Origin of the sequence: Nocardia sp. NPDC050697 (assembly GCF_040654395.1) — a bacterium.
In the GTDB taxonomy this organism is placed as follows: Bacteria; Actinomycetota; Actinomycetes; order Mycobacteriales; family Mycobacteriaceae; genus Nocardia.
In genome coordinates, this window is the sequence record NZ_JBFAHY010000003.1 from 56,237 (window position 1) to 113,907 (window position 57,671).

At 74.0% G+C, this 57,671-nt stretch carries 39 protein-coding genes (1 of these 39 cut by a window edge); 11 read left to right on the forward strand and 28 right to left on the reverse strand.

Features of this window, described 5'->3' with window-relative positions; all coding sequences use genetic code 11:
* Positions 1 to 10 precede the first annotated feature (10 nt).
* The 8 genes from truA to infA all read right to left on the reverse strand — a co-directional run bounded on the left by truA (position 11) and on the right by infA (position 4,640).
* Complete coding sequence (gene truA, locus AB0H71_RS12175) at positions 11 to 871, reverse strand: tRNA pseudouridine(38-40) synthase TruA (protein ID WP_357020338.1); 861 nt, start codon at positions 869 to 871, stop codon at positions 11 to 13.
* Positions 872 to 875: 4 nt separating this feature from the next.
* Positions 876 to 1,385 (reverse strand): 50S ribosomal protein L17, encoded by a 510-nt coding sequence (gene rplQ / locus AB0H71_RS12180; protein ID WP_357018659.1) that lies wholly within the window; start codon positions 1,383 to 1,385, stop codon positions 876 to 878.
* 53 nt (positions 1,386 to 1,438) lie between these two features.
* Positions 1,439 to 2,497 (reverse strand): DNA-directed RNA polymerase subunit alpha, encoded by a 1,059-nt coding sequence (locus AB0H71_RS12185; protein ID WP_357018662.1) that lies wholly within the window; start codon positions 2,495 to 2,497, stop codon positions 1,439 to 1,441.
* Positions 2,498 to 2,596: 99 nt separating this feature from the next.
* On the reverse strand, positions 2,597 to 3,202 hold the full coding sequence (gene rpsD / locus AB0H71_RS12190) for a 30S ribosomal protein S4 (RefSeq protein ID WP_357018665.1): 606 nt from the start codon (positions 3,200 to 3,202) through the stop codon (positions 2,597 to 2,599).
* A 22-nt stretch (positions 3,203 to 3,224) separates the two neighbouring features.
* Positions 3,225 to 3,638 carry a 30S ribosomal protein S11 gene (rpsK, locus tag AB0H71_RS12195; protein WP_040731638.1) on the reverse strand — a complete coding sequence of 138 codons (414 nt, stop codon included), beginning with the start codon at positions 3,636 to 3,638 and terminating at the stop codon, positions 3,225 to 3,227.
* A gap of 8 nt (positions 3,639 to 3,646) precedes the next feature.
* A complete protein-coding gene (gene rpsM / locus AB0H71_RS12200; protein WP_067646720.1) occupies positions 3,647 to 4,018 on the reverse strand; it encodes a 30S ribosomal protein S13 in 372 nt (123 codons plus the stop codon).
* A 186-nt stretch (positions 4,019 to 4,204) separates the two neighbouring features.
* Entirely contained in the window at positions 4,205 to 4,318 is a 114-nt protein-coding gene (gene rpmJ / locus AB0H71_RS12205; RefSeq protein WP_040686659.1) for a 50S ribosomal protein L36, read from the reverse strand.
* A gap of 100 nt (positions 4,319 to 4,418) precedes the next feature.
* Positions 4,419 to 4,640 (reverse strand): translation initiation factor IF-1, encoded by a 222-nt coding sequence (infA, locus tag AB0H71_RS12210; protein ID WP_003418601.1) that lies wholly within the window; start codon positions 4,638 to 4,640, stop codon positions 4,419 to 4,421.
* A gap of 911 nt (positions 4,641 to 5,551) precedes the next feature.
* Here infA and AB0H71_RS12215 point away from each other — a divergent pair.
* Positions 5,552 to 7,684 carry an AAA family ATPase gene (locus AB0H71_RS12215; RefSeq protein WP_357018670.1) on the forward strand — a complete coding sequence of 711 codons (2,133 nt, stop codon included), beginning with the start codon at positions 5,552 to 5,554 and terminating at the stop codon, positions 7,682 to 7,684.
* 15 nt (positions 7,685 to 7,699) lie between these two features.
* Here the strand turns inward: AB0H71_RS12215 and AB0H71_RS12220 are convergent, their stop codons facing one another.
* From AB0H71_RS12220 to eccD, 4 genes are all read right to left on the reverse strand, one after another.
* Positions 7,700 to 8,089, reverse strand: a complete 390-nt coding sequence (locus tag AB0H71_RS12220; RefSeq protein WP_357018672.1) for a DUF4254 domain-containing protein — start codon at positions 8,087 to 8,089, stop codon at positions 7,700 to 7,702.
* 338 nt (positions 8,090 to 8,427) lie between these two features.
* Positions 8,428 to 12,483 (reverse strand): type VII secretion protein EccCa, encoded by a 4,056-nt coding sequence (eccCa, locus tag AB0H71_RS12225; RefSeq protein ID WP_357018675.1) that lies wholly within the window; start codon positions 12,481 to 12,483, stop codon positions 8,428 to 8,430.
* Positions 12,484 to 12,492: 9 nt separating this feature from the next.
* Positions 12,493 to 13,878 (reverse strand): type VII secretion-associated serine protease mycosin, encoded by a 1,386-nt coding sequence (mycP, locus tag AB0H71_RS12230; protein ID WP_357020341.1) that lies wholly within the window; start codon positions 13,876 to 13,878, stop codon positions 12,493 to 12,495.
* A gap of 74 nt (positions 13,879 to 13,952) precedes the next feature.
* Complete coding sequence (gene eccD / locus AB0H71_RS12235; protein ID WP_357018678.1) at positions 13,953 to 15,380, reverse strand: type VII secretion integral membrane protein EccD; 1,428 nt, start codon at positions 15,378 to 15,380, stop codon at positions 13,953 to 13,955.
* Positions 15,381 to 15,655: 275 nt separating this feature from the next.
* Between eccD and eccA the strand changes: the two genes are divergently transcribed.
* Positions 15,656 to 17,479, forward strand: coding sequence for a type VII secretion AAA-ATPase EccA (gene eccA, locus AB0H71_RS12240; protein ID WP_357018681.1), 1,824 nt, complete (start codon positions 15,656 to 15,658; stop codon positions 17,477 to 17,479).
* Positions 17,480 to 17,488: 9 nt separating this feature from the next.
* Here eccA and eccB read toward each other — a convergent pair whose 3' ends face one another.
* A complete protein-coding gene (gene eccB / locus AB0H71_RS12245) occupies positions 17,489 to 18,985 on the reverse strand; it encodes a type VII secretion protein EccB (RefSeq protein ID WP_357018684.1) in 1,497 nt (498 codons plus the stop codon).
* 404 nt (positions 18,986 to 19,389) lie between these two features.
* Here eccB and eccE point away from each other — a divergent pair, with 404 nt between their 5' ends.
* Positions 19,390 to 21,135 (forward strand): type VII secretion protein EccE, encoded by a 1,746-nt coding sequence (gene eccE / locus AB0H71_RS12250; RefSeq protein ID WP_357018686.1) that lies wholly within the window; start codon positions 19,390 to 19,392, stop codon positions 21,133 to 21,135.
* 51 nt (positions 21,136 to 21,186) lie between these two features.
* Here the strand turns inward: eccE and AB0H71_RS12255 are convergent, their stop codons facing one another.
* The 11 genes from AB0H71_RS12255 to AB0H71_RS12305 all read right to left on the reverse strand — a co-directional run bounded on the left by AB0H71_RS12255 (position 21,187) and on the right by AB0H71_RS12305 (position 29,190).
* Positions 21,187 to 21,471, reverse strand: coding sequence for a type VII secretion protein EsxR (locus AB0H71_RS12255; RefSeq protein ID WP_357018689.1), 285 nt, complete (start codon positions 21,469 to 21,471; stop codon positions 21,187 to 21,189).
* Between the two features lie 34 nt (positions 21,472 to 21,505).
* Complete coding sequence (locus AB0H71_RS12260) at positions 21,506 to 21,802, reverse strand: WXG100 family type VII secretion target (protein ID WP_357018692.1); 297 nt, start codon at positions 21,800 to 21,802, stop codon at positions 21,506 to 21,508.
* Between the two features lie 98 nt (positions 21,803 to 21,900).
* A complete protein-coding gene (locus AB0H71_RS12265) occupies positions 21,901 to 22,692 on the reverse strand; it encodes an ESX secretion-associated protein EspG (RefSeq protein WP_357018695.1) in 792 nt (263 codons plus the stop codon).
* Positions 22,689 to 23,672, reverse strand: a complete 984-nt coding sequence (locus tag AB0H71_RS12270; RefSeq protein ID WP_357018697.1) for a PPE domain-containing protein — start codon at positions 23,670 to 23,672, stop codon at positions 22,689 to 22,691. The genes AB0H71_RS12265 and AB0H71_RS12270 overlap by 4 nt, the downstream gene beginning before the upstream one ends.
* Before the next feature lie 26 nt (positions 23,673 to 23,698).
* Positions 23,699 to 24,049: a PE family protein gene (locus tag AB0H71_RS12275; protein WP_357018699.1), complete on the reverse strand. Its 351-nt coding sequence runs from the start codon at positions 24,047 to 24,049 to the stop codon at positions 23,699 to 23,701.
* 32 nt (positions 24,050 to 24,081) lie between these two features.
* Positions 24,082 to 25,389 carry a hypothetical protein gene (locus tag AB0H71_RS12280; RefSeq protein WP_357018702.1) on the reverse strand — a complete coding sequence of 436 codons (1,308 nt, stop codon included), beginning with the start codon at positions 25,387 to 25,389 and terminating at the stop codon, positions 24,082 to 24,084.
* Positions 25,386 to 25,697 (reverse strand): hypothetical protein, encoded by a 312-nt coding sequence (locus AB0H71_RS12285; RefSeq protein ID WP_357018705.1) that lies wholly within the window; start codon positions 25,695 to 25,697, stop codon positions 25,386 to 25,388. Before AB0H71_RS12285 ends, AB0H71_RS12280 begins: the two co-directional genes overlap by 4 nt.
* Before the next feature lie 153 nt (positions 25,698 to 25,850).
* Positions 25,851 to 26,138 carry a YbaB/EbfC family nucleoid-associated protein gene (locus AB0H71_RS12290; RefSeq protein ID WP_357018707.1) on the reverse strand — a complete coding sequence of 96 codons (288 nt, stop codon included), beginning with the start codon at positions 26,136 to 26,138 and terminating at the stop codon, positions 25,851 to 25,853.
* An 84-nt stretch (positions 26,139 to 26,222) separates the two neighbouring features.
* Positions 26,223 to 26,567: a hypothetical protein gene (locus tag AB0H71_RS12295; RefSeq protein ID WP_357018710.1), complete on the reverse strand. Its 345-nt coding sequence runs from the start codon at positions 26,565 to 26,567 to the stop codon at positions 26,223 to 26,225.
* Positions 26,568 to 26,584: 17 nt separating this feature from the next.
* Entirely contained in the window at positions 26,585 to 27,373 is a 789-nt protein-coding gene (locus tag AB0H71_RS12300) for an ESX secretion-associated protein EspG (protein WP_357018713.1), read from the reverse strand.
* Positions 27,370 to 29,190, reverse strand: a complete 1,821-nt coding sequence (locus tag AB0H71_RS12305) for a hypothetical protein (RefSeq protein WP_357018715.1) — start codon at positions 29,188 to 29,190, stop codon at positions 27,370 to 27,372. The genes AB0H71_RS12300 and AB0H71_RS12305 overlap by 4 nt, the downstream gene beginning before the upstream one ends.
* A gap of 267 nt (positions 29,191 to 29,457) precedes the next feature.
* On the opposite strand from AB0H71_RS12305, the gene AB0H71_RS12310 reads away from it, so the two are divergent.
* The 6 genes from AB0H71_RS12310 to AB0H71_RS12335 are packed head-to-tail and all read left to right on the forward strand — an operon-like array spanning position 29,458 to position 38,548.
* Positions 29,458 to 29,769, forward strand: coding sequence for a hypothetical protein (locus AB0H71_RS12310; RefSeq protein WP_357018718.1), 312 nt, complete (start codon positions 29,458 to 29,460; stop codon positions 29,767 to 29,769).
* 7 nt (positions 29,770 to 29,776) lie between these two features.
* Positions 29,777 to 30,280, forward strand: a complete 504-nt coding sequence (locus AB0H71_RS12315) for a YbaB/EbfC family nucleoid-associated protein (protein WP_357018721.1) — start codon at positions 29,777 to 29,779, stop codon at positions 30,278 to 30,280.
* A gap of 18 nt (positions 30,281 to 30,298) precedes the next feature.
* Complete coding sequence (locus tag AB0H71_RS12320) at positions 30,299 to 36,886, forward strand: hypothetical protein (protein WP_357018724.1); 6,588 nt, start codon at positions 30,299 to 30,301, stop codon at positions 36,884 to 36,886.
* 16 nt (positions 36,887 to 36,902) lie between these two features.
* The gene (locus AB0H71_RS12325; protein ID WP_357018727.1) at positions 36,903 to 37,361 is read left to right on the forward strand and encodes a hypothetical protein; all 459 of its coding nucleotides are present in this window, start codon (positions 36,903 to 36,905) and stop codon (positions 37,359 to 37,361) included.
* Positions 37,358 to 38,008 carry a hypothetical protein gene (locus tag AB0H71_RS12330; protein ID WP_357018729.1) on the forward strand — a complete coding sequence of 217 codons (651 nt, stop codon included), beginning with the start codon at positions 37,358 to 37,360 and terminating at the stop codon, positions 38,006 to 38,008. Before AB0H71_RS12325 ends, AB0H71_RS12330 begins: the two co-directional genes overlap by 4 nt.
* A 3-nt stretch (positions 38,009 to 38,011) precedes the next feature.
* The gene (locus AB0H71_RS12335) at positions 38,012 to 38,548 is read left to right on the forward strand and encodes a hypothetical protein (RefSeq protein WP_357018731.1); all 537 of its coding nucleotides are present in this window, start codon (positions 38,012 to 38,014) and stop codon (positions 38,546 to 38,548) included.
* A 1-nt stretch (position 38,549) separates the two neighbouring features.
* Here AB0H71_RS12335 and AB0H71_RS12340 read toward each other — a convergent pair whose 3' ends face one another.
* The 4 genes from AB0H71_RS12340 to AB0H71_RS12355 form a co-directional block, all read right to left on the reverse strand.
* Positions 38,550 to 40,049, reverse strand: a complete 1,500-nt coding sequence (locus AB0H71_RS12340) for a hypothetical protein (protein WP_357018733.1) — start codon at positions 40,047 to 40,049, stop codon at positions 38,550 to 38,552.
* 126 nt (positions 40,050 to 40,175) lie between these two features.
* Positions 40,176 to 54,938, reverse strand: coding sequence for a hypothetical protein (locus AB0H71_RS12345; RefSeq protein ID WP_357018736.1), 14,763 nt, complete (start codon positions 54,936 to 54,938; stop codon positions 40,176 to 40,178).
* Positions 54,939 to 54,952: 14 nt separating this feature from the next.
* Positions 54,953 to 55,450 (reverse strand): YbaB/EbfC family nucleoid-associated protein, encoded by a 498-nt coding sequence (locus tag AB0H71_RS12350; RefSeq protein ID WP_357018739.1) that lies wholly within the window; start codon positions 55,448 to 55,450, stop codon positions 54,953 to 54,955.
* Between the two features lie 9 nt (positions 55,451 to 55,459).
* Entirely contained in the window at positions 55,460 to 55,774 is a 315-nt protein-coding gene (locus AB0H71_RS12355) for a hypothetical protein (protein WP_357018742.1), read from the reverse strand.
* A gap of 305 nt (positions 55,775 to 56,079) precedes the next feature.
* Between AB0H71_RS12355 and AB0H71_RS12360 the strand changes: the two genes are divergently transcribed.
* A complete protein-coding gene (locus tag AB0H71_RS12360) occupies positions 56,080 to 57,573 on the forward strand; it encodes a hypothetical protein (RefSeq protein WP_357018745.1) in 1,494 nt (497 codons plus the stop codon).
* Between the two features lie 13 nt (positions 57,574 to 57,586).
* A protein-coding gene (gene dtd / locus AB0H71_RS12365; protein ID WP_357018748.1) for a D-aminoacyl-tRNA deacylase crosses the window boundary here: on the forward strand, positions 57,587 to 57,671 show its 5' end (the start). The gene runs 347 nt beyond the window's last position; only the first 85 of its 432 coding nucleotides appear in the window; the start codon lies at positions 57,587 to 57,589; its stop codon lies beyond the right edge, outside the window.

Genomic DNA, 57,671 nt, shown 5'->3' on the forward strand with positions numbered 1-57,671 from the left:
CGCGTGCGGATCAGCCGCCGCAGCAGGAGGCGGGGGGCACGGTGCGCATCTCGCGGGTCTGGGCATTCCGCGCGGCCAGGTCGGAATCGGCGGGGTAGTCGACGGCGACCAGACTCAACCCGTGCGCGGGGGCGACGGTGACCGAGCTGGAGCGTTCGCGCTGGTCGAGCAGGCTCCCGACCCACTCGGGCGTGCGCCGCCCCTCCCCCACCGCGAGCACCGCACCCACCAGGCTGCGCACCATGGACCAGCAGAAGGCGTCGGCGCTGACGTACGCGGTGAGCGCGTATCCGGACTGCTCCCAGTCGTAGCGCTGCAACTCGCGCACCGTGGTCGCCCCCTCGCGCCGCCGGCAGAAGGCCGCGAAATCGTGCAACCCGAGCAACTTCTGCGAGGCAGCGCGCATGGCCTCCAGATCGACGGCGCCCTTGGTGGGCACCACCCCGCGCGCGGCGAGCGGATCGGCACCGTACGGCGCGGTGGTCAGCCGGTACACGTAGTGCCGCCGCACTGCGGAGAACCGGGCGTCGAACTCCGCGGGCGCGAGCCGGGCACCGGTGACCCGCACATCCTTCGGCAGGAACCGCGCCAGCCGGTGCACCAGCTTCCCCCCGTCGAACTCCCCCGACGTGTCGAAGTGCGCCACCTGCCCCTCGGCATGCACCCCGGCGTCGGTACGCCCGGCGACGGTCAACTGAACGGTCTCCCGAAAGACCTTGCTCAGCGACTCCTCCAGCACCCCCTGCACGGTCCGCAACCCCGGCTGCCGCGCCCACCCGGTGAAATCCGTCCCGTCATAGGAGATGTCGAGCCGCACGCGAACGAGCCCGCCACCCTCGCGGGTAACGGGCTCGTCGCCGGAATCCGGAATCAGCTCAGGATTCCTTCTTGTCCTCGGCAGCAGCCTCGGCCTCGGTCTCCTCGGCGACCTCGGCCTCGGTCTCCTCGGCGGCGGGCGCCTCGGCGACCGGCTCGGCCTTCTTCGAGGCCGCCACGCGCCGGGCGCGATCGGCCTCGTTGGACACGGTCTGCTCCCGGACCAGCTCGATCACGGCCATCGGGGCATTGTCGCCCTTGCGCGGCAGCGTCTTGATGATGCGGGTGTAGCCGCCATCCCGACCCTCGAACGACGGGCCGATCGTGGCGAACAGCTCGTGCACGACGGTCTTGTTCCGGATCACCTTGAGCACCTCGCGCCGGTCGGCGAGGGTGCCGCCCTTCGCCTTGGTGATCAGCTTCTCGGCGTGCGGGCGCAGCGCCTTGGCCTTGGACTCGGTGGTCGTGATCCGACCGTGCTCGAAGAGCGCCGTGGCCAGATTGGCGAAGATCGCCTTCTGGTGCGACGCCGACCCGCCGAAGCGAGCACCCTTCTTGGGCTTGGGCATTTCACTGTCTCCTTATGAGAGGCCGCGGCCGGGGGATGCCTCCCCCGGCGGACCTAGAGCTGTTCGGTCTCGGCGTAGTCCTGCTCGCCGCCGTCGGTGTCGCTGAACGTGCCGCTGTCGCTCCAGGTCCCGGTGTTCGCGTCGTACCCGACCACGGAGGACGGGTCGAACGAGGCCGGGCTGTCCTTCAGCGAGAGGCCGAGCGCGTGCAGCTTGACCTTGACCTCGTCGATGGACTTCTGGCCGAAGTTGCGGATGTCGAGCAGATCCGACTCGGTGCGGGCGACGAGCTCGCCCACCGTGTGCACACCCTCACGCTTGAGGCAGTTGTAGGAGCGGACGGTGAGGTCCAGATCCTCGATCGGCAGCCCGAACGAGGCGATGTGATCCGCCTCGGCCGGCGAAGGGCCGATCTCGATGCCCTCGGCCTCCACGTTCAGCTCGCGGGCCAGGCCGAAGAGCTCGACCAGGGTCTTGCCCGCCGAGGCGAGCGCGTCCCGCGCGGTGATGGAGTTCTTGGTCTCCACGTCGAGCACCAGCCGGTCGAAGTCGGTGCGCTGCTCGACGCGGGTGGCCTCGACCTTGTAGGTCACCTTGAGCACCGGCGAGTAGATCGAATCGACCGGGATCCGGCCGATCTCCGCACCGGACGCCTTGTTCTGCACGGCGGGCACGTAGCCGCGGCCCCGCTCGACGACCAGCTCGATCTCGAGCTTGCCCTTGTCGTTCAGGGTGGCGATGTGCATGTCCGGGTTGTGTACGACGACGCCGGCCGGGGGCACGATGTCACCGGCGGTGACGGTGCCCGGGCCCTGCTTGCGCACGTACATCGTCACCGGCTCGTCCTCCTCCGAGGACACGACCAGGCCCTTGAGGTTCAGGATGATGTCGGTGACATCCTCCTTCACCCCCGGCACGGTGGTGAACTCGTGGAGCACGCCGTCGATGCGGATGCTCGTGACCGCGGCCCCCGGGATCGAGGACAGCAGGGTGCGGCGCAGCGAATTGCCGAGGGTGTAGCCGAAGCCCGGCTCGAGCGGTTCGATGGTGAACTTCGAGCGGTTCTCCGCGACGACCTCTTCGGTCAGCGTCGGACGCTGGGAAATCAGCATGGGATCATCCTCCTGTGTGGGCGCCCGCTATTTGACGCCTCGTGGTGGGGGTGTTGCGCGCGGCCGCCGCGGACGGCGGCCACGCACCAGCAGCGCTGATTACTTCGAGTAGTACTCGACGATCAGCTGTTCCTGCAGCGGCACATCGATCTGGGCGCGCTCCGGCTCCTGGTGGATCAGGATCCGCAGCCGGCCCGGCAGCACCTGCAGCCAGCCCGGGACGGGCCGGTCGCCGACGGTCTCGCGCGCCACCTGGAAGGGCAGCGTCGGCAGCGACTTCTCCTTGACGTCGACGATGTCGTACTGGCTGACGCGGTAGCTCGGCACGTCGACCTTGACGCCGTTGACCAGGAAGTGGCCGTGGCTCACGAGCTGACGGGCCTGCCGCCGGGTCCGGGCCAGGCCGGCGCGGTAGACGACGTTGTCGAGGCGGGTCTCCAGCAGGCGGAGCAGGTTGTCACCCGTCTTGCCCTTCTGCCGGTTGGCCTCCTCGTAGTAGCGGCGGAACTGCTTCTCCATGACGCCGTAGGAGAAGCGCGCCTTCTGCTTCTCCTGCAGCTGGAGCAGGTACTCGCTCTCCTTGATCCGCGCCCGGCCGTGCTGGCCGGGCGGGTAGGGGCGACGCTCGAAGGCCTGGTCGCCGCCGACCAGGTCGACGCGCAGACGACGCGACTTGCGGGTGATGGGTCCGGTATAACGGGCCATGTCGTTCTACTTCCTTTCCCGCTTAGACGCGACGCCGCTTGGGCGGACGGCAGCCGTTGTGCGGCTGCGGGGTGACATCGGAGATCGTGCCCACTTCCAGGCCCGCGGCCTGCAGCGAACGGATCGCGGTCTCGCGGCCCGAGCCCGGGCCCTTGACGAACACGTCGACCTTCTTGACGCCGTTCTCCTGCGCCTTGCGGGCAGCGTTCTCGGCGGCCAGCTGGGCGGCGAACGGGGTCGACTTGCGCGAGCCCTTGAACCCGACGTGGCCCGACGACGCCCAGGAGATGACGTTGCCTGCCGGGTCGGTGATCGACACGATCGTGTTGTTGAACGTGCTCTTGATGTGCGCGTGGCCGTGCGGGACGTTCTTCTTTTCCCTGCGACGCGACTTCTGGGTCTTCTTCGGGCCCGAGGCCCGGCTCTTCGGAGGCATCGGTTCCCTTACTTCTTCTTACCGGCGACGGTCTTCTTCGGACCCTTGCGAGTGCGCGCGTTGGTCTTGGTGCGCTGGCCCCGCACGGGCAGGCCGCGACGATGCCGGATGCCCTGGTAGCAGCCGATCTCGATCTTGCGGCGGATGTCGGCCTGCACCTCGCGGCGCAGGTCGCCCTCGACCTTGAGGTCGGACGCCTCGATGTAATCGCGGAGCCGGGTCAGGTCGTCGTCGCTGAGATCCTTCGACCGCAGGTCGGGGCTGACCCCGGTGGCGGCGAGGATCTCGTGGGAACGGGTACGGCCGATGCCGAAAATGTAGGTCAGCGCGATCTCCATGCGCTTTTCGCGCGGGAGATCGACGCCCATGAGACGTGCCATCTGGCAGGTTCCTTAATGTTGCGGAGGTCTGCTCCCTGTCCATCCCCTCGTCTGGGGCACCGGCCTCCGTTCCGGTGGTGAGCGCACACGCCCGGGTGGATCTCACGACCCACCCGTTCCCAAGCGTGTGGCTGGCGCTGGGAGTTTCTTCGGTCAAGCCCGATCAGCGATCGGTGCTCGGTGGTGTCAGCCCTGACGCTGCTTGTGCCGCAGGTTCTCGCAGATCACCATGACCCGCCCGTGCCGGCGGATCACCTTGCACTTCTCGCAGATCTTCTTGACGCTCGGCTGAACCTTCACGTCCGTCCAATCTCTTACTGTGGCCCACGGGGTGTGGACACAACTTTTCCCCAGCCCGACGGCTGGGGAAGCTTTCCTTCGTGCTCGCGGGGCGAGCCCGTCACTTGTAGCGGTAAACGATCCGGCCGCGGGACAGGTCGTAGGGCGAAAGCTCGACGACCACCCGATCCTCGGGCAGGATGCGGATGTAGTGCTGCCGCATCTTCCCGCTGATGTGCGCGAGAACCTTGTGCCCGTTCTCGAGCTCGATCCGGAACATCGCATTCGGCAACGGCTCGACAACCCGACCCTCGACCTCGATGGCCCCGTCTTTTTTCGCCATGTCCTCCGCGATCCCGGTTACGCTCAACCTGGTGTGATTGCTGTTCTGGTGCTACCGGCGCCCGCACCGCACCGTCCGGACACCAGCGAACAATCGAACGTCGAAAACGGATCGAATGTTCCCGGGTGAACGCATGCCTGTAGGCGCACCGTTGCTCCAGCTTACCGAGGGGCCGCCGATCAGGCAAAATCGCCCCTTCCGCGCCGGGTCCGGCCGGTCCCGTAAACTGACCTCGAGTCCAGCGAAATGCTCCAGCACATCGAGGGGGACAGGTGAGCCGCAACGACGACGGCCTCCCCATGCTGCCGCCGTGGCTCTCGGAGAGCGAAGTCACGCAGGTCGGGTACGAAGCGCCCGTTCAGAACCTTCCGTCCGAGGACGAGGGGGCGGCGCCGCGGCGGTCCCGGTTTCGCGGTCGTGCGCCCGAGGGGGAACGGCCCGAGGCGGGGCGGCGGGAGAAGCGGCGGCGCGGGTGGCGGCGGGGGGACGAGGCGCCGGCGGCGGTCGAGGGGCATGGGCCGGCTCTACGCGACGATTCGGGTGCGGGGCTTTTCGCGCCGGGGGGTAATGAGTTCGGCCACGGAGCGCCCCGAGGGGAGTTCGCGCCGCAGACCGGTGAGTCCGGTCATGGAGCGCCTCAGGGCGAGTTCGCATCGGGCAACGGTGAGTCCGGATACGGGACACGGCAGGGCGAGGTCGCGCCGAGCAACGGTGGGCCCGGCCACGGAGCAACCCCGGGTGAGTTCGCCCCGGGCAACGGTGAATTCGGCCATGGAGCGCCGGGGGACGGTGCGCCCGGGTTCGGGCAGGGGCGAGTCGAGTCCGCGCCGAGTGGTGAGTTCGGGATCGCGCAGCAGCAGGGCGGGGTGGCGCCGGAGCTGTCCGCGCCTCTGGACGGGTCGAGCGACGGTGTGCCCGGGTTCGACGGGCGCGAGAGCGATTTCGCGGATAGCGGGGGCGGGCTCGCGCGGCACGAGTTCGGCATAGCCGGACCGGGGGACGAGGCACTGCGGGATCCGCGGACCGGCGCCACCGCGCCGGAGGAGAGCGCGCGCCCGAGCTTGCCGACGCGGAACCCTTCGCGCCCGTCGAGCGCGTTCCAGCCGCTCGGCGCGGGGGCGAGCGCCGCGGGCGGGCTGCGGGAGGCGTCGAACGTCCGGGAGCGCCGCAGGGCGCGGCCCGACCTGCCGCCTCCGCCGGAGCGGCTGCCCGCGCCGGCCGGCGCCGCGGACGAGGAGCCGGAGGAGGCCGCACCGCATCGCGATCTGGCCGGCTTCCGCGAGGGCCTCTCAGCGCTGCACCGGGACGCCGAGCCGGAAACCGAGCCCGACCGGGACGAACCGCTGGAGCGGGGGCAGATCGGCACGCCGGACGCGCTTCCGCCGCGCGCCCCCGTCGCCCCGGCCACCGTGAGCAGCGTGCCGCCGTGGCAGGGGCCGACCGGTTCGGGCCGGGCGTACGGTCCGCCGCAGGTGGAGCAGCAGGAGAGCGCTCCGGAGCCGCCCGCGCCGGAGCCGGATGGGTCCGCCTACCGCTCGGCGTCGAGCATGCCGGTGGCACCGCAGCAGTTCGACGTGCCCGCGGCGGGGCCGCTCTACCCACCCGCTCCCCCGCACGCCGCGCCCACCGCCTACCCGACGCCGCCGACCGGGAACGGCACCGCCGCACCGGTTCCCGCGCCGCCGCCGCCCTACAGCACCGCGCCCACCAATGACGCGCCCTACGGAGCCGCACCGAGCGAGTCGCCCGCGCCCTACGGCAGCGCACCGGCGGACGAGGCACCGCCTCGCTACGGCACCGCGCCGACCAGCGAGCCACCCCCGCCCTACGGGAGTGCACCGAGCCCCGCGGCTTCCTTCCCCTACGGAAGCGCACCGGCGAACGAAGCGCCCTCCCCCTACGGCCCCGGCGCGAATCAGGCTGCGCCGTACGGCGATCCGCCCCAGCAGTACCGCTCGGAGCCGAATCAGCCACTCGCGAGCCAGGTTCCGCCGCAGTACGGCCCCGGACCGAACCAGTCACCGGGGAATCAGGTTCCGCAGCAATACGGCCCCGGCCAGGGGCAGAACCAGTTCCACCAGGGCAGGCAGTTCAACGCGACGCCGCCGAACACCTACGGCTCCACCCCGCCCCCCTCCCTGGACGACGTCCCCATGCGGCGCGCCAAGAAGTCACCGGGCAGCGGCTGGCGCAAGGCCGTGCACCACGTCTCCGGCGGCGCCATCAACCCGGGCATGTCGGCCGAGGAGCGCCGGCTTCAGGAACTGGTGGCGCGGATCAGGCAGCCGGTCCGCGGCGACTACCGGATCGCCGTGCTCTCGCTCAAGGGCGGCGTCGGCAAGACCACCACCACCATGGGGCTCGGCTCGATCTTCGCCTCGATCCGCGGCGACCGGGTGATCGCGGTGGACGCCAACCCGGATTTCGGCACGCTCTCCCAGCGGGTCCCGCTGCAGACCCGCTCGACCGTGCGCGACCTGCTGCTCGACCCGGCGATCCAGCGCTACTCGGACGTCCGCAGGCACACCTCGCAGGGCACCTCGCGGCTGGAAGTGCTGGCGAGCGAGCGCGACCCGGCCGCCTCCGAGGCGTTCAGCGACGAGGAGTACCGCGCGGTCGCGCGGATCCTGCAGCGCTTCTACAACATCATTCTGACCGACTGCGGCACCGGGCTCATGCACTCGGCCATGACCGGCGTGCTCGACACCGCGCACTCGCTGGTGCTGATCTCCTCGGCCGCCATCGACGGCGCGCGCAGCGCGGCGGCCACCCTGGACTGGCTCTCCCTGCACGGCCACGACCACCTGGTGCGCAATGCGGTGGTGGTGATCAACCTGCCGCGCGAGGGGTCGCCGACGGTGGGGGTGCAGCACCTGCGCGAGTACTTCCTGTCGCGCTGCCGCGCGGTGCACATCATCCCCTACGACGGGCATCTCTCCGAGGGCGCGGAGATCGACCTGCACCGGCTGCACAAGAACACCAAGCGGGCCTACGTCGAACTCGCGGCGACGGTGGCCGACGAGTTCGCCGTCTTCCGCGGCTGAGCTGCCGCGGCGGGGTCACCACTCCGGTAGCCGACGCCTGCCCTCGAGCACGTCGCGCACCAGGTCGTCGTAGCCGTCGGCGAGTTCGGCCAGGTGGTGCCACGCGCTGTGCAGCCGATCGTCGTCGGCGTCGAGCGTCATCAGGGCGCGGTGCGCGCGCACCGAGGACTCGGCGAGGCGGTCGATCACCGCGCCGATGGTCTCGGTGTGCAGGGTGGCGCCGAGCCGGTGCTCCGGCACGCTGCGCGCCACCCAGTCGTCGATCGCCATCACCAGTTCGCCTCTGCGGCGATCGATCTCGAGCACCGCGGCGGGCGCGATCGACGTCTCCGGGCCGCCGGGGCCGATGCGCCGCTCGTGCAGCACCGCCAGATCGCGGGCGAACCAGAGCAGCGGTCCGCCCACCACCCGATGCCCGCGCAGCGCACGGAGAAGCCGATCGGAAAAAGGTAGCTGCCCCGTTTCCGAGGCCCGATCCCCCGGATCGGCGCCTCGGGCCGCGCCGGGAAAGGTCGTCAAGACCGTAGAACTATCCGAACCTGCCACGTTGCCTCGCAGTCATCGCCGCACAACACCGGATCAGAGCGTTCAGAACCCTGACTACACTAAACGCCAGAAGGTCCCTGTCAAGCGAAGCCCCGCCCGCGACCGGAGCCCGTTTCCGAAGCGTTATCCAGCGCCCGCCCGCCGAAATTCCTTGTCGGCCGATGGTTTTACAGCGAAGACCGGTGGGTACGCGATGCTCACTGGATCGGTGGCAGGTGCGCGATCTGCACCATCTCCAGTCCGCGCGAGCGGGAGATGAGCATGCCGCGCCCTGGCGGCAGCTTCTGCGGCCGGACGTCGCCGAAGAGCTTGCCCTCCTCGCGCGGGCCGCTCATCAGCAGCGCGTCCACCGACATGTTCTTCATCGCGCCCATGACATTGTCGAAGAGCGCCCTGGAGGCGCCGCCCGACCGGCGGGCGACGATCAGGTGCAGCCCGATGTCGCGGGCCTGCGGCACGTACTCCATCAGCGGCAGCAGCGGGTTCACCCCGGTGGCGACCATGTCGTAGTCGTCGACGACCACGTAGATCTCCGGGCCGGACCACCAGGAGCGCTCGCGCAGCTGCTGCGGCGTGATGTCCGAGCCGGGGATGCGCTCGGCCAGGTACCTGGCCAGCCCGCTCATCATCTGCCCGGAGGTCTGCGACGAGGTGCTGTAGCCGGCCAGGTGGTCGCCTTCGACCACCCCGAGCATGGTGCGCCGGTAGTCGATGAGGATCACCTTGGCCTGGTCCGGGGTGGCGTTCTCCAGGATGCCCATGACGATGTTGCGCAGCAGCGTGGTCTTGCCGGACTCCACGTCGGCGAGCGCCATGAAGTGCGGCTCGGTGCCGAAGTCGAGGACCAGCGGCTCCAGCTCGTTCTCGCCGATCCCGACGACGACCCGGGTGGGGCTGGTCCGGATTCCGTGCTCGGCGGCGACGGCGAGCACGTCCGCGCGCTCGATCAGCAGCGGCAGCATCCGCACCTCGGGCGCGCGGCGGGCGCCCCACAGCTGCTCCAGCTGCTGCTTGGCCGCGGCGACGCCGTCGGGAAGGGTGCCCGGGTCGGAGTCGGAGTCCAGCCGGGGCAGCGCGACCAGCATGTGCAGCTGATCCGGGGTGAGGCCGCGGCCGGGGCGGCCCTGCGGCACCAGCGCGGCGGTGCGCCTGCCCATCTCGGAGTCGGTCGGGTCGCCGAGCCGCAGCTCGATCCTGGTGCCGATCTGGTCCTTGATCACCGGCCGGATCTCGCCCCAGCGGGAGGCGGCGAGGATGACGTGGATGCCGAACGAGAGCCCCTGGCCCGCGATGGCGTTGATCTGCGGCTCCAGCGTGTCGAACTCCTCGCGCACGGCGGCCCAGCCGTCGATCACCAGGAAGACGTCGCCGAACTGGTCGGCGGCGAGCAGGTCGCTCGCGTCGGCTTCGGTGCCGTTGATCAGCCTCGCCTCCAGCTGGGCGAACTTGCGCCGCCGGAACTCGGCCATGGACTCGATGCCGAGCTCGGCGAAGCGCTCCTCGCGCTGCCGCAGCAGCGTGGTCAGCTCGGCGATGGTGCGGCGCACCCGGTCGCTGTCCAGCCTGCCCGCCACCGAGCCGACGTGCGGGATGCCGGAGAGGCCGGAGAGGCTGCCGCCGCCGAAGTCGAGGCAGTAGAACTGCGCCTGCTCCGGGGTGTGGGTGGCGGCGGCGGCCATGATCAGGGTGCGGACCGCGGTGGACTTGCCGGACTGCGGGCCGCCGACCACCGCGACGTTGCCGAGCGCGCCCGCCAGGTTCACCGTCAGCACGTCGCGGCGCTGCTCGTACGGCTTGTCGATCACGCCGATCGGCATCCACAGCTGACCGTGCCGGTTCACCGGCGAGCGCCAGTCCGGGTCGGGCAGCAGCATGTCGACGGTGGGCGACTCGTCCAGCGGCGGCAGCCAGACCTCGTGCGCCGGGCGGCCGTGCCCGGTGAGGCGTTTGACCACGACGCCGAGCAGGGTGTCCGGCAGCCCCTCCTCCGTGGCGGCGGCCGCGCCGGGCGGCGGGGGCAGCTCCGGCAGCCCGGTGCGCTGCCGGACGACGGGTTCCGGCCGCTCCGGCATCGGCACCGGAGCCGCGGTGAAGACCGCGGGCGACTGCCCGCCGATCACCCCGCCCGCCGCCTCGCGGCCGGTGCTCGGCGAGACGTACGGGCCGGAGACGTACGTGGCGTTGAAGCGCAGCGGGTCGTCGGCGTCGCTCTTCAGGTAGCCGGAGCCGGGCACCGACGGCAGGTGGTAGGCGTCGGTGATGCCGAGGACCGCGCGGGATTCGTTGGCGGAGAAGGTGCGCAGCCCGATCCGGTAGGAGAGGTGCGAGTCGAGGCCGCGCAGCTTGTTCTCCTCCAGCCGCTGCGAGGCGAGCAGCAGGTGCACGTGCAGCGAGCGGCCGAGCCTGCCGATCATCACGAACAGATCCGCGAAATCCGGCTTCTGCGAGAGCAACTCCGAGAACTCGTCGACCACGACGAAGAGCGCGGGCAGCGGGTCGAGCGGCGCACCGGCGGCCCGCGCCTTCTCGTAGTCGGTGACGTTGGCGAAGTTGCCCGCGGAGCGCAGCAGCTCCTGGCGGCGGTTCATCTCGCCCGCCAGCGCGTCCTTCATCCGGTCCACCATCGAGAGTTCTTCCTCGAGGTTGGTGATCACCGCGGCCACGTGCGGCAGCGAGTCGAGGCCGAGGAAGGTGGCGCCGCCCTTGAAGTCGACGAGCACCAGGTTCAGGTAGTCGGGCGAGTGCGTGGTCACCAGGGAGAGCACCAGCGTGCGCAGGAATTCGGACTTGCCGGAGCCGGTGGCGCCGATGCACAGGCCGTGCGGGCCCATGCCGTTCTCGGCCGACTCCTTGATGTCGATCTCCACGGGGGTGCCGTCCGGGGTGATGCCGATCGGCACCCGCAGCCGTTCGCGCGCGGTGCGCGGGCGCCACACCCGGGTCGGGTCGATCTGCGCGGCGTCCGGGATCCGGAGCAGCGACATCAGCCCGGGGTCGGTGCGGGTCTCGTCGCCGAGGCTGACGATCTGCGCCGCGGTGGCGATCCGGTAGCGGGCGAGGCCGCGGGCGAAGGCCACCGCCTCGGCGGTGCTCACCCGGTCGGCGGTGGCGAAGCGCTCGGTTCCCGCGGCGCTGCGCGCGCTCACCGCGCCGTCGGCCACCACGAGTTGCAGGCCGCGGCGGACGGCGAGGCCGTTCTCCGGGGCGGTCAGGTCGAGCACGGTCACGGCGTCCAGGCCGGACTCGGAGACCAGGCGTTCGCTGCCGCTCACGTAGCCGTCGTCGATGACGACGACGAGGTGCAGCCGGCTCTGCCCCGGCTGCGGATTGCGCATGAAGCGGCCGCGTTCCAGCAGCTCGTCGCCGAGCGCGGTCTCCAGCTCGCCGAGTGAGCCGTACATCATCCTGGCCGAGCCCATGCCGTCGCGCTGCGCCGGATGCTGCAGGTGCGGGAGCCATTTCGCCCAGGCCCAGGTGGGGCCGTCCGGATCGGCGCAGACCACGGCGACGGCCACGTGGTCCGGGCCGTGGAACGCGGTGAACTGCATCAGCATCGCGCGCACCAGGGTGCGCGACTCCTCCGGGTCGCCGCCGATGTTGATGGCGGGGAAGGCGCGCAGCGAGACCGCGGTCGGCAGCTCGTGCACCACCGAGTGGGTACGCACGAAGCGCCGCAGCGCCACGGTGGAGACCGGCTCCAGATCCTCCAGCGGGCCGGTCTCCGGCCTGCCCAGCTTGGTTGCCAGCCGATGGCTGCCGACCCCGACCCGGACGTGCCCGAAATCCGGGTCGGCCGGGCGGCGCTCCCACATCCGTCTCGTCCCGGTCACCGACGGCAGGTCCGACGGCTCCGGGTGACTCCAGAGCAACGCCTCCAGCTGCTTGTTCCCGGTGCGCCGCACGTCCTTCCTGAGCTGGTCGAGGTAGCGGAAGTAGTCCTTGCGCTCCTCGTTCAGCTCGGCGGCCGACTTCGGGCCGCCGCCGCGGAAGCCCGCCATCATGCCGACCATCGACATGATCATCATCATCGGGAACATCATCATCATGGGGTTCTGCAGGAAGTTGCGCCCCATCATCACCATCATGGCGATCATGCCGACGACGGCGACCACCATGACCACCGGCATGAGCTTCATCAGCAGCGGCATGGGCAGCGGCCGCTGGATCTCCGGCGGCGAGTTCAGCGCCACCTCGCCGCCGGGGGCCCGGGGCGGGGCGATCCGGGGCCGCCGGACGAAGCCTTCGGTCACCATGGTCGGCTCCTACCTCTCTGCGGAATCGACGTCGAGCGGATCCGGGTCGTAGAGCGGATCGCTGTGGCTGCGGCGGAACGGAATCGCCAGCACGGCGCCGATGCCGAGCAGCGCGAGACAGGTCACCGTGCCGATCGCCGCGACCCGGCGCGGCAGCGGGTCGGGGCCGGGCGGGCGCACCGGGCCCGCGTGCGGCCGCGGTGCCTCCGCGCCCGCGCTCACCGGGGCGGGCGGGAGTTCGGCGGTGAGCGCGGCGACCGGGTCCACCAGCCCGTACCCGATCCGCTCGTCCCGGCCGCGCCCCGGCGCCTGCGCGGTGCGGGTGATCCGCTCCATCACCTGGGCCGCGCTCAACTCGGGGAAGCGCGCCCGCACCAGCGCGGCCAGCCCGGCGACGTACGGCGCGGCGAAGCTGGTGCCCTCGATCGGCCGGACCCCCTCGGCGGTCCGCACCCCGTCGACCAGGCCCGCGCCGCCCGGTCTGCTGTCCAGCGAGACGATGCCGCGGCCGATCGCCGCCGCCCGCACCCACGGGCCGTGCAGCGAGAGCTCGGACGGCCTGCCGTCCGGGTCGACCGAGCCCACCGCGAGCACGTACGGCTCGAACCAGGCCGGGCTGGCCACGGTGGCGAAGCCGTTCCAGCCGCTGCCCTCGTTCTGGGTCTTGCAGGCGCCGTCGGTCTGCAGGTTGCCCGCGGCCGCGACCACCACCACGTCGCGGTCGTAGGCGTACTTGACGGCGGCGCCGAGCGCGCCGTCGGCGGTGTCCGAACCCGCGGCGGCGCAGGCCACCTCGGAGATGTTGATCACCGTCGCGCCCATGTCCACCGCGCGGACGACGGCGGCGGCGAGGGTGAGCACGTTGCCGTAGCCGGTGGGTGCGATGGCACCGGGCGGCGGGTTGGAGCCGCGGTTGTCCTTGGGTTCGTAGGCCAGGCTGAGCTGACGGATGGTGAGGATCTCGGCGTCCGGCGCGACCCCGGCGAAGGCGTCGTCCGGCACCGGGCGGGCCGCGATGATGCCCGCCACCAGCGTGCCGTGGCCGTCGCAGTCGACGGTGCCGTCGCTGTCCGCGACGTAGTCGCCGCCGGATTGCAGCGCGGGCAGCCGCGGGTGCCGGTTCACCCCGGTGTCGATCACCGCGACCTTCTGCCCGCCGCCCCGGCTGAACTGCCAGGCGGCCGGGAGGTTCAGCACCGCCTGCGCGATCGGCGGCTCGACCGGCGCGGCGCCGGTGAGCAGCGGCTCGGCGCAGAGCGAGCTCTGCTCGGTCGGCTCCAGCGGGGCCGGCCGGCCGCTGAGCGCCTGCGCGGCGCCGAGCGCGCCCTCGTCGATCGCGGGCGGCCCGGCGGCGAATGCCGGGCCGGGCGCGCCGAAGACCACGGCCGCCAGCACGGCAAGCGCACCGCAGAACCCCGCGGGCCGCCGGAGCCCGCCGGGCGCCGGGGTCTTTCGGGCAGCGCGCGGGCTCACAAGTTCAGGTTCCTTGCCATCGAGTACACGCCTGTGATCCACAGCACGAGCGGGATCACCGAGCAGATCAGCAGGTACTCGAAGATCTCGCCGAACCGCCTTGTCACCGGGGTGATCTCCAGGTGCGGGCCGATCACGCCCGCGGCGACCGCCGCAGCGCCGAACGCGAGCAGGAGGCCGCCGGAGAGCAGCGCGAGCCCGGTGTCGCCGAGCGCGAGCCCGGCGAGCAGCCCGACCACCACCAGCGCGCCTGCCCCGATCAGCGTGCCCGCCTGGGCCAGGTCGGCGAAGGCCCGGCCGCGCAGGCAGAGGATGATCGCGGCGATCACGGCCAGGGTCAGCCCCTGCCAGCGCACCTGGCCGAGCGGGTCGGCGGCGCCGAGCGCGCCGAGCAGGGCGGCCAGCGCGCAGCCGATCAGCAGCCCGGTCTGGTAGCGGTTGGCGGCCTCGGCGCGCCTGCCGAGCCCGGCCGCGGACGGCAGCGCGGTGGCGCCGATGGCGCCGATGCCCTCGATGGCCGGCCGGTGCTCGTGATCGGCGGGGTCGATGGCGGCGCCCGCGGTCGGCACCGGGGGCACCGGCAGCCGGGCGAGCAGCGCGGCCAGCCGCGGCACCATCGAGATCAGCGCGACCCCGCCGACCAGCAGCCCCGCGGCGATCTTCGGCAGCGCCGGGTCCCAGATCATCCGCACGGCCGCGGCGACCCCGCCGAAGCCGGCGATGGTCACCGCCGCGGCGCAGAGCGTCGCGCCGACCGCGGTGGCCCGGTACATCGCGACCGCGAGCACGAGGGTGACCGCGAAACCGAGCAGCAGGTGCGGGCTGCCGAGCTCGCCGGGGACGAAAAGCGCCGCGCCGCCGAAGAAGAGCAGCAGCGCGCAGAGCGAGAGCCAGACGCCGGTGAGCTCGTCGGCGTAGCGCCGCGCCGCCACCACCGCGCCCGCGGTGGCGGCCGCCGCCGCGCCGACCGCGATGAACGGCGCGGCGATCCCGCCGCCGTTCCCGCGGTCGAGCAGGAAGAGCAGCAGCGCCAGCACCGAGATGCCCGCGGCGCCGAGCAGCCCGGTCCAGCGCGCGGCGGCGGGCGACCAGCCGCGGAAACCGTCGTGCGTGAGCCGGGACACCGCGTCGATGACGTCGTCGAAGAGCGCGGGCGCCTCCTTGGCGTCGACCGCGCGCAGGACGAGCAGTTCGCCGTCGTACACCTCGGCCTCGCCGAGGCTGCGGCTCGGCGGGATCGGGTCGCGGCCGAGCCGGGCCAGCGTCCAGTGCGTGCTGCGCAGCGGCACGCCGCCGTCCTCCGCGTCCACCGGCGCGGGATCCCGCGACTCGATCAGCGCGACCAGATCACCCATGAAGGAGGCGATCGGCACGGTCGCGGGCAGCCCGACATCGAGCTGGGTGTTCCCACCGATGACGGACACACGGCACAGCTCCGGTTCGACGGCTTCGACGCCCCCGCTCAGCGACTCGGTCAATTGCCGAACGACCCCAGTTCTTTTCCGAACGTTTCCGAACGCTCCATCTGCTCGCCACCTCGGATGTCGAATTCGACACGCGCCGAATCGAAACCGAGATCGTGACCAGGGATGCCGGACCTCCACGTTGCAACCTACCGACAGCGAAACCTAATCTATCGGACAGACCCTGCCCACGCGATCGTCACCGATCGCGCTTCGAGATTCGGAGTTCGCGAACGATGAGCGGCAATCGGCAAGCGCAGCGCGCGTTCGACGCAGGCGTGCTGTCCCTGGGTCTGGTGGTGGACGGCCAGGAATCCACGCGTGATCTCGAGTACGCGCAATTGGCGTTCCAGCGTGCCACCGAATGGGATCCGGCGATGTGCGACGCCTGGCTCGGCCGGGCCGCCGCCGGCGAGGTCACCCCCGAGGTGCTCGCCAACCTGCACCGCACCAGCACCGAGACGCTCTACCGGGAGCAGCGCAGGCTCGGGCTGCCGCCGCGCGCCCTGGCCGGCCGCTTCCTGGCCGGGCTCTACATCGACTACCCGCTGGCCGGCTACACCGAGATCTGGCTCGCGCAGGCGGCGCAGCTGATCTCGGAGCAGCAGTACGACGAGGCGGAAAAGGTCCTCGACGAGCTGGATCGGCACCGCAGGGCGGTGACCAACGACCCGGACCGCGCGGCGGACGACCGGATCACCGCCTACATCCGCGGTGTGCTGCACTTCACCACCCAGCGCTGGCCGGACGTGATGAGCGTGCTCGCCGGCTCGGCCGAGTGGGACGATCCGTACCTCGGCACCGGCGCGCACGTCATGGTCGGCACCGCCTGCGCCCAGCTGGGGCTGTTCGGCGAGGCGATCCGGCGGATGGAGCAGGCCGAGACCGGCCCGATCCCGGCCGCCCGCACCACCGCCATGTTCTGCCGCGGGCTGTGCCTGCGCGAGACCGGCCAGGAGGAGCAGGCGCAGGCGCTGTTCGAGAAGGTCTACTCGCAGGCACCGGATTTCGCGCCGAACACCGCGGCGATGCGCGACCGGACGTACCGGATCACCGTCACCACCAGGGAATCCATCGAGGCCCGCACGGACAGGTGGGATCCCGCCTCCGCGCCGTCGATGGAGGAGATGCGGGACGCCGACGCGGAGGACCGGGCCAAGAAGATCCTCGCCGACGCGCGGGCCGAGCTGGACAGGCAGATCGGCCTCGCCTCGGTGAAGACGCAGGTGGCGAAGCTCCAGGCCACCGCGCAGCTGGCCAAGATCCGGGCCGAGAAGGGCATGGCGAGCGTGCCGCGCGGCAACCACCTCGCCTTCACCGGCCCGCCCGGCACCGGCAAGACCACCATCGCCCGGGTGGTGGCCAAGATCTACTGCGGCGTCGGCCTGCTCAAGACCGACAAGGTGGTCGAGGCCAAGCGGATGGACCTGGTCGGCCAGCACCTGGGCAGCACCGCGATCAAGACCGACAAGCTGATCGACACCGCGATGGACGGCGTGCTCTTCATCGACGAGGCGTACACCCTCATCCAGACCGGCCTCTCCGGCGGCGACGCCTTCGGCCGGGAGGCGGTGGACACGCTGCTGGCCCGGATGGAGAACGACCGCGACCGCCTGGTGGTGATCATCGCCGGGTACGACGGCGAGATCGACCGCCTGCTCGCCGCCAACGACGGCCTGGCCTCGCGCTTCGCCAAGCGGCTGCAGTTCCCCTCGTACACCCCGGAGGAGCTGGGGCAGATCGGCAGGCTGATCGCCGCCAGCCGCGACTCCGAATTGTCCGAGGGCGCGCTGGAGCTGCTGGAGCAGGCCTGCCAGCAGCTCTACACCACCGAGCGGGTCGACCAGAGCGGCCAGCCGCGCCGCGGCATCGACCTGGCGGGCAACGGCCGCTTCGTTCGCAACATCGTCGAGGCGGCCGAGGAGGAGCGCGAGTTCCGCCTGGCCAACGACGAGACGCTGGACCTGTCGGCGGTGGACGAGTCGGTGCTCATGCGGATCGAGGCGCCGGACATGCAGGCGGCGCTGACCGCCGCGCTCTCCTCGCTCGGCGTCTCCTGAGCGCGCCGGCTACTTCGCGGCGGGCAGCACGTCGTGCGTCATAAGCGCGTCCCGCGGTGACAGGGTCGGGCCCGGCACCAGTTGCCCGACGATCGCCCACGGCGCCAGCCGCGGCGCGTCGCCGAGGCCGAGCACCGCCGCGGTCTCCATGTCGGGGACCTCGTACCGAATCCCGTTGTCCGCGACGTAGAACAGGCTGCCGCGCCGCGGGCTGCCCGGATCCATCCCGGTGACGTGCACGAATTCGCCGGTGGTCGGCTTCAGGTACACCGCGTCCACCCGGTCGCCGGCGCCGTCCGAGGTGGCGAGCTCCACCGGCACGTTCCCCTCGTTCAGCGGCAGTTCGGCGCCGACCAGCAGCGCGACCGCCGCGCGGTCGGTGCGGCCGTCGACGGCGGCCGGATCGTCCTGCCGGTTCTTGGACCAGGCGGCGCAGGCGACCGGCGCGTCCTCGGCGGAGACGATCTCCGGGGCGCGCTCCGGGAAGTGGTCGACGGGCAGCCGGTTCAGCAGGGCGACGCCGGTCAGGGCATCCGGCGGCACGGTCGCGATCTCCCGCATGCCCTGCGAGTTCGCGGTGCGGATCACCTCGGCGGTGAACTCGCCGACCCGCTGCACGCCGTCCGCGAGCACCACGTACAGCGTCGCGGGGTCGCCGCGGCCGCTGCCCGCGACCGAGATGATCCCGCCCACCGGCACCGCCGAGAGCGGCCCCGGCCCCGGCGCGCCCGCCTGCGGGATCTCCGGCGGCGCCAGCGGCGGCACCGCGGTGGCCGCGCCGAGCAGCCCGGTGCCGACCGGCCGCGGCCGGTGCGCGGCGAGCCGCAGGCTGCGCGCGACGACCGGGTTGTTCGGGTCCACCTCGGCGCGCTTGCCCGCGTAGAGCAGGTAGGTCTTGTCCGAGCGCTTGACCAGCACCGCCTCGTTCTCGGCGGCGCGCCGCACCCGCTCGCCGAGCTGCGGGGCCGCGGCGATCACCGTGGTCGTGACGCCGTTCGCGGAGGCCGCGCTGCCGGTGATGGAGAGCTGCACGGTGTCGCAGAGCGACCAGTCCGAGCGGTCGCCCTGCGCCGAGCCGGGCAGCGCGGCCGGCGCGCCGGGGATGCCGATCAGCGCGCCGCGCGGCATGGACGCCAGCTTGCCGTCCTTGACCGGCTTCGGCGCCTCGCTGCTGCCGGTGACCAGCCGGGCCGAGGCCAGGTTCAGCACCGGGTGCAGCGTCTGCTCGCCGTTGTCGGCGCCGACCACCACGTACAGCGCGCCGCTGTCTTTGCCCATGACGATCGCGGCGTCGCCGACGGCGCCCTGCGGCCGCAGGAAGGCCATGATCGTGGCCCCCGCGACCACCAGCAGCCCGAGCACCGCGCCCACCCAGAGCGAGCGGCTGTGCGAGCGCATCGGATCGTGCAGCATCCGGACGTCGCGCCGGACCAGGGCGTGGTCGAGGCGGCGCAGCAGGAATCGGTATCCGTTGACCTGCGCCCTCGTGGTCAGCTGAGCCGGCACCGCTGCTCCATCGCCAGAACCCCTCTTTCGCGCGCCCGCGGAATTGCACCGCCTGCTTCGCCGATCACAGTACCGCCAGCGGTAATTCGGCGCGGTAGTGTGAGTCCACGGTCGGCGGGCGTGCCCGCCGGGGCAGGCGGACCGGATACCGAGGCTGGCGGAACGTGAACCAGGATGCGCATGAACGCGGAACCGGCGGATTTCCGAGCGATAGCGGAAGAGAAACCGGGAGTGACTATTCGGTGAACAGCCGGAGCCTTCCGCCCGACAATCGGGCGATATCGCCGGAATTCGATCCGAGCATTTCGGATCGGGCCCCGGAAAGCGGGCCCCCGACGGCGCCGAATTCGCCCGCGCGCAATGCGGAGGCGGATTCCGGCAATTCCGGCCGGAACGATCCACCGGTGCCGGACGAGCCGGACACCACGCTGCGGGATGCCCAGGCGACGCTGCGCGACCCGGAGTTCTGGCTCTTCCGGTTGATCCCGCTGCGGCTGTTGATCCCGCTCGGGCTCGTCGCCGCGGCGGCGGCCTGGCTGGCGATCGCCTTCGACGCGCACGTCGCGGTGCAGATCGCGGTGCCCGCGGTGATCGTGCTCGTCGGCGTGGTCCCGGTGCGCAGGCGCGAGCCGCGCAACCCGGTCGGGATGCTGGCCAGGGTGCTGGCCTTTCGCTGGCGCCGGGCCAGGCCCGGTGCGGGCGACGCGGGCGACGCCTTCGACGTGCCGCTGCCGGAGGGCGGCAGCTACGGGGTGCGCTGGGACGACGAGCAGCTCGTCACCATGATGCGGATCGACCCGCCGCCGGACGCGCTCACCCTGCTGCGCCGCGGCGCGCTCAGCACCGACCAGGTGTTGCCGCTCACCGACATCGGCCGCTGCCTGAGCCAGTTCGACATCGATCTGTCCGCGATCGACGTCATCAGCACCGGCGCGCGCACCGCGGGCAACGGCACCATCGCGCAGCTGTACGACCGGATCATCGGCCCGCTGCCGGCCATCGCGCACCGCACGGTGTGGCTGGTGCTGCGGCTGGACCCGCTGGCCAACGCGCAGGCGGTGGAGAGCCGCGGCGGCGGCAGCGCCGGCTCGCTGCGCACCGCCGTCATCGCGACGCGGCGGGTGGCGAACCGGCTGGCCGCGCGCGGCATCTCGGTCTCCGTGCTGACCGCGGGCGAGCTGAACGCGGCGGTGCGCACACTGTGCCGGGGCACCGCACTGGCCGACTTCGCCGAGACCCCGCGCTCGCTGGTGCACGAGAACGTCTACCTGACCAGCTACGAGATCGGCCCCGAGCTGGTCGGCTCGCGCGGCTTCGCCGACATCTGGGCGACGCCGAGCCTGACCACGACGGTCACCGTGCGGATGCGCCCGGACACGTCGGGCAGGCCGGGCCCGAGCGGCGCGCCCGCGATCACGGTCGGCGCGCTGGTGCGCTTCGACACCGCCGAGGAGCCGGCCGAGCCGCCGGTGCCGGGGCTGCGCGCGCTCCCGGGGCAGCAGTTCCGCGCGCTGCTGGACTCGCTGCCTGCCCGCCGCGCGGTGCGGGACGGCGCGGGCGACTACCGCGGCCCGCTGGACGCGCTGGCCGGGATCGCGCTGCCGACCGCGGGCTGCGGCCAGCTGATCGGCGCCGACGACCGGGGCCAGGGCATCGCGGTCCCCTTGGTCGGGCAGGGCACCAGGCACCTGGAGGTGATCGGCGACATCGACCTCGCGCAGCAGGTGATCCTGCGCGCCATCGCGCTGGGCGCGCACGCCGTCGTGCACACCGACCGGCCGGAGCGCTGGCAGACGATGGTGGCGAACGTGGCCGCGCCGGCGACGCTCTCGCTGGCACCGCGGCTGGCGGGCGCGAGCCACACCCCGGCGGCCCCGGCGCCGCTGCCCGGCGCGCCGTTCCCCTCGGCCACCGTCGTCGTCTTCGACGGGGTGCCGCCCACCGCGCACGCCGGCGGTGCGACGATCGTGCGCGTGCGCCCGGCGGGGCAGCCGGAGGGCGAGTTCGAGGCCGACGTCGTGCTGGCGCAGAACCCGGACCGGCCGAACCAGATCACCGTCCGGACCTCGGCGGCGACCGCGACGGTGAATATGGTGACCACGCCGGAGGAGATGTGGTACATCGGCGAATCGCTCACCGCCGCACGGTGAGACGCCGAACGGCCGGCCCGGGGAATCCGGACCGGCCGCTCGCCGTGCGGCTCAGTAGCCGAAGCCGTCGCCGACCTTGCCGTCGGTGCCGAGCGCCCGCTGCAGGGCGTTCTCGACCTCGGCCGCGATGCGGTTGAGCAGGGTCGTGGTGTCCTCGTACTCACCGTCCCACTTGGTCTTCGAGCTCTGGAACCCGGCCAGACCGTCGTTGCCCTCCCAGGCCGTCGCCAGCTGGCCGGCGGCGGTCTGCAGGTCATCGGCCTGCTGCAGCAGCTTGCCGTAGTTCGTGTTCAGCGAGGTGAACAGCTCGGTCATCGTCGCTTCGTCGTAAAGCATGTCGACTCTCCTCGTCAGTGTCGGGCGGCCGGAATCAGAGCCGCAGGCCGCCGAAGCCGGCCTCGTTGTCGGAATCCATGGTGCGGTACTGCTGGGTGCCGGAGCCGACCGCTTCCTGCAGCTCGTCGAGGACCCGGTTCAGCCGGGTGCCCTCGGCCTCCCAGTCGTTGGCCGCGGTCACGAACGCGGCGTTCGCGTCGCCCTGCCAGCCGCGCTTGGCGGCCTCGACGTCTTCGGTGATGGTGTTCAGGGTGGCCCGGATGGCCGTGACGGCGTCGGCCATCGCGGTCTTCGCCGCCTCGGCGACTTCGTGTTCCGACTGCACGCTCATGGTGCACCTTCCTTCTGGGTGTGTGCCTCGTGCCAGAAGGTGATGCCGGTCGGCATCACCCGAGTGGGACATGGTCTACTGCGGGAATCTCCGCACGATTACTGCGGCAGCCACCTCCCCCCGGGCAGGGTTTCGATCAGACCGGCGATCGCCTGCGCGACCCGGTGATCGGTGCCCGGTGTGACGGTGGACCAGAGCTCCCGGTCCGGGGAGACCCCGGGTGCGGCCACGATGCGGCCCCGCCCGGTGTCGTACACCGCGACCGCGCCGGGCGGCCGGGTGGTTACGCCGTCGGCGTGGGCACAGACCACGACCTCGGCGTAGGCATGGCAGGACGCGAAGGCCATCCCGTAGCGGGTGGCGTCGCGGTCCGGCAGGCCGAGCGCGTAGAACGCGTCGGCGAAGTCGGTGGAGCCGCGCGCGGCGGCCAGCCGGTCGCCCAGGTCGGCGGCGGGCGCGCTGACGCTCGCCACGTCGGCCGGGCTCGCCGGGCCGAGCGCGGCGAGCACCGGAGCCGCCAGCGAGCTGCCCGAGCCGTCCGACCAGGTGGTGCGGACGTCGAAGCGGTCGCCGGTGCGCACCGCGAGGGCGTGCCGCTCGGCGCGCAGCGCCAGGCAGAGCCGGACCGTCCCCTGCTCGGAGACGATCCGCGCGACCAGCTCTCGATCCGGTTGTGCCAGCACGTACAGCGCATCGGCCAGGTCGGGCGCGACCTCGCCGTAGCCGTCGATCGCGCCGTCGGCCACCAGCGCCGCGGTGGCCGTGCGCTGCGCCGCGGCCCACTCGGCGACGGTGTCCTGGCGCGGCCCGACCCCGAGCACCAGCGGCAGCGTCTGCACGCCGAGCCGCTCGGCGAGCGCGAGCATGCCGTCGTTGGTCACCACCGTCACGCCGCACCTCCGGCGACCGCCGGTCCGGCGGCGGGCGGCGGCTCCGGCGCGCCGAGCACGGCGGGCGCGGAGACGATCCCGATGTCCTGGCCGATCAGGTCGGCGCTCACCTCGGCGACCCTGGCCTGGTACTCCTCCTCCGCCGACTGCGCGGCGGCGGCGCCACCCAGCGCGCCGGGCACCAGCGGCACGCCGCCCTGGCTGCCCTGCCCCGGCTGCGCCACAACGGTTTCCAGCGTCTCGGTGCTGGTGCTGCCGGTTTCGATCGGCAGCCGGGCCTGGTAAGCGGTCTTCACCCGCGGCACCGGGGCGATCCCGACACCGCCGAAGCCGCCGAACCCGGGCGCGGCGATCGGGGCCACCGGCGTGCTCGGCGCGGGCTGCGGCGCGCCGCCCTGCTCGGCCGCCAGCGCTGCGGGCGAGGCGAGCACCGGCGGCTGCTGCTGCAGCCACGGCACGGCGAGCGGCTCGGTCGCCGCCTCGTAGGTGCGCATCACCCGGGAGGCGGCGGCCTTGGCCACGTCCGCGTCCTCGTCGGTCTGCGCCGCGATGGCGCGGATCGGCGCGCCCATGGCGGCGGTCATCTGCTCCAGCGTGCGCTCGACCTCCGCGATGGCGGCGATGTCGGCGGCGTTCGGCATGGTGAGCCTGGCCAGTTCGTGCGCGGCCGCCTGGGTCTGCGCGCGCAGCGCGTTGCTGCCCGCGGCGGCGGACGCGTCGATGAGCCAGTCGCGCAGCGTCGCGACCCGGTCCAGCACCGCCCGGCTGGTGCCGGACTGCCAGGCCCCGCGCATGCGCTGCACGATCTGCTCGTACTCCAGCACCGCGGCGCCGAAGGTGGCTGCCAGGCTCGCCCAGGCCGCGCCCGCCTCGGCGAGCGGCACCGCGCCCGCACCGGTGGTGAGCTCGCGGGCCAGCCGGTCCGGCTCGCGCGCCTCCCAGACCACCCCGGTGAACCCGGGCTGAGGTGGTTCGATCATCGCCTACTCCGTGGGAAATCCCCGGGTCAGGCAGCCCCGCCGACGGCGGTGCCACCGAAGCCGGTCGCGTTGTCCTGTTCGGCGCGGCCGAACTGGTTCACCTGGTCGCGCAGCGTCGCCGCCAGCTTGCGCAGCTCGAGCACGCCGGCGGCGGCCGCCTCCTGGAAGGAGGTGCCGACCTCGGTCATGGTCGTCGCGGCGCGCACCGACACCTCGTCGACGCCGGCCGGCGGCACCGCGAGCGCGGGTTCGGCGCCGAGCAGGTCGCGCTCCAGCCGGTCGGCGAGGCCGTCCAGCTCCAGCGCGGCGGTCCGCGCCGAGGCCTCGTCGAACTGCACGCCCTGGAAATCGGGGGTGCTCACTTCACGGCGGTCCATCGCAACCTCCTGCATCGAGCCGTGTCCTGGATCTAGAGGGTCAGTTCCTTGTCCGGCGGGGAGTCGGCGCCCACCGGTTCGGCGGCGCCGACGACCGGCAGCGAGGCGCCGTCGAGCTCGCCGACCACCTCGTCGCCGTAGGCCGCGGAGACCAGGAAACCGGGGGTGTCGCCGCCGTCGCCCCCGCCGCGCGCACCGGCCATCCCCGCCCCGCCCGCGGCCCCCATCGGCATCATCCCGCCGGGCGAGCCGGAGCCGACCGTGGCCGCCGGACGGGTGCCCGCGGCCGGATCGCCGCCGCCGGGAGCGAGATTTGCCGGCACCGGGCCCACGGCGGCCGTGCGGGTGCCGGAGTACGCGTTCAGCGGGGCCGCGACCGGGGCCGCAGCGCCGACGCCGCCACCGCCGAGCCCGCCACCGCCACCACCGCCGGCACCGAGGCCGGGGTGCTCGCCCTCCGGCTTCGCCGGGTCGAGGCCGTGCTCGCCCTCCGCACCCGGCTTCGCGACCTGCTTGGGCGCGAGCAGCGCGGGGTTCGCCGCGGCCAGCTGGGTCAGCTGCTGCGCGCCGCTGCTCGCCGCGGTGAGCAGCGGGGTGACCAGCTGCAGCAGCTGCATGATCTGCTGCGCGGAGTCGACTCCGGTCGGCGCGTTCGTGATCGCCACCTTCTGACCCGCCGCGGCCATGTTCCCGGAGTGTCCGGTGAGCTCGACCCTGGTCTTGGTGACGACGGCGAGCGCCTCGGTGATCGCCGAGACCGTCGCGGCCACCAGGAACGCCTGCCCGCCCGGCGCGGAGAGGAACGGCGCCGAGGCCGCCACCGAGGCCACGTACTTCGTGATCACCGCGCCCATCAGCCCCGCGCCGACCCCGACCGAGGTGGCGGCGCCGGTGAGGACGGTCTTCTCCTGCACGCTCTGGGTCTGCAGCGCGGCGCCGTTGGCCGCGGCCTGGCCGGCCTTCCCGGTCGCGGCCTCCGCGCCCGCGCCCTGCCAGAGCGCCATGACCGCCTGGAGCGCGGTGCTGCCCAGCGTCGTCGCGGTCTGCAGCGCGGTGGTGACGCCGGTGAGCACCTGGGTGGGGTCCGGGCCCGGCCCGGCGGCCGCCCCGAGCGTGCCGGTGCCGAAGCTGCTCGCCATGTCGGTGAGCGGGCGCGCCAGCGCGGTCAGATCGATCATCGGCAGCGGCGGCAGCTCGGGCAGCGGCGGCAGCGCGGGGAGTTCGGGCAGCGGTGGCAGCCCGAGGTCGCGCAGGATGTCGTTCACCGGCCGATCGATCAGCGGCGCGAGGGCGCTGCCCCGCAGCAGCTCGGCGATCGCCGGATCGATCGGGGCGCTCATCGCGCGGCGTTCAGCGCACCGACGGAGGTGGCCTCACCGGTCTCGTAGGCCGCGGCGCCCTCGTGCGCGGTGAGCGCGGTCGCCGCGTGCACCGCGGCCAGCTCCAGGACCGACGAGAGGTGATTCGCCTGCGCGACCGCGAAGGCGAGCAGGAAGTCCTGGCCGATCAGCCCGAAGACCGGAACGGTGGCCGCGACCGTTGCGGCCTGGTCGACCGATCCGGCCGCGGCGACCCCCTGCGCCATGGCCGCCGACGCGACACCGTACGCGTGAATCGCCTCCGGTACAGCCGCTACAACTTTGCTCATCGTATTCCCCGATCCCGTAGCGCAATTGACCGCTGTTCCGAATGTACCAACCGGGAATGGTTCCCGGACCGCGTAATTCCCACCCTTCCCCACATCATCGCAGGCCAACCGGTTCGCACGCCACTGTGCACCGCAGACATGAACTGCGAGTGTCTATTCCGCGACTTCCGCGTTGAAAGCATTCACCAGTTTCGCCCGCCGTTCGAAGGCCGCGCGCGCCGCGGCATTCGCCGTCGCGACCACCCGCTGCTCGAAATCCGCCGGCGTGAGCGCCGAGATCGACGGGGCGAGAACCAGGTCGACCAGCGCGCCGTTGCCGTCCACCTCCACGGTGACCGCCCCGTCCTCGGAGGTCCACCTGCCCCGGACGCCCGCCATGTCATCGGCGAGGTCTTTCAAGCGGAACAGCCGTTTGCGCACCCCCGCCTCGAGCTCGTCCATCGTTTCGTACACGGTCCCGCCCTTCGCGCTGCTTCCGCTCGAATAGTTCGTACTGTCCGGCGATCCGGTTTCCCGGCACGCCGGTCAGATCGGCCGCAACCAGCTGCGCGGCTCGGTGTCGAATTCTTCCTCTTCGGCCTGCTCCCGGCGAGCCACCTCTTCCTCGGTCGGCAGCCCGGTGAGCGCCAGCATCTCCGGCGCCAGCCCCGCCGCCGCCAGCTGCGCCCGCCTGGCCAGCCCGGCGCGGTCGGCGGAGCGCTTGCAGAGCCGCACGATCTCGGCCGCCAGCTCCGCCGGATTCCGCCGCAGCTCGGCCGCTTCCACGACCAGCCCGATCGGCAGCCCCTGCTCGGTGGTGCGCACGACGATCGCGCCGGAGCGCGAGACGGCGCTCCACTCCATCGGCAGTGGCTTCTCCTCGTCGCCCACCTCGGCTCCTCCCGTGTTCACCGCGGTACCGGCTCGTCCTTGATCGCCCTGACCACCGCCGCGATGCGGGTGTTGATCAGGGCGGTGAGCTGCTCGGGGCCGGTGCCGACGGCGACCGGCGGCGTGCGGTCGTCCACCAGGTACCGGCCGTCGCCGAGCACATCGCGCCACTCCAGCAGGTGCCTCGTCAGCCCGCGCGGCCCGAAGACCGAGCGGCCCTGGACGATCTCGATCGTTCCGGTGCGGGTGGTCGGCAGGTTCAGGAAGTGCCGCGCCCGCTCCTCCGGCGGGTCGTCGAAGGAGTCGTGCACGGCGGACCGGCCGAACGAGTAGTCCACGTCGGCCTCGACGCCCGCGGGCAGCGGCGTCTCCGGCAGGCTGCCCGCGCGCTCCGCCGGCAGCGCCCCGGCCACCACCTCGGCGAGCCGCACGGCATCGCACCCGGTCACGGTGAAGCCGCCGCTGTGGAAGAACGTCCGGCCCGGGCGCTGCTCGATCACGTACCCGGCCGCGCCGCGGCGGACACCGAGCACCCGGACCAGCCCGCCGGCCCGCATCGGATCGGCCGAATCCCACCCGGTGAGCACGATGCCGATGTCCGGCCGGGCCAGCGCCGTCAGGAACTGGTCGAGCGGCGGGCCGGTGCGGCAGGCCAGCCGCTCCCTGGCCCGCGCCGTCTCGGCCTCGAACTCGGCTTCGCTCTCGATATCGGTGCTGAAGTAGAACGGCGCGGGCAGCATGCCGAGGCGCGCGTCGTCCCACAGCGTGAAGAACTCGATCGCATCGAACTCCTGGACGGTGCTCATCGCTCGACGATCGGTTTGGCGACTACCGGCGCCGCACCGAGCGCCTCCTCCAGGTGCTCCACCGAGTCCAGGTAGTCCGCCCGCTTGTACTCCTTCTGCTGCTGCCCGGCGGCGCCCGCACCCGCGGGCCCCATGCCACCCGGCGCACCGGGTTGCCCCGCCGTCGCCGCGAGCCCGGCCCGGCCCACCGCCGCGGCGGCCGCGCCGTTGAGGTCCGCGCGCGGGAAGAGCTTCGCGGCCGCACTGAGCGGGTCGGCCTTCGGCACCCCGGCCCCGCCGCCGGCACCAGCGCCCGCTCCACCCCCGGAACCGCCACCGGCGCCACCGCCGCCTTTGCCGAGCGCCTTGGCGATCTCCTCTTTGGGGTTGAACCCGGCGAGCCCCGCGGGCATGGTCGGAATTCCCGCCCCCAGCGCTTCCTGCGCCGCCTGTTGCGCGGCCTGCAGGGCCTGCTGCGCCCCCTGCGAACCCTGTTGCAGGGCCTGCTGTGCCTGTTGCGCGGCCTGCTGTGCGGCCTGCTGTGCGGCTTGCTGCGCCTGCTGATGCCCGGCCTGCTGCGCCGCCACCTGCTGCGCCTGCCGCTGTTGCCCCGCGACCTGTTCCGCCTGCCGCTGCGCGGCCTCCTGGGCGCGCTGCTGCGCGGCGAGCTGATCCTGCTGCTGCTGCTGACCCGCCTGCCGCGCGGCCTGCAACGCCGCCAGCTGGGCCTGCTGCTGCCCCGTGCCCCCGCCACCGGCGCCACCGCCACCGGTGCCGCCGCCGCCACCGCCGCCGGTGCCCCCGCCGCCACCCCCGCTGTTCTGGTTCGCCGGTTTGTTGCCACCTTGGTTCGGGTCCGGCTGGCCCACAATGGGATTCATGGCGACCGGAATGGTCGGGATCGCGCCGCTCGCCGTCGCGACGCCCGGCTTGTACCAGCTGCCGAACGCCCACTGGGCGTTCTCGGTGCGCTCCCGGATCGTGCTGGTGGATGCCTGCTCCGGCGGGATATTGGTGAGGTTCGCGGTGAACGTCCAGTACCAGCCGGAGACGTTGTAGAGGTTGTCGCCGATGGTCTTGGCCGCCGTCGCGAACAGGCCGCCGTTGTCCTTGTACGCGGTGACGGCGGCCCTGGCCCGATCCGCGCCCTGCCCCTCCCACCGACCGTTCAGCAGGTTGGTGAAGAGGTTGTTGAACGTGGAGAAGCCGGTGTCGAGCTCGGTCGAGAGCCAGCGCCAGAGTGCGCCGGTCTCGTTGATGTCGTACGACTTCGTGAAGCTGTCGGTCCAGATCTGATAGGCCCTGGTGTAATTCATCCACGGCACCGGCTCGGTATCCACCACCGAGGTGTCCCGCGGCCCCTGCACCCCGGTCAGCTCGGGCGGCGGCCGGTACTCACCGGGATTGTCCCGGCGGTAGGTACCGCCCCACTCCGGCGCGCGCTGGCTGCCGTTCAGCGGACCGGACGCATTAATCGCATCGCCCGCGTGGCTGTTCCGGCGCAGGGCGTCGAAGTCACGCTTGGCATCGGCTTCGCTGCCGTCGTAGCTCTGCTGCGCGGCGATGAAGGCCTCGCCCATGTCCTGCAGGATGCGCTTGTGATCACCGAGAACGGTCTCCGCGCTCTCCCCCGCCATCCGGAACTTCTGCTGCAACCGCTGCGCCGACGGAATGTACTGGGTCAGCCCGTCGAAGGCCTTCAGCTGCGGCACCGTGGGCAGCACCGCTTCGATGACGTCGAGCAGATCGGCGGCCAGCCCGGCCGCGCGCGTCGCCGCGTCACCCTCCAGCCGGAGCCTGCCCCCCTTGAGCGCACTCCACGGACTCGGTTCGGCCATCGGTCAACTCCTACTGGGTCTGCGCTGCCGCGGGTGCGCACGGAGCGAACCCCGGAGCGCTCCGTCCCGGTCTGCCCATACTGACACGGCGTACCGACAATGTCCGCCCGCGGCGCCCGCGCGCACGCACAAGCCACCGGAACTTCTGGCGCGCGGTGTGCCCTGTTCACCTTGATGTCGTCCGGATATTGGTGCACAGTCGAGGAACAGAGGCCGTGTCTCCCGGGTGGGTGCGTTCCCCGGGAGAGGGATCGAGAGGGGTTCGGGATGGCGGACAGAGTCGAGGTCGATCCGGACGGTCTGCAGCGGGCATCGACCCAGATCGGGAGTCTCGGAGATCGGTTGCGGGGGCTCGCCGACCGTGCGGAGGCGGCGCTCGCACCGGGCTCGGCGGCCTGGGGCGCCGACAAGTTCGGCGCGCGGTTCGCCTCGGGGGACCAGGGTTTCGCGCTCGGCGCCGGCAGCACCGCGAGCAGCACCGGCAACCTCGCCGAGACGCTCGGCCAGGTCTCCGACGGGCAGGCGAAGGCCGCGGGTGCGCTGCGCAACAACGAGTGGGCATCCACCGAGAGCTTCTGAGCCGCCGATGCCGAACCAGGACGCCGAGGCGACGACGGCGGCGCTGCTCGCCGAATTCCGGTCCAGGATGACCGCGATCGCTCGGGCACAGCAGCGCCGCGCCCAGCTCACCGCGGTGGCCACCGCACGCGGCAAACGGGTTTCGGTGACGGTCAACGCCGACGGCCTCGTCATCGACGTCAAGTTCTCCGCGCACATCGACGACCTCCGCTACGACGAGATCGCCAAGGCGGTGGTCGTGGCCACCCAGGAGGCGGCCGCCGAGGTCGCGCGCAAGGGCCAGGAGCTGGTGGCGCCGCTGCTGGACGAGCGCGCGCGGCTGCCCGGGTTCGCCGAGATCGTGGAGGGCATGCCGGATTTCGCGAGCGAGGTCCCCGTGGCGCCGCCGACTCCCACCACGCCGCCGAACTCCGCGGATCGCGTCGCCGCCGAGCAGGACGCGGCCACACCGGCCTACGCCGAGATCGAGGACAGCCGGCCGGGCGCCGGGGTCACCGACTCCGGCTGGTGATCGGCGGACCGCGGCGGTATGGCGCTCTACCTTCCCCCGTACCTGGAGTGGCTGGAATGGGTCGCGGGCAGCGACTGGCCGCACGGCAACGAGGACTCCATGTGGGAGATGTCGCGCGAACTGCGCGCCATCGGCGCCGACGTGGAGCGCCTGCTCGGTGATCTGGAGACCGCCACCCGCACCACGCTCGCCGTGTACCCGGCGGGTGAGGGCAGGGAGAAGATGGCCGACTTCCTCGGGCAGCTGCGCTCCGGCGACGGCTCGCTGCAGAAGCTGGCCGAGAACTTCACCGCCCTGGCCGACTCCGCCGATCAGATGGGCGATCAGCTCCAGGCCGCCAAGCTCAATGTGATCGCCGGGCTGGTGCTGCTCGCCGCGGAGCTGGCCTATGCGCTCTTCCTCGGCCCCGGCGCGCCGTTCGCCCAGGCCGGGGCGATCGCAGCGGCGCAGTTCGCGTTCCGCTGGCTCGGCATGCGACTGCTCGGCTACATCGAGCGGATGGTCGGGCGGCTGATCGCCAACCAGGTGGCGCGCACCATCACCACGCGGCTCGTCTACGAGATCACCCAGGAGGCGATCGTCGAGGCGCTGCAGGGTGCCGCTCAGGAACTCTCGGTGCAGGCGATCCAGATCTCGGGCGGGCACAAGGACGGGTTCGACTGGGGGCAGGTCGGGCTCAACACCGGGATCTCCGCCATCGCGGGCGGGGCGGGCGGGGCGGGGGGCAACCTGCTGCACCACGCGCTGCCCGGCACGCTGCCCGGTGTGTTCCGCGGCGCGCTCACCGGCGCCGGGGCGGGTGCGGTCGGCGCGGGGGCGGCGTACGTGGCCACCGGAGTGTTCACCAATAACTGGGAGTTCGATCCGCGCATGCTCACCGGCGGGGTGATCGGCGGGATCGGGCCGAGTGCGGTGTACGGGGCGCGCGGAACGTCCGACCTGGCCGGGGGGCCGATGCCGATCGGAGCCGGGGTGGACGGAGGCGGTGTCGCGCCGGTGACCGCGCCGGGGGCGCCGGGGAGTGGGGATGGGAGTACCTCGGCGCCGGGCGATTCGCCGCCCGGCACGTCGCCGGCGGCCGGACAGACCCCCGCGGCCGTGGCTCCGGGTGCCGAATCGAGCTCGCCGGGCGGGAGTTCGGAGGCACAGGCCCCCGGTGCGGGCGGTGGGTCGCGCGGGGATCGCGGGGATGTGGATGCCGAGTCCGAGGCGGGTCCGGCGCAGGGCTCCGGTGCGGCCGGGACTGATTCGGGCGCACGGCAGGACGGCGCGGCAGCGACCGAGGGTGACTCCGGGACGCGAGCAGCGGACGGTGCGAGCGGGGCTCGGCCGGACGGGGCGGCGGACCCGGGCGCGCGGGCCGCGGACGGCGGTGGTGCTGCCCGGCACGACGGCGGGGTGGACGCGAGTGCGCCCGGAGCCGACAATGGCGCTGCCCGGCACGACGGCGGGGCGGATGCGAGTGCGCCCGGAGCCGACAATGGCGCTGCCCGGCAGGACGGGGCAGCGGAGAGCGGACGCGATCCGGGTGCCCGGGCGGCGGAGGGCGACTCCGGCGGGCGTGGGGACGACGGAACGCAGCCGGTACGGACGGACAGCACCGGGTCGAGCGGGCGCGAGGGCAGCTCGAGCCCGACAGCGCCCGGCACACCGGCCGCTGCCGCGAGCGGACCGGCCGCGGGCGCGGGGCCCGCACTCGGCACGACGGCGAGCACCGGCCCCGCCACCGGCGCGACCGCGCCGGGCAGCTCGGCAACCGGCGCGACGCCGGGTGGTACCTCCGCCACCGGCAGCTCCCCCACCGGGGCGACGGCGAGTGCAGGCACGACGAACAATTCGGGCTCTCCCGCCGGAGCAACGGCCGGCTCCGCCACCGGATCGACCTCCGGCACCAGCTCGAACCCGGCCAACCCGCAGGGCGCCCCGCGCGGCACCGCCGCACCTTCCGGCGACACCCGCACCCCCCACGCAGGCACCGCCGGGCTCCCCGGCGACACCCGCGCCCCCGACCGCGGCGCCGGACTCCCCGACCCACCGCACTCCCGCGCGGGCACCGCCCCCGGCCCGCTCCCGACCACCCCGATCGACGCCGCCTCCACCGGTCAGGAGGCCACGCAGCAGGATCGGCAGCAGACGTCCCCGGCCGTCGTCGCCCCGATCCCCGTCCCCGTCCCCGACACCCCCGCAGCCCGGCCCCGCACCACCACGACGGCGGGCACCGGCGACGGCAGCGTCACCCGCCCCGCGCCCGGCCCCGCGCCGCCGGCGCACACCCCCGGCGACTGCGGCCCCCGCGCCCTCGGCGTCGCCGCCACCCGCACCCCGCCCGGCACCGTCACGGTCCCGGACGAACCGGGCGCGCGCGGCATCACCGCGGAGACCATGGAGGAGCACGCCGGCACCCGCCTGCGCGAGGCCCCCTCGCACGACCGGGTGATCGCCGACCTCCTCGCGCTCGGCGACGGCGCCACCGTCGTCGTGGTGGACGAGTACCCGGGCCCGGCGGACAGCTACGACGTCGGTGCGCACGCGTACACGCTCACCGTGGACGGCGGCGTCGTCACCGTGCACGACGACGCACTGCCCGGCGGCTCGCTGCCGCTGTCGGAATGGACTGCGGCGCGGCCGGTCTCGCGCATCCTCACGCTCTCCTACGATGCCGACGGGACCCCCCTGCACCCGGTCGCCACGCACCCGCACGAGGTCGGCCCGATGGCCAGGATCGGCGAGCCGCCGCCGGCCACCGGGGTGGTGGAGGCGGTGGGCGAGGCACACGGCTCGGCCCGCGTCGGCGCTCAGCTCACCGAGGCCGACATCCTCGCGCAGGTGCTGCCCGACCTGCGGCTGGTGACACCGGGCGACATGATCTGGAACCGCACGACCGGCGTCTTCGAACTGCCGGGCGCCGAGCCGCGCCGGACGGTCCGGTTGCTACCGGGCCCGGTGCCGGAGAACCACCTGGCCACCTACGCCGCGCGCCGGGACGGCTCCGGCTACGACGTCACCCTCTCGACCGGCACCAGGGACGCCGACGTCACCCGGGTGGTGGCGAACGTGCTCGCCGAGATCCAGCTGACCGAGCGGGGCTCCGGCCCCAGCGCGGCGGGCCGCTTCGCCCAGCTCCGGGTGCTGGCCACCGAGGTCGACCGTGCGCGCACCGACCCGACCAGGGCCGAGCAGCTCGCCCCGCGCCGCGCCGCGCTGGCCGAGCTGACCGAACAGCTGCGCGGCGCGCTGCACGAGGCCGGCCCGGAGCTGGCGCAACGCATCCGGCTCGAGCAGCAGGACGCGCTCGGCGCGCGCCCGGAGATCTCCCGCACACTCACCGACGCCGGCTTCGACGCCGCCACCGCCGAGCACCTGGCCCGGCTGGAGCAGCACCTCGTCGGCGAGCACGCGGGCGCACTGCGCGCCGCCGAGCAGCTCGGGCTGGCCGGGCGAATGCACGAGGAGCTGGCCCGCCGCATCTTCGACCCGGTCTTCGAGCCCGCCGCGGCGGCCGCGGGCAAACCTGTCCGGGCCGCACTGAATCCCCTGCTCACCCCGATCACCCAGGCGATCAACGCCCCCGACCTGACCCCCGCCCGGCGCGCCGCGGCGCTGCATACCGCCATCGACGCACTGGCGAACCTCGCGGCTGCCACCCCCGCGCTGCACGCCGCGCTCGACATCGAGGCCATGCACCGGGCGGCCGACGCCTTCGCGGCGGCCCCGACCCGGATCGGCGCGGTGCTCGACCACTCGACCGGAACGGTCCGGCTGGACCAGGAGCTGCCCGGGCTGCCCCGCGACAGCGAGGTGCCTGCGACCGCGCTGCTGCGGCTGATCGACGAGGCCAACCGGGGCGCGGTGGCCAACGGCATCGACATGGATTATGTCCTCGTCATCCACGATCGGGTGGGCGACCACTCGACGCTGCAGCTGCTCTCCCGCCCACAGCCCCAGCACCGGCTGCCCCTCGAGCAGAACCTCAGGCACACGGACGGTGTCCCGTTCGAGCGGCGACCGGCGGCCGCCGCGCGGGCCGCGGCGGCGGGTGCGCACACCGTCGACGTCGGCGTCGGGCGCAGCGCCTTCGCCGCCGAGCTGCTCCCCGACGCCGACCGCGCCGGCGGCGGTCTCGTGCTCCAGACCGAGCTGACCAGCGACTACTCGGATGCCGGGCAGCGCAGGCGCGACCTCGGCGTGCTCGACCCCGGCGCGCTGCCGATCCCGGGCGCGGTCACGATCTACGGGGATCTGCTCGGCGCGGGCGGCTTCCTGAACGCGGGCGGCAACGGTGGGATCGGCCGCGTCGTCGTCAACAACGTCAGCGCGCACCTCGACGAGGCCGCGTACGACACGCTGGCCCGCAGCCTGCCCCGGTCGCTGGCGCCGGGAGCCCGCATCGAGGTGCAGTGGGACATGAAGACGCAGGAGACCGACGGCACCGGCCACCCCGGCGACCGCGGCCACATCCAGGCCGACCTGCTGCTCGAGGCGATCCGCCGGGTGCATCCCCCCGCCGTCGCGGACGCCTTCCGGATCGTGGAGAGCGAGGTCTTCACCCCGCCGGGCAACGAGGACTACCCGTACTCCATCGACGCGGGCAAGCGGAACGTCCTGGATCTGCAGGCGATCGCCCGGGTCGCGCCGCCCATCCCGGACCACCGCGCGGTGATCGTCTACGAGCCGGGCACCCACCGGATCACCGATGCCGCGCTCCCCGGCTCCGACCGCTCGGTGGTGTACGGCCCGTTCCCCGCCGACCATCTCGGAACCCTGCACGAGCAACTCCCCTCGGTCGTCGAGCGAGCCGTGCGGGGCCACGGCGACCTGGCCCTGGAGGCGGCGGGCCCGGACCGCTACCGCGTCACCGACGCGCACGGCGCCTTCGAAATCCGGGTCGAGACCGCGCGGCTCGGCAGCGCGACAGCAGCGCAGGCCCATGTGCACCTCCGCCGCGGCGAGTACCTGGCGCAGGTCGACGAACGGCTGCGTCCGGACCAGCTGGAGCGCTCGTTCGCGCGGGTGCTCGGCGAGATCGTGGAATACCGCCACCGCTTCATCGCCGGCGAGGCGGTGCAGCACACGCACGGCGGCGTGCTGCGGCCCGGCCCGGCGGCGCCGGGCGCGGTGCCGACGGCGAACGATCTCGGCCGCGTCCAGGAGCTGCGGGTGCTGGCCGAGCAGGCGGACTGGGCGGGTGCCGACCGCTGGGAGGCGGTCCTGCTCGTCGAGGCGCTCGGGCTGCGGGAGGGGACGCCGGGCGCGGGGCCGCGCAGGCAGATCGTCCTCGACCACCTCACCGGCGCCGGCCGCGCCCGGGTCGAGCTGCTGCTCGCCGACGTCGCGCGGGCGGAAGCACAGCTGCCGCGGGCGGACAGGCAACTCGTGGCCGAGGCGAGGGCGGGGATCCGCACCGCGGCCGCGCTCGACTTCCTCACCCTCCGGTCCCACGTCGCGACCACGCGCGCCCACGTGATCTTCCGGAACCAGGCGGCGGCCGCCGGCACCGATATCGACCTGGTCGAGGAGGGCGGTGCCCGCTGGTACCGGTGGCCGCCGCACGCCGAGATCAGCCCCGCCGCGGCACCGCCGCCGATCGGGCTGCCGGTCGCACCGGAGGCGCTGCACGAGCGGTGGTCGCAGCTCTCGCGCGCCGAGCGGAACGCCTGGTACCGCGCCGATCCGTACCTCGGGAACCGGGACGGCATCCCGCACGCCGACCGGGACCACTACAACCGGCAGACCCTGGCCGCGCTGCGCGCGGAGGCCGAGGCACGGCTCGCCGAGGCCGGGCAGGACGCGGCGGAACAGATCGCGGCGCGGCTCTCCGTCATCAGGGACATGCTGACGCTGCTGGACGCGCCGCAGCGGAACCGGCCGCCCTACCTGCTCTCCTACCTCGACGCCGACCTGCGCTACATCTACGCGCTCGGCGACCCGGACACGGCGCAGAACGTGGTGGTCGAGCTGGCCGGGGCCTTCCGGCGGCGCAGCGGCGTCGGCTACGCCACGCAGACGCTGGCGCAGATACGGCAGGCCGCGCTCGCCGTCGACCCCGAGGCCACCACCTCGACGCTGCTCTTCGGCGCCTACGACAATCCGAACTCGCTGGCCACCGCGCTGCTGTCGGTACCGGCGGAGGAGGGGGCGCCGACGATCCGCCGGTTCCACGACGGGCTGCGGGCGACCCACCGGGGAGCCCCGCCGCACATCACCACCATCGCGCACTCCTACGGCGGCGTCGCCGGTGGCCACGCGGCCGGGCACGGGCACGCGCTGAACACCGACGCGCTGGTCTTCATCGGCAGCTGGGGCACCGGCGTGCCGCACGTGAGCGACCTGCGGCTGACCGGGGTCGACCCGGCCGACATCGGGAAGCACGTCTTCGCCACGATGGCCCGCTACGACTCCATCCTGCTGATGCCGGGCACGCACGGCCCGCCGCCGGCCGGCCCGGCGTTCGGCGCGACGGTGTTCGAATCCGCCTCCCGGCCGAGCAACACGCTGCGCGGGTGGAACCCGGACGACCACACGGCGCCGAACTACCTCGACTCCACCCACCCGTCGTACACCGCGCTGGGGCTGATCATCACTGGGCGGGGGCATCTGCTTCGATGAGCGCGAAGGAGGAACCATGTCCGAGGTGACCGGTGCGACCGCCGTCCGGGCGCGGCTGTGCGGGTATCTGGCGGACATCCTGCACCCGCTGCCCACCGGCTCCGCGCTGGTGCTGCGCCACCCCGAGCTGCCGGACGCGGCGTTCCACGACGGCGTCACGCTGCCGTGGAACGACAGCGACACCGGTGCGAGCCTGGTCTTCGCCGATATCGCGTACTGGGTGCTCGGCCCCGCTCCGGACGCCGCCGACGACTGCTTCGACGCCGTGCTCCGCCGGTGGCAGGACCGGGGGCTGACGCCGCTGCGCGACCGGGCGGCCCGGCCCCGCAGCGGCACCGTCGCCACCGCCGACGGCTACCGCCTCGCCGTCCGGCAGAGCGTGCGCGGACATCTCAGCGTCTCCGGATCGACCCCGCCCTTTCCCGCCGATCCCGATGCGGCGGAGCCCTTTCCGGACCGGATCGGCCCCGCATGACGGAATCCCCCGGCACCGCGAACGCCGCCGCCCGGTGGGAGCTGGAGCGCGCCGCGGAGCTGCTGCGCGCCGAGCTGCTCGCCCTCGCCGCGGCACTCGCACCCGGGCAGCAGCCGGGGCTCACCATGCTGTCCGAGCCCGCCGTGCTGGAGTGGCGGGAACCGCTGCGCCACCACTACGCGGCCACCCTGCACATCCCCGGTGACCTGCCCGGCGCCGCCGAGCTGCTCGCGGCGGCGGGCTGGCGGCTCACCGGCACCGACGACGGGCTGGTGGCCGAGCGCGCCGGTTTCCGGCTGCGGGTGCGCGCGCACGGCGCCGCCGGGCTCGGGATCAGCGGCACCACCCCCGGCTACGTGCTGTACGAGCGGCCCGCCGAATCCCGGCCGGAGCCGGTGGTGACGGCGGAGACGCTGCGCGCGGGATACCTGCTCTGCTACGAGTGCGACGGGCTCGGCTGGTGCCCGGAGTGCTTCGGGCGCGGCTGGATCCTCGATGCCGAGCAGCGCCGTCAGCGCTGCGTCGAGTGCCGCGGCGCGCGCACCTGCCCGATCTGCGCCGGGGTCGGGCAGCTCGCGATCGCGGGGATGAACAGTGTGGCGCGGGCGCACTACCCCGAGCTGGACCGCGCACCGGAGGGGGGCTGACCCGTGGCGCCACCGCAGGCGAGGACCAATGCCGAGGCACGGCTCTACCTCGAGCTCACCCCATGCGGCCGGTGCGCCGAGCCGGATGCCGAGTTCCACGCCGCCGTACTCGATCTGGACGGGGTGCAGGTGACCCGCTACACGGCGCGCTGCCCGCGCTGCGGTGCCGAGCGGGTGTACGACTTCCAGCTGCCGGACCGGCCGCTGCCGCCCCCGCCCGCCGACGAGGGCGTCCGGTTCGGTGGCGCCGAGCCCTCGCGGCTGCTCGATCCCGGCGTCTGGCTCTGGTACGCCGACGACCGGGCGGCGCTGGTGCGCGCCGACACCGACCCGGCGACCGCGCGGCTGCTCCTCGCCACCGCGGTCGCCGCACTGGACGAGGTGCTGAAATTCCTCCCGCCCGGCGCCGACGCGGTGCCCGAGGCGACATTCGCCTCGGCGGAGGGGCACTACGTGCGGTCCCGTGCGCCGGGCCGCTTCACCGGGGCGAGCCTGGCCGCCGAGCGGGAGCGGCTGCTGGCGGCGCGGGAGCGGCGGTAGCTCAGGCGCCGACCCCGCCGTGCCTGCGCTGGAAGCGCTGCTCGAACTCGGCGAGGTACGTGGACGGCGGCACCGAGGAGGAGGACTGCTCCAGCACCCCGTCGTCGGCGACGTAGAAGATGGCGCGGCCGACGGCGATCTCGCCGGGGCGAGTCGGCACGTAGACCATCCAGCCGACGCCGAGCCGATCGGCGCGCAATTCGTCCAGCGGGTAGCCGGTGGTGTCGATGCCCTGCTCGCCGATGTGCCTGCGGACCGCGGAGATCGCGCCCGCCCGCGGCATCGGCTCCGGCAGCGTCAGCACCACACCGGCCATGCCGAGCTGGTAGTAGGCGCTGTCCAGGTCGAAGTACTCGCCGTCGCCGAAGACCTCGGCCAGCGTCGCCCTCGTCACCACGCCGATCTCGGCCGCCGAGACCAGGTTGGCGACCGATTCGCGCTGCCGCTCGGTCGGCTCCTCGGCGAGCAGGGCGGAGACCACGTCGACCACGGTCGCACCGGTCCAGATGCCGGGCACCGCGTCGGCCAGCCGGTCCGCCGTCGGCGATTCGCCGCGGTGCCAGGCGCCGCCCTCCCACCAGTAGCAGAACGAGAGCGTGCCCGCCGCCGCGCGCGGGTTCAGCACCGGGTTGGCGACCCACTCCGGGGCGCCCGCGTACCAGCGCGGCGCGGGCGCGCCGCCGTTGTAGACGGCGTCCAGCTCCGGGGACCCCCAGACACCGCCGGAGAGCACCGCGCGGCCACCGGGCAGCACGTACAGCGTCGAACCGCTGCGCCGCGAGCCCTCGAAGAAGCCGAGCGCGGGCAGCATGCGCGGGCCCCACTGCGAACCGGCCGCCACGAACGCGGCCGCCATCACCGCCCAGCGCGCCCACAGCACCGGGAAAGCCGGGAAGTCTCGCTCCGCCACGGTGGGGACCACCCCGGCCGCGCGGTCGTCCCGCGCCTGCCGCGCCGCCTCCTTCGGCGAACGGGTCTGCGCGCCTTCGTGATACAGGTAGGCGGCGAGCCAGACCGGCAGCCCGGAGCGCGGGTAGCTCTCCAGATCGGCGCGGTAGGCCTCCGGGCCGAAGAGCTGATCATCCGGGAACGGCTCGTCGCCGTAGTCGTAGTCGATCTCGATCTCGCCGGTGCTGCGCAGGGCGAGCAGCAGGCGCCACCAGGGCCCGTCGCCCAGTTCGGCGGCGACCGCGCGCTGGGCGCGCACCAGCTCGAGCACGTCCGGGGTCGGCTGTGCGCGCAGGCCGCGGCCGGCGTCGTCGAAGAAGGTGATGAGCGCGAGTTCGGCGGTGGTGGTCATGGCGAAGACCGCCGCCAGGCGGCGCCAGCCGGGCGGGCCGAGCGCGGCGAGGGCGCGGGCCAGGTCGCGGGCGAGCGCCTGGGCGCGGGCGGTGGGGTCGGGGAGTTCGGTGCCGCCGAGGGTGAGGTCGACGTCGGGGGCATCGGGGTCGCCCCCGGGGTCGGCGGCGCGCGGCGCTTCGGAATCGTCCGGCTTGGTCACGGCGCAGCAATCTCCTCGTTCGTGCGGACGACGCCCGCGGACGGCGTCACTCTGTGCCCGGGCAGGGTCCCGGATTCATCCTGGCACAGGCACCCGGGCGGGCGACCGGCTCGACGCGGCGCGGGGTCATCCCGGGAACATCCCGGCTCGGCGGTCCGGGTCGGCGCACACCTCGTGCACCAGCCGGCCCAGGTCCAGCTCCGCGGGCAGCGAGCGGTACGTCAGCCGGCAGGCGACCTCGCCGCCCGCCAGCACCGTGAGCACCGTCGTGCGCCGCTCCGGCTGTGCCCACTCCACCGCGATCGCCTGTGTCTCGAGATCGAACGGCTGCTCGCCGACGCGCAGCGCCAGGCCGCCCTTGCCGCGGTAGAAGACGACGGGGACGTCGCCCAGATCGCCGTACACGCCGGCGGCCGGGCCGGTGGGGACGGCGATGGCGTGCAGGCCGCCGGTGGCCGGGTCGAACCGGGCGGTCACGCCGAAGCCGGAGAACGGTTGGACCATGAGGGAGGGTTCCGGGCGGTTCGCCGAATACCCGGTGGTGGTTCGGCGCCGCTGCGGCGAGCGCGTGGGGCCGCCGGGGGGCGGCAGGACGGGTGGGGCCATCGGCGTGCCGCCCGGGTTCGCTTGAGCTGCCGGGGTTTCCGTGTGCTGGGGCCGGCGGGGGGCCGGGGTGGGGTCGTCGGCCGGGAATGGCGGGAGGGGGCCGCGGCCGGCGGGCGGGGCGGGCGTGCCTCCGTTCGCGCCGGAGCCGTTGCCCGTGGGGGCACCCGCATCGGCGCCGAAGCCGTTGCCGGGGGCAGCCCCTTCGCCGTTCCAGCCGTTGCCGTTCGGAGAATCGGGGCTCGGGGCCCATGGTCCACCGTTGCCGGCATTCCGGCCGTCCCACCACGGCGGCAGTCGCGGGTTGCCGGGATGCGCGCCACCGTCACCCGGAGCACCGGGATGGTGCGGGGGTGCGCCGGGGTCGCCGATGGGCGGCACCGTCGGCGGGCGCCCGGGATCGATTCCGTCCGGCGGGCAGCTCGGGTCGCCGCCGGGGGGACAACTCGGGTTCTCGCCGGGCGGCGGGCACTCCGGATCGTGCTCGCCGGGCGGGCAATCCGGGTCAGGGCCGGGCGGCGGGCACTCCGGATCGCGCTCACCGGGCGGGCAGTCCGGGTCAGGGCCGGGCGGCGGGCACTCCGGATCGTGCTCGCCGGGCGGGCAATCCGGGGCAGGTGCCGGGGCCGGGGGCTCGGGGATCGGGGCTGCGGCCGGCGGCGGGGACACCGGGGCAGGCGGGTAGCCGGGGCGGCTCGGCGGCGGCTCGGGGCTCGGCGGGTGCCGCGGGGGTGGCGGCGGCTTCGGCTGGAGCTCGGGCAGCGGCCACGGGGCCGGGTCGAGGATCGGGATGTCCGGCGTCTCCGGGCCGTCGAACTCGTACTCGTGCGGCAGTTTCGGCACGTGCGAGCGCCACCGCACGCCACCCGGGTCGTCTCGATCCGCGCGACTGCCGGTTCCGTCGTCGTCCCCTCGGCTCCCCGGCTCCCCGGCGACATCCTCCGGACCCGAGCGAGTCCCGGGTCCGGGCACACCGCGCCCGCTGCGACTCCCGGCCTCCCCGGCACTGCGCTCGGGCTGCATCCCGGCCTCGAGCCGCTCCCGCTCGGCGACAGCGTCCTCGTAGCGGCGGGCCGCCTCCTCGTACTCGTCCACGCGCCGCTGGTCGTCCAGCCGCATGGTCCGGTCCCGGAGCTGGGCGAGCTGCTCGCCCAGGGGGAGACCGCGGTCGACGGGGAGTCCGTGGCGGGCCGCGTCGCGCGCGGCGAGCGCCCGCGCCTCGGCATCGCGGGCGGCGTCGAGCTCGCGCTCGGCGCGGCCGAGCGGGTCGACGGCGTCGCGCTCGGCCCGGTCGGCGTCCGGCACCTGCGGGACCTCCCGCGTGACCGGCGGGTGCGCCTCGACCTCGGCCCGCAGCCGCTCGACCTCGGCGACCGCCTCGTCGCGGGCGCGCACCGCGTCCTCGAGCGCGTTCACCCGGTCCTGCCAGGGCTGCTGCTCGTCCACCCGCATGGTCCGCGCCCGCAGATCGTCGAAGGTGTCCGGCGAACCCGGCTCCGGCTCCTCGACCGGCAACCCGCGCAGCGCCGCGCGAACCTTTCCCGCGGCGGCATCCCGCGCGGCCAGCGCCCGCTCGTACTCGGCGAGCGCATCGGCCCACTCGGTGCGCAGCCGGGGCACGTCGTCGCCGGGGGCGGGCAGCAGCGCGGGGGTGCCGGGTGCGGCCGGGACGGCCGGGCCGGTCAGGGTGTGGTCCGGCGCCACGGGGTCGACGGCGTACGGGACGCCCGCGCGCCAATCGGTGAGCGGCGGGCGGTCGGCGTCCCAGTGGTGGCCGAGGCCGACGGCGTGGGTATTGGCATCCCGCCAGGTGGCGTGCGGGTGCCTGCGCAGGAACTCGGCCTCGGCGCGCGCGTCCTGCAGCAGCACGAGGTCCTGCGGCAGCGGCTCGCCCGCGAGCAGCCGGTTCCACGCCTCGGCGACATCGGCAAGCCGGTCCATCGGCCGGCGCACGTAGCTGCCGCTCGGGTCGGTGTAGTCGCGCACCAGGTGGGCGTCGCGCATCAGGTGGTCCTTGACGTGCTTCAGCTCCTCCCGGGTGAACCGCGGCAGGCCGGGCTCGCGCGTGTAGCCGGCGAGCATCCGGGCCAGCGTGTCCTCCGGCGTCTCGCCGGGGCGCCGCTCGCCTGCCAGGTTGTCCGGGTAGTCCGGGGCGAGCATGAGTTCGCGCAGGTCCGCGACTGTGTCCCGGATGGCGTCGGTGTCGTCCGAGGCGAACAGCGGCGCGAGCTCCGCGGCGACCAGATCGGTGGCGTCGGCGATCCCGCGCAGCTGGGCGGCCACGTCGCGGGTCGGGTCGATGCCGGGGTGGTCGCGGACCAGCCGGTCGCGCACCGCGTCGACCACCGCGCGCGCGTCCCGCGCCTGTTGCGCCCGCCGGTGGCTCTCCAGCCCGTCGGCGATCCGGTCCAGGTCGGTGTCGTCGACGAGGAACCGGTCGTACTCGGCGTTCGCCCAGTCCTGGACCCGCTGCCAGTTCGCGACGTCGCGCTCCCATTCGCGGCGCAGCGATTCCGGGATCTGCACCCGGTCGGCGGGGTTTCCGTGCTCGGCCGGGTCCCACGGCCGATGCAGCGGCTGGATATTGCGTTCCGGCGGGGCGAACCACGGGTAGTCGCGGAACACCGTGCCGAACGGCGGGACGTGCCGCAGCCACGGCCTGGCCTGCACCCAGCGCCCGATCTCGGGGTGCGCCTGGATCCAGGCGCGCACCGCGGGGTGCTTCGGCGCCTGCGCCGCCATCAGCAGCAGCCGCACGACGTTGTACGCGTCGGAGCCCCAGTGCTGGGTGAAGACGGTGGTCCCCGGCGGCATGCCGGAGGTGTCGTACTGGGCGGGCGCCTGCGGCATGTGCACCGGCAGGGTGCTCTCCGGCACCTGCCCGGCGGGCACGTCGTCGGCGGGCAGCGTGATGTCGTTGACCACGTCGGTCATGGCCCAGCCGCTGACGCCGTCCGGCAGATCCTTGCCGGAGTGCTTCTTCGGCACGCCGCCGCCGTCCCGGCCCGCGACCCAGTCCGGGCGGCTCGGGTCGACCGGGTGCCAGGCGCCGCCGCCATCCTGCCAGCGGGTCGTGTCCAACCGCCTGCCGCCGGTCCAGCCGGTCGACATCCGCTCGATCCGCGGCGGGGCCATGTCCTCGACCCGCACCGCGCCTTCCCGGTCGGCGAGCACCCTGCGGTACTCGACCACCGTCTCCGGGCGGACCATGGCCTGCGCGACGGCCGCGTCCCCGCGCAGCGCCGCCAGCAGCGCGCGGTCGTGCGCGCCGGATGGATCCGCCGGGTCCGCGCGGCCGCCGAGCACGATGATCCGCGGCCGCTCGCCCTCGACGATGCCGACCCGGTCGGTCACCATCCGGCCGCCCCGCTCGGCGATCACCTCGCGCCAGGAGCCCGCCAGCCGGGCCATCTCGTCCTGCAGCCCGCCGATCCGCTGCTGGGCCTCGTGCACGTCGCGGGCGGCGTCGGCGAGGGCGTCGATCTGCCGCAGCCGGGCGGCCACCTCATCCGGGCGCAGGTCGTCCGGGACGGCTCGGCGCAGCCGGTCGACGGTGCGGTCCAGGTCCGGGCCGAGCGCCTGTTCGTCCGGCACGCCGAGGCGGGCGGCGAGATCGTCGCGCATGCCGCGGCGCGGCTTGACGGCGCGCAGCTCCTCGGCGCGCTCCCGGGCGAGCCGGTCGATCTCGGCGCCGACCTCCGCGGTGGGCGGGCGGTGCGCGGCGACGCCGGCGCGCTCCAGATCGCGCAGCCGCTGCTCGATCCGGCGGAGCTGCTCGTCCAGTTCGTCGTACCGCCCGGTGGCCTCGATGAGCTTGCGCAGCCGCTCCAGCCGGTGCTGTCGCTCAGCCGGGTCGACATCGCGCCGCTCGCTCCGGTTCGCCTCGTCGATGCCGCCGGTGACCTCGACCTCGTCCACCCTGGCGCCCGCGTGCAGGGTGCGGATGATGTCGTCGCGGTTGTCCGAATCGCGCCGCACCCACGGCACATCGGCGTCGACGCCGAGGTCGGCGGCGCGGCCGTCGGCCTTGGCGCGCACGAACTCGCGCTCGCGCACCAGCTCCTGGCGTTCGCGCAGCAGCCGGTCGTACTCGGCGAGCAGGCCGGCGCGCTCGGCCAGCTCGGCGACCTCGGCGGCGGTCTCGACGTAGGGGCGGACGACCTCGGCCAGCTCGCGCAGCCGCGCGGTCTGCTCGTCGGGCAGGTGCCAGCCGCGCAGTTCCCGGAGCGTGGCCGCGATGCGGCCCGGGTCGAGCGCGCCCGGCTCGCGGATCGGCAGGTCGGCGGCGAGTTCGCGGACTCGTTCGGCGAGCTGGTCGCGGCGGGTGACGGCGTCGGCGTGCGCGCGGGCCGCCTCGGCCCGGCCCGGGTGTGCCGGATCGGGACGGGTTGCGGTCTCGTCCGTTTCGGGCGTGGCGGGGTGCGGGCGAGTGGCGCCGTCGGACTTCTCGGTTCGCGGTTCGTCCGGAGGGTCGGCGGTGTCGTCGCCCTCCCGCGTCGGGGCGTCCGGGTCGGCCGTCTCGTCGCGCGGCACCTGCTGTGTCGGAGCGTCCAGGTCGGCCGTCTCGTCGCGCGGCACCTGCTGTGTCGGAGCGTCCAGGTCGACGGTGGGGCCGGGGTCGCCGGGGTCCGGCTCGTCGGGGGTGGGCGGGGCGGGGCGGGAGGTGGGGGGCTTGCCGCCTGCGCCACCACCGGCGGCGGGGGGCGGCGGGGCGTCGGGGCCGGGCAGCCCACGGGGCGGCTCGTCGAGGCGGCCCCGCGCATCGGGGAGCCGGGCGGCGATCTCCGCGAGCGCGCGGATCTCCGCGTCCCGCTGCGCGATCTCGTCGCGCAGTCTGCTCTGTTCCTCGGCGAGCTGAGCGGGGGTGAGCCGCTCCTTCTGGTCCAGCTTGCCGTCCCGGTACACCTCGTACACCCGGGCGAAGCGCTCGGGATCGCCCGCGGTGAGGTCGACGCCCGCCAGCCGGGCCCAGTCGCGGCTCGCGCGCAGCGCACCGCGGCCGGGGTCGCCGGGATCGGGGAGCCCGCGCCCGGTGAAGGCCTCGGTGAACAGGTCGATGTCGCCGACGATGGCGCGCAGGTGCCCCACCGCCCGCGGATGCGCGGGGAACTCCACGTCGGTGACGCGCGGATCCACCGTCTCCGGGTGCGCGAGCGGGTCGTAGGGATCCAGCCGGACCAGCGTGTCCGCGTACTCCGTCAGCGCCTGCCGCACCGCGGCCCGCCCCTCCGGCGTCCGGATCCGCGCCGCGATCGCATCGCGCAGCGCCCCCGCGTCCAGCCCGCGCGGATCCGGCAGGTAGGCGAGCAGATCCCTGGTGTGCTTCTTCGGGAAGAGCTCGGCCGGGTCGATGCCGAGCCGGTGCGCGAGCAGGTCGCGGGCGGCGAGCACCGCCCCGGCGTCCACCTCGCGCAGCAGCCCCGCGTACTTCACCAGCGATTCGACCTGCTGATAGCGCAGCGAGTTGCGGATCGCCGGGTCGGTGATCCGCTCGGCGAGCAGCTCCGGCGCGAGGTCGCCGGGGTCGAGCCCGAGCCGGTGTGCGAGCCGGTTCCGCGCGTCGGTGTGCGCGTGGTAGGTGTCGATGTCCCACGCGGTCCGCGCGTAGTCGATGATCGACTCGATCTGCCCCGCGCGCAGCAGGTTCTCGTAGCGCAGCCGGGCCAGCTCGGCGGCGAGCCGGTCGGGCGAGCGCAGCACCTCCGGCTCGATCCCGAGCCGCTGCGCGAGCTGGTCGCGGAGGTCGCGCAGCCGGTCCGGGTCGAGCGCATCGAGCAGCTCCCGCTGCCTGCGGACGGCGCTGTCGTCCACCTCGGTGGCCTCCGGCGGCGGATCCGGCACCGGGCGCCAGCGCTCCTCCCCGCCGTCGCGCAGCAGGGTCACCTCCGCGCGCCTGCCGTCGATGTCGGCGGTCACGTGCCGCACCTGCGGGGTGCCCGCCTCGGCGACCCGGATCAGCCCGTCCGGCTCGACCACGGCGATCCGGTACTCGACCGGCACATGCTCACCGTTGACCAGGTCGGCGAGCTCCGGGAGGCGCCGCAGCGCGTCGGCGAGCACCCGGTCGTGCTCCAGCCCGCCGTCGAGCACGACGAGCCGGGGCGGCGCGCCGCCGTCGCCGGGCACCAGCGCGACGCCGTCGTCCAGCATGGTGCCGCCGTGCACCAGCACCCACTCGCGGGCCGCCAGGTCGGCGAGCACGGCGTCGAGATCGCGGGCCGTCGCGTCGTCGCGCGCGAAGTGTTCCGCGGCGTCACGGAATTCGCCGAGCCGGTCGCCGAGCCGCTGGATCCGGTCGAGCTGCTCGTCCAGGGTGGGACGCAGCCGGTCCGGGGTCAGGCTCTCCAGGTCGACGCCGAGCAGCTGCGCCCAGACCGCGCGCTCGTCCTTGATCTGGTCGCGGCGCAGCGCGTTCTCGAAGTAGCCGGCGAGGCCGGTGTCGGTGCCCGGCTGGTCGGTGTCGTGCAGGTCGCCCCAGTCGCGGCTCGGCTCGCCGCCGTTGTTCACCCCCTGCCAGTCGAGCAGCGTGGGGTCGCCGCCATTGGCCCGGACGACCTCGCGCAGGAAGCGGGTCATCGGGTCGGCGTCGAAGAAGGTGACCTCGTCGCTGAACGGGATCTCGGCGTCCTCGGCGTTGTAGCGCCGCGCGGCCTCGGCCAGCCCGGAGAGCGCGCCGATCCGGCGGGCTTGCTGGTACTCGAGCAGGTGCACCGCGCGGAGCAGCCCCTCCGGGCTGCGGTCGGGCAGGTCGATGCCGAGCTCGCGGGCGAGGTCGGTGAGGCGCTCGGCCTGCTCGTCGCGCTGCTCCCCTGCCTCGGCCCGCTCGCGCAGCAGCTGCTGGATCTCCTCGGTGGAGCGGGCGAGCCGCTCCCCCGGCGGCGGGGGCGCGGTGTCGGCGGGCGGCAGCGCCGGGTCCGGCCGCTGCTCGGCGGCCTCCGCCATCCGGCGCAGGTCGTCGAGTTCGACGCCGAGTTCCCGGCGCACCAGCTCCGGATCCGCCTCCTCCAGCCAGTATTGGTACTCCTCGCCCGCCCTGGTGCGCGGTACGTCGTACTCGGCGGCCCGGTCCCGCACCCGGGCGGTGAAGCGGCGCAGGAACGGGATGAGCTCGCGCTTCTTCCACATGGTCGCGCCCTCTTTGAGGATGCGCGCGGGGTTGCCCTGGAAGTTGGTGAGCACGTCGGAGTCGGCGACGTCGCCTGCCAGGTGCACGATCTGCTGCTGGCCCTGGCCGTCGAGGCCGGAGCCGGACGGGTACTTGGGGGTGTGGCCGCTGTAGCTGTGGCCGCGGAGGCGGTCCCAGATCCGGCGCAGCCGCGACGCCGGGCGCTCCTCGGGTCGTGCGGGCGGGTCGCCCGGGACGCGCGGGGCGGGGCGGCGGTCGCGCTCCTCGACCCGCCAGCCCTCGCCGTCGGCGACCAGCCGCACCGGGACGCGCTCGCCGTCCACCTCGGCCGAGTACCGGCGGGCGCTGCCGTCCTCCGGCTCCGGGAGCCGCGCCACCTGCACCAGGTCGGCCAGGTCGGCGACGGCGTCGGACTCCCGCCTGGCGGCGGCGCGCTGCTCGTCGATCGCGCGCGCCGGGTCGGCGGCGACCAGGGCGGGGTCCAGGCCGAGCCGGCGGGACCAGCGGTCCCGGTTCGCCGCGGCGTGCGGGGTGCGGTCGGGGGCGGCGGTGCGGTGCCGGGCGGCGGCGTCGGCGAGCGCCTCCACCGCGGCGGCCCGCAGCAGGGTGCGGTACCGCAGGTCGGCGATGGTGCGGGCGAGGCGCTCCTCGGTGAGGGCGGCGGGGTCGAGGCCGAAGTGGGCGCGGAGCCGCTCGATGGCCTCGGCGGCGGACTCCAGCCCGGGTTCGCTCGGCTGCCTCGGCTGTTCCGGCTCGACCCGCTGCCTGGCGGCGGGGTCGAGGGCGCGCGGTGGCTCGGTGCCGTCGCCGTCCATGCCGATGCGGCGGAGTTCGGCGTCCATCTCGGCGAGCCGGGCCGGGTCGGCCTCGGTGCGCCAGTACGGCTCCGCGCCGTAGAGCTGCTCGGGGTCGACCGGGTCGAAGTCCTGCGGGCGCAGCGGGCGCACCGGGTCGATGCCCCCGTCGACGGCGCCGCGCAGCACCGCGAGCTCGGCGAGTTCGGCGAGGACCGCGAGCGGGTCCGGGTGCCCGGTCAGCTCGGGCAGGCCGAGCGCGTCGAGGAGGCGGCGGGCGTGCCGCTGTTCCTGCTCCGGGCGGGGGTCGGGGCTCTGGAAGGCGTCGTCGCGGGCGACCTCGGCGAGGAAGTCGCGGACCGCGTCCAGCGGGTCCGGCTCCGAATCCGGTTCGGGGCGGGAGGTCTCGCCCTCCGGGGCCGGCGCGGTGTCCGGGCGTGGGCTGAGGTCGGCCGGGGCTCCGGTGTCGTCCGGAGCGGCCGGTCGAGCGGCGTTGCGCTCGGCGGCCGCGCGCCTGACCTGTTCCGCGGCGTCCGGGTCACCGGCGTCCTCGTGGCGCTGGGCCACCCGCTCGGCGGCCCAGTCCGCGGTGCCGTCGGCGATGGCGGCGCGGATCCGGGTCCAGGCGTGCGCGGGGTCGCCCGCCGCCTGCTGCTCGTCGGCGATGCGGTGCAGCCAGTCGGCGTGCTCGGCCGCCATCCGCGCGTTCCACTCCGCCTGCACGAGCCGCTCGGCGCGGTACCACTCGGAGGGCTCGCTGAAGCGCGGCCCCTCGCGGCCCCCGGACGGCCTGGGATCCCCGACGACCGCAGGGTGCCCGCCATCCCCATCTCGCTCCCGCGGTGCCTGTTCAGCGCGTTCATCGGCGGCTGGTCCGAGCTCGGGGCCGGGACCATCCGGGGGGCCGTCCATCTGCGGCGTCGCCGGGGCCTCCGCCCCGGTGTCGGCCAGCTCCGGCTGCGACGGCTCCCGCATGGTCGAGGTGGAGTCGGTGGCGCCGTGCGCGCGCTCCCACACGCCCCCGTACAGCGCGCGGTAGTCGACGCCCTCCGGGGCATGCCCGCGGACGAGCAGCCGCGCGAGCGCCTCGGTGCCCTCGGCCACGCCGAGTTCCCAGTGGTGGTCGCTGTTCCCCGGGTCGGCGCGGAGCGCGGCGGCGATGCCGCTGCGGTAGGCCGCGTCGTAGATCCGCTCCGGCCGATCCACCGGCGAGTCGAACCCGAGTTCCCTGAGTTGCTTGCGCAGCTCGATCTCGACGGCGTGTGCGCGCGCCTCCTCGCGCACCATGGCATCGACGTACTCGCCGCGCGGCAGGTCGAGGCGCTGCCTGGTGGTGCCGGCCGAAGCCGCGTGGTGCGAGTTCTCGGCGTGCAGCACCGTGTGCGCCAGCTCGCGCGCCTGCTCCAGCCGGGTCAGCCCCGGGTCGAGCACGGCCACCCGCTGCGCGGGCAGGTAGCGGGTCTCGGCCCCCGGCTCGTACCGGACGGTGACCCCGGCGGTGTCGAACACCTCGTTCACCCAGCGGCCGACCTCGGTCTGCCCGAGCAGCTCCCGGACCGCCGCGACGCGCTGGCCGGTGTACGCGCCGACGCGGTTCGCCGGCCAGTCGACGGCGTCGGCGTGCGGCGTTCGCCGGTCGGAGGCCTCCGGGCCGGGATCGTCGTCCGCACCGAGCCGCTGGACGATGACGCTGCCATCGCGGGTCACATCGACCACGAGCCGGGTGATCCGGGTGCCCGGGTCGTCCAGAACCGCCGCGACCTCGGGATCCTGCCGCAACCCGGCCACGATGTGGTCGGTCGGCGCGTGGCCGAGCAGCACGATCTCCACCGGGTCGCCCGGGACGAGCACCGCCCGATCGCCGAGCGGGCGGCTCGCTCCGGCCCGGTCGCCCAGGTGCCGGTCGACGATGTGCCGCGTCGCGAGGTCGGTCGCATCCTGCCAGGCGCGGTCGCGGGCGTTCTGCGCAGTGCTGTCGCGGTCGACGGCGTCGGCCAGGGCCAGCGCGTCGAATTCGCGGCGCAGCAGTTCGACCCGGCGCAACGCGTCGCCCTCGGGGAGCGTCTCGGTGGCCAGCCCCTCGACGTCGAGGCCGAGCCGACCGGCGAGCGCGGCGAGGTCGTCCCTGGCCCGCTGCAATTCGTCGAGCGCCCGGTCGCGCAGCCGGGACGGGGCCGCCGCGGTGTCGAGACCGAGCGCGGCAGCCAGCTGCTCGATCCTTCGGAACTGCTGGGCCGAGGTGGTGGCGGCTGCCCTGAGCTGCAGTGACAACTCGCGGAGCCGGTCACCGGCGGCCCCGTCGACGGTCTCGTAGTTCGGCAGCGACTGCCCGTGCAGCCGGTCCCAGGCCGCGCCGTAGTACTCGTTGTAGACGAAGCCACCGCCCCACTGCGCCGGACCCACGTGCGGCACCAGCGCGTCGACGGCCGCGTTCCTGGCCCGCGAGCGATGCTCCGCCTCGGTGCCCGCCCGGTCCTCGGTGCGCGCGGCGTCGAGCGCCGCGTCGTAGGCCCGGTGGTAGATGCCCTCCAGCCGCGGCTCCGGCAGGTCGTGGCCGAGTTCCCGCAGCTGGCGGGAGAATTCGTACTGGCGGCCGAAGGCCTCCGCCTCCTCGCGCACCATGCCGGCGACGTAGGCATCGCGATCCAGGGTCGCCCGCGGGCCCTGGGTGTTCGATCCCCTGCCCGTGATGTCGTACTCGGCGTGCACCGCCTCGTGGATCAGGGTGAGCGCCTGCTGGAGGTGGTCCCGGCCACCGGTGAAGACGTTCGCGATCAAATTGTCGCTGTCGTACAGCCCGCTCGCCCTCGGATGGTACGGGTGGTACCCCTCGCGGACCCGGTGCTCGTCCAGCAGCGCCAGCGCCTCCCGGCCCACCTCCGTCTCCGCGAGCAGGGCGCGCACCTGGTCGGGGAGGTCGTCCAGCGAGGTGCCGATGCGCCTGCCGGTCTCGGCGAACACGTCGGCCGGATCGGTGCGCACGGCCCAGCCGTCGCCCTCGGGGCGGATCGGGACGCCGTCGCGGTCGTAGACGACGGCGGCGATGTCGGCCAGGTCGCGGGTCAGGGTGTGCGGGTACGCGCCGCGGGTGCGCTGCGACGGGTCGGACACCTCGACGTACAGCTCGCCGTCCGGGCGGGCGCGGACGGTCATGACGTAGGCGTGCGCGCCGACGCCGTGTTCGTCCACCGGGCCGGTGTAGACGTCGACGACGAGGGCGCGCGCGCCTTCGCCGAGGCGGAGCAGTTCGTCGGCGAGGTTCTGGTGCGGGGGCCGGTCGCCGTCGGCGGGCGGGACGCCGCGCAGCGGAGCCCCCGCCGCCGCGGCGACCTGTTCGGCGGACATGCCCGCCGGGCCGACGGGCTCCTCCGGCAGCCGGATCAGGTTGCCGCCGGTGCCCTCCCGGATCTCGTGGAGCGCCAGCGGGACGCATTCGCCGCGGTTCCTCGGCTCGTCGGGGTCCGCGGGCGCGTCCGGGCGCGGGGGCGGGGTGGCCGGGCCGGGGGTCGCCGCCGGGTCGGTGCCGGCGCGGTGCTGCGGGCGGGCCGTCGGGCCGTCGGCGACGGGGACGATCGCGACCACGCCGTCGTAGTCCGGGTCCGCCGCGCGGCGCGGCGGGCGCGGGTCGGCGTTGTTCGCGTCCCCGCGAGGAGTGGGAGTGTCGGCGGGGTCGCGTAAGCCTTCGTTCGGATGCCGGGGCAGGGGGCCTTCGGATGCGTTGTGCGGGCGCGGGTTCCCGGAGTCGGGAAGGTCGGCACGCGGGCGCACGCCATCGCCGTCGTTGCGCACCGGAGTGGCGCTGTCGCCCGTTCGCGGCGCGGTGCCGTCGGCGGGGCGCGCCGGGACGCTGTCGCCGCCGCGCGGGGCAGTGGTGTCGGTCGACCGAATCGGCGTGGTGTCGCCGGTCCGGGACGCGGTGCCATCCCCGGGTCGGGTCATCGCGCCATCACCGGTCCGGGTCGCAGTGCCATCCCCGGGCCGGGTCGTCGCGCCATCGCCGCTGCGGGGCGCGGTGCCGTCACCGCTCCGCGTGCCCGCACCTTCGCCGGGGCGCGAGCCTCCGTTCTCGGCGGCCCGCGCAGCGCTCGAATCTCCGCGCGGAGCTGCCGTTTCGGTGCTCCGCGGCGGAGCACCGCCTTCGCTGCGAGTCGGCGTCTGCCGCCCGGGCTCGATGTCACTGCGCGGCGCTTCGGCACCGCCGCGCTGCGTGTGGACGGGGCTGTCGCCGCGGGTATGGGGGGCATCGGCCAGGCCGGCGCGGCTCTCGACGGGGCGGTGCGGGGCGGTGCCGTCGGCGCGGGCGGCGGGATTGCCCGGCCTGGTGTCGGCGGCTCGCGGCTCGGCGCCTGCCACCCGCGGCCCCTCCGTGGTGCGCGGGCTCTGCTGCGGGGCGGGGTTGCTCCGCGGCTCGGAGCTCGAGCCATGGGCGTTCGTCTGGCCATTGCCCTGCGTACCGGAGCCGGTGGTCGACGAAGCGGGGCCGCCGCTCTGCGCTCCGGACGCGGCGGGGGCGTTCGCACCTGAGCCGGTGGCGCTCGCCCCGGGCCCTGCTGCGCCCGCACCGGTCTCTGCGGCGCTCGGACCGGTAACCGCTGCGTCGGGTGTGGCGCCACCGGTGGCGACTCCCGGCGCGGTGGACCCGCCATTGTCACCAGCGGTCTGCGTGGAATCACCGGGTGTGCCGGTGTCGAGCGGCCTGCTCGCCGAGTCCGCCGCGGACGCGCCGCTCGACGAGGACGTCGCGGAGTCGGCGCCCCGGCCCGCGTCGGCACCGTCGGTGTTGCCGCCGCCACGCCCCGGGTCGCCACCCGCTGCTACGGGCTGGTCGAGGCTCTGCGCGCGCCCCGCGTCGCCGGCCCGCGGCACATCCTGCGGGCCCCGGTCGGCGGGCGCGTCGGCGCGCGGTTCGGCGCCGGCGGGGCTGGTGCCGGGAGCATCGGAGACGTCTGCGCGCGAACCGGTTTCACCACCGGAGTCGTTCAGCTCGCCCGGCAACCCCGCACGGTCGGCACCGGCGTCACCGCCGCGCTGTTGCTCCCCCGCCCCGTCCTGCGCGCCGGCGCCATCGCGACCACCGGCCCCGTCCTGCACCCCCGCCCCGTCGAGTCCACCGACGCCATTCTGCGCCCCGGCTCCGGGCTGCGCCCCGGCACCGTTCTGTGCACCGGCCCCGTTCTGCGAACCGGCCCCATCCTGCCCACCAGCCCCATCCTGCCCACCAGCCCCGTTCTGGGTACCGGCACCGTTCTGGGAACCGGCACTATCGTGCCCACCGACCCCGTTCCGAGACCCGACATCCGACGCACCCGTCCCGTCCCCCGAACCCCCGAACCCCGCATCCCCCACCCGCGGAATCGGCGCGGGCGGCGTCGGATACAGATTCGGATGATTCCCCCGCCACCAGGCATCCGCCGCCCCCCGGCTCATCCCGGTGAGCGCCCCGCTCCCCACCCCACCGGTGATGGTGCGCGGATCGAACTGGCTCAGCGACTGCGAGAGCTCCTGATTCGCCGCGTCCCACCCCTCGGTGAAGCCGGTGACCAGGTACGGCACCGCGAGGCTCGCCCCGTACCCGCCGACCGCACCGGTGAATCCGGCGCCGGCGCCGACCAGCCCCCCGCTCTGCCAGGGCGCGAGGACGGCATCACCGTTCGCCCGGGTCGGCAGCGCCTTGGACACCAGGTTGCCGCCGAACTCACCCGCGGCCGCGCCGGCGGCGGAGCTGATCGCGGTGATCCCGACCTGCTCCCAGTTGATGTCGTCGCGATGCCCGGCTCCCACTTGATACCCCTGGACACCGATCTCCTGCACGGTGCCGATGAAGGTGTCGATCGCGATGTGCCGCACCAGGAAGGTGGCGATCCGCCGCCCGACGAACCGCGCGACCAGCGCGATGATCCGATTCATCAGGTTCTGCGCCACGATTCGCAGCCCGATCCGGGTGACGCCGACGGCAGCGGCCTGCACCGCGGGCGCGGTGGGCGGAAAGATCCAGGCGGCGGCGATCTCCGCGGCCAGCAGCGCCAGCGACGAGTAGAACATCAGCTGCGCGTACTCGATCTCGGTGCCGACCGAGTCGGCCATCTCGCCGATCTGGTCGAACGCGGCCGCCAGCGCCGCCACCGACTGCGGCCCGGAGCGCAGGCTGTCGAAGGCGGCGACCATCTGCTCGATGCCGTCGCCCGACGGGTAGGCGCGGATCGACGCGGTCTTGGCCGCATCGATGTCGGCCAGGATGTCGCGCAGTTCGTTCGCCGCGCCGCGCCAGTCACCGGCCAGGCCCCACATCCCGTCGGGGTCGCCGTCGGGGTAGTCCACACCGACGAGCCACTCCAGCGGCTGCAGCCAGCCAGGTAGGTCAGCCATGGATCAGATCCGGTTCACCAACCGGAATCCGTGACCCCGCGGTCGCGCGCGCCCTCCGGCCGCACCACTTCGACGTCGTCGAATTCCATTGCCGCGTCGCCGCCCTCGCGGCCATTCGGCGGCGCCGCGTGGGCCCGCACCGGCGCGGGCGGGTCGGCGGCGAAGTCCGGCATCCCCTCGATCAGGTCGGTGAGCTTCGGCATCCGGGCGCGCTGGTCGTTCAGCGGCTCCATCAGCGCCTGGCCCTTGCGCCCCACCTCGGCCGCGGCCTGCTGCGCGGCTTCGGTGACGGCCTTGGCGATCTCGCCGTACTCCAGGTCGTCGATATTGCTCGCGAACCTGGTCTCGATCACCGCGCCGTCGGCGTTCACCGTCACCGTGACGCGCTTGCGCACGGTGGCGCTCGCGGTCAGATCGGCTCGGTCCCGCTGGATCCGGGCGATGGTGCGGAACTGCTGACCGACCTGCTCGATCACCGCGTTCAGTTCGGCGCGGGTGCGTTCGTTGGGCATCGGCGCGGATCAGTCGAAGCCGTGGTTGTCGTCCATGGCGGCCAGGTCGTTCGCCGCGGTGGTCTGCGCGCTGGAGAAGTTGCCGAAGGTGGTTGCCATATTGCCGGTGCCCTGGACCAGGTTGGTGCGGCCCGCGGAGTACCCGTTGCCGTCGCTGCCGTTGAGGAACTGGTCGCCGATCGCGTCGTTGCCCCACGGCGCGCCGCGCCCGTCGATGGCGGTGGTCAGGGTGGTCAGCACCCCGGTGATCCGGTCCCGCACGCCGTCGGTGGCGGTGGCGGCGAGCCGCAGCCGATCCGCGTAGGCCTCCAGCCTGTCACCCATGTCGTCGCTCCTCGCTGCCACCGCGGGCACCCCGACCCCGTCACGTCAACCTGCGTGTTCCCAAGGGTGGCACCCTAACGCGACCCGCCCGTTGACTCCCGGTGAACTGGGAGTGAAACGGCCCCGGTCAGGCCGTCCTGAAAGGAATCGCCCCGAGGCGAATCCGAGCCGCCGCGCGGCCTTCGACAGACCGACCGGTCCGGGAACCGAGAAGGCGACGGCGGCCTGCCGTTTGTGGCAGACTCTGCGCACAAACGTCGGTGAAAGGCGGGGTCGGCCGTGAGAATGCGGGATTCGGCGGAACCATGGAGCTGAACATCCTGGAGCGCCGGGTCGCGACGGACCGGCGAGCCGCGGCGGACCGCACCGCCGACGCCGAACTGCAGCTGGCCACCTCGCTCTGCGACCTGGCCAGAGCGCTGGCCGCCACCCGCGCCGACGGCCCGCGCGACCGCACCGCCGAGGCGCTCGAACCCGCCCAGCAGGCCGTCGAGATCCGGCTGCACTGGTTCACCGCCGGGCTGATGTCGGCCCGGCTGGCCGGCGAGATCCAGGACGCCCTGCGGATTTTCGACCAGGCCGCGCGCGCGGTCGGGCACCGGGAGCTCGCCACCACGACCATCCGGCGCGCCTGCGAGGCGTACCGCCGGGTGGCGCACACCCAGCCGCACGGCGCGGCGATGTGCGCCGACGCGCTGGCCAAGTGCGGCGTCTGGCTGCTCCGGCTGGATCCGGCCACCGCCGTCGCCGCCACCGAGGACGCGGCCGCCATCCGCGGCAGGCTCTTCGCCGCCGACCCGGCGCTGGCCGGAAAGTACCTGGCGTCGCTGAACACCCTGCTGCGTACGCTCACCATCGGCAGGCAGCGCAAGCAGGCGCTCGCCATGTACCGGGAGCGCTACTCCGCCTGGACCACCCCGGAGATGACGAAGCAGCTGCGCGAACTCAAGATCGCCGAGCTCGAGTTCACCGGGAAGACGATAGCCGCGCTCACCAAGCTCGACTGCCGCACCCTGCAGGGCGCGGGCCGCCTCACCCAGCAGCAGATCCTCTACCAGAGCGCGGGCGACCTCGCGACGATCGAGGAGATCAACTGGAAGCTCGCGCTGGTGGGGCTGAAGCCGCTGGCCGCGGGGGCGATGCCGGACCAGCCCTCGCGGCCGGTGGAGATCGCCACCAGCTTCGGCGCGCTGAGCGTGCGCTGCTCCGCACCGGACGCGGTGACCCAGGTGCGCAATGCCGTGCTGGCCGCCTACGAGGCGGACGGCGCGCGCCGGGTGCAGAGCTCCAACTACCTCGGGGTGCACGAGAAGCACTGGGCGGTACCGGCTCCGACGCTCAACGACGAGGTCACCCTCGGCGACGACGTGGTGCTGATCGAGCGCAGCTCCGGCTCCTGGGTCGCGGTCAGGAGCCTGGCCTGGGAGGTCGCCCCGACCGGGCGGCACCCGCTCGCGCTGCGGCTGGCCGAGCGCTGGCCGGTGGTGAGCGTGACCGCCACCGAGCAGATGTCCTACGAGCTGTGCTGGTACGAGGAGGGCGCGCCCACCCAGTACGCCGCACTCGGCCGCCCGGCGGGCGCCGTCTCGCTGGATGTCCCGCTGGCCCCGCTGGATTTCGCGGTGCTCGCCGACTACGGCGCCGACTACGCCTCGGAGACCCAGGTGCGCGCCGCCTTCGGCAACACCGCCATGTTCGCCAAGCTCACCGAGCTGCCGAGCAGCGGGATCCGGCAGGCCGCCGAGGCGCGCGCGCTCGCCGAGTACGGGGAGGACGTGCTCTTCTTCCGCTCGGCGTGACACCATCACGCGCATGCGAATCCTGGTGCAGCGGGTGGCGAGCGCCGCCGTGACCGTGGACGGCGAGACCGTCGGCCGGATCGACCCCGACCCGCAGG

What these genes read in the sequence shown, in the direction of transcription:
- AB0H71_RS12345 (WP_357018736.1), bottom strand. Translation starts at nt 54,938, where the DNA reads ATGGCTGACCTACCTGGCTGGCTGCAGCCGCTGGAGTGGCTCGTCGGT.
- AB0H71_RS12280 (WP_357018702.1), bottom strand. Translation starts at nt 25,389, where the DNA reads ATGAGCGCCCCGATCGATCCGGCGATCGCCGAGCTGCTGCGGGGCAGC.
- eccA (WP_357018681.1), top strand. Translation starts at nt 15,656, where the DNA reads ATGAGCGGCAATCGGCAAGCGCAGCGCGCGTTCGACGCAGGCGTGCTG.
- AB0H71_RS12290 (WP_357018707.1), bottom strand. Translation starts at nt 26,138, where the DNA reads ATGGACGAGCTCGAGGCGGGGGTGCGCAAACGGCTGTTCCGCTTGAAA.
- rpsD (WP_357018665.1), bottom strand. Translation starts at nt 3,202, where the DNA reads ATGGCCCGTTATACCGGACCCATCACCCGCAAGTCGCGTCGTCTGCGC.
- AB0H71_RS12275 (WP_357018699.1), bottom strand. Translation starts at nt 24,049, where the DNA reads ATGGACCGCCGTGAAGTGAGCACCCCCGATTTCCAGGGCGTGCAGTTC.
- AB0H71_RS12330 (WP_357018729.1), top strand. Translation starts at nt 37,358, where the DNA reads ATGACGGAATCCCCCGGCACCGCGAACGCCGCCGCCCGGTGGGAGCTG.
- AB0H71_RS12260 (WP_357018692.1), bottom strand. Translation starts at nt 21,802, where the DNA reads ATGAGCGTGCAGTCGGAACACGAAGTCGCCGAGGCGGCGAAGACCGCG.
- AB0H71_RS12320 (WP_357018724.1), top strand. Translation starts at nt 30,299, where the DNA reads ATGGCGCTCTACCTTCCCCCGTACCTGGAGTGGCTGGAATGGGTCGCG.
- AB0H71_RS12305 (WP_357018715.1), bottom strand. Translation starts at nt 29,190, where the DNA reads ATGGCCGAACCGAGTCCGTGGAGTGCGCTCAAGGGGGGCAGGCTCCGG.
- AB0H71_RS12300 (WP_357018713.1), bottom strand. Translation starts at nt 27,373, where the DNA reads ATGAGCACCGTCCAGGAGTTCGATGCGATCGAGTTCTTCACGCTGTGG.
- AB0H71_RS12185 (WP_357018662.1), bottom strand. Translation starts at nt 2,497, where the DNA reads ATGCTGATTTCCCAGCGTCCGACGCTGACCGAAGAGGTCGTCGCGGAG.
- eccCa (WP_357018675.1), bottom strand. Translation starts at nt 12,483, where the DNA reads ATGGTGACCGAAGGCTTCGTCCGGCGGCCCCGGATCGCCCCGCCCCGG.
- rplQ (WP_357018659.1), bottom strand. Translation starts at nt 1,385, where the DNA reads ATGCCCAAGCCCAAGAAGGGTGCTCGCTTCGGCGGGTCGGCGTCGCAC.
- AB0H71_RS12270 (WP_357018697.1), bottom strand. Translation starts at nt 23,672, where the DNA reads ATGATCGAACCACCTCAGCCCGGGTTCACCGGGGTGGTCTGGGAGGCG.
- AB0H71_RS12255 (WP_357018689.1), bottom strand. Translation starts at nt 21,471, where the DNA reads ATGCTTTACGACGAAGCGACGATGACCGAGCTGTTCACCTCGCTGAAC.
- rpsK (WP_040731638.1), bottom strand. Translation starts at nt 3,638, where the DNA reads ATGCCTCCGAAGAGCCGGGCCTCGGGCCCGAAGAAGACCCAGAAGTCG.
- AB0H71_RS12310 (WP_357018718.1), top strand. Translation starts at nt 29,458, where the DNA reads ATGGCGGACAGAGTCGAGGTCGATCCGGACGGTCTGCAGCGGGCATCG.
- AB0H71_RS12285 (WP_357018705.1), bottom strand. Translation starts at nt 25,697, where the DNA reads ATGAGCAAAGTTGTAGCGGCTGTACCGGAGGCGATTCACGCGTACGGT.
- AB0H71_RS12325 (WP_357018727.1), top strand. Translation starts at nt 36,903, where the DNA reads ATGTCCGAGGTGACCGGTGCGACCGCCGTCCGGGCGCGGCTGTGCGGG.
- AB0H71_RS12315 (WP_357018721.1), top strand. Translation starts at nt 29,777, where the DNA reads ATGCCGAACCAGGACGCCGAGGCGACGACGGCGGCGCTGCTCGCCGAA.
- infA (WP_003418601.1), bottom strand. Translation starts at nt 4,640, where the DNA reads ATGGCGAAAAAAGACGGGGCCATCGAGGTCGAGGGTCGGGTTGTCGAG.
- AB0H71_RS12355 (WP_357018742.1), bottom strand. Translation starts at nt 55,774, where the DNA reads ATGGGTGACAGGCTGGAGGCCTACGCGGATCGGCTGCGGCTCGCCGCC.
- AB0H71_RS12350 (WP_357018739.1), bottom strand. Translation starts at nt 55,450, where the DNA reads ATGCCCAACGAACGCACCCGCGCCGAACTGAACGCGGTGATCGAGCAG.
- rpsM (WP_067646720.1), bottom strand. Translation starts at nt 4,018, where the DNA reads ATGGCACGTCTCATGGGCGTCGATCTCCCGCGCGAAAAGCGCATGGAG.
- AB0H71_RS12360 (WP_357018745.1), top strand. Translation starts at nt 56,080, where the DNA reads ATGGAGCTGAACATCCTGGAGCGCCGGGTCGCGACGGACCGGCGAGCC.